This is a genomic window from Archangium sp. (genome assembly GCF_036277355.1).
Classification (GTDB): Bacteria; Myxococcota; Myxococcia; order Myxococcales; family Myxococcaceae; genus Archangium.
In genome coordinates this window covers 1-56,436 of record NZ_DASUNC010000200.1, presented here as the reverse complement: position 1 = coordinate 56,436, position 56,436 = coordinate 1, and the positions used below count along the sequence as shown (strand labels likewise).

Annotated in this window: 51 protein-coding genes and 1 pseudogene (1 of these 52 only partly in view); 25 read left to right on the top strand and 27 right to left on the bottom strand. The window is 68.9% G+C overall.

All coding sequences use genetic code 11. The annotated features are described in order from the left end of the window. The 7 genes from VFZ09_RS49510 to VFZ09_RS49480 all read right to left on the bottom strand — a co-directional run. Positions 1–188 carry the 5' portion of an AMP-binding protein gene (locus VFZ09_RS49510; RefSeq protein ID WP_329734858.1) on the bottom strand. It extends 4,216 nt beyond the left edge of the window, so 188 of the gene's 4,404 nt are visible here — the first part of the coding sequence; its start codon is at positions 186–188; its stop codon lies beyond the left edge, outside the window. An 18-nt stretch (positions 189–206) separates the two neighbouring features. After that, entirely contained in the window at positions 207–1,820 is a 1,614-nt protein-coding gene (locus VFZ09_RS49505; RefSeq protein WP_329734857.1) for a lactate racemase domain-containing protein, read from the bottom strand. 18 nt (positions 1,821–1,838) lie between these two features. Then, positions 1,839–2,504: an HAD family hydrolase gene (locus tag VFZ09_RS49500; RefSeq protein ID WP_043394327.1), complete on the bottom strand. Its 666-nt coding sequence runs from the start codon at positions 2,502–2,504 to the stop codon at positions 1,839–1,841. A gap of 419 nt (positions 2,505–2,923) precedes the next feature. After that, positions 2,924–3,394, bottom strand: a complete 471-nt coding sequence (locus VFZ09_RS49495) for an NUDIX hydrolase (protein WP_329734856.1) — start codon at positions 3,392–3,394, stop codon at positions 2,924–2,926. Between the two features lie 2 nt (positions 3,395–3,396). Then, positions 3,397–4,860 (bottom strand): DUF2380 domain-containing protein, encoded by a 1,464-nt coding sequence (locus VFZ09_RS49490; protein WP_329734855.1) that lies wholly within the window; start codon positions 4,858–4,860, stop codon positions 3,397–3,399. 122 nt (positions 4,861–4,982) lie between these two features. Beyond that, positions 4,983–5,864, bottom strand: coding sequence for a PIG-L family deacetylase (locus tag VFZ09_RS49485; protein WP_329734854.1), 882 nt, complete (start codon positions 5,862–5,864; stop codon positions 4,983–4,985). Between the two features lie 38 nt (positions 5,865–5,902). Next, entirely contained in the window at positions 5,903–6,880 is a 978-nt protein-coding gene (locus VFZ09_RS49480) for an NAD-dependent epimerase/dehydratase family protein (protein ID WP_329734882.1), read from the bottom strand. A gap of 199 nt (positions 6,881–7,079) precedes the next feature. Here VFZ09_RS49480 and VFZ09_RS49475 point away from each other — a divergent pair, with 199 nt between their 5' ends. The 6 genes from VFZ09_RS49475 (at position 7,080) to hemH (ending at position 15,402) form a co-directional block, all read left to right on the top strand. Then, positions 7,080–7,409, top strand: coding sequence for an SWIB/MDM2 domain-containing protein (locus tag VFZ09_RS49475; RefSeq protein ID WP_047856007.1), 330 nt, complete (start codon positions 7,080–7,082; stop codon positions 7,407–7,409). A gap of 174 nt (positions 7,410–7,583) precedes the next feature. Continuing rightward, the gene (treY, locus tag VFZ09_RS49470; RefSeq protein ID WP_329734853.1) at positions 7,584–10,667 is read left to right on the top strand and encodes a malto-oligosyltrehalose synthase; all 3,084 of its coding nucleotides are present in this window, start codon (positions 7,584–7,586) and stop codon (positions 10,665–10,667) included. Next, positions 10,664–12,820 (top strand): glycogen debranching protein GlgX, encoded by a 2,157-nt coding sequence (gene glgX, locus VFZ09_RS49465; RefSeq protein WP_329734852.1) that lies wholly within the window; start codon positions 10,664–10,666, stop codon positions 12,818–12,820. Before treY ends, glgX begins: the two co-directional genes overlap by 4 nt. Before the next feature lie 59 nt (positions 12,821–12,879). Continuing rightward, on the top strand, positions 12,880–13,869 hold the full coding sequence (locus tag VFZ09_RS49460) for a TerC family protein (protein WP_329734851.1): 990 nt from the start codon (positions 12,880–12,882) through the stop codon (positions 13,867–13,869). Between the two features lie 61 nt (positions 13,870–13,930). Then, positions 13,931–14,314, top strand: coding sequence for a Co2+/Mg2+ efflux protein ApaG (gene apaG / locus VFZ09_RS49455; RefSeq protein ID WP_329734850.1), 384 nt, complete (start codon positions 13,931–13,933; stop codon positions 14,312–14,314). 5 nt (positions 14,315–14,319) lie between these two features. Continuing rightward, positions 14,320–15,402 (top strand): ferrochelatase, encoded by a 1,083-nt coding sequence (hemH, locus tag VFZ09_RS49450; RefSeq protein WP_329734849.1) that lies wholly within the window; start codon positions 14,320–14,322, stop codon positions 15,400–15,402. Here the strand turns inward: hemH and VFZ09_RS49445 are convergent. After that, complete coding sequence (locus VFZ09_RS49445; protein WP_329734848.1) at positions 15,347–16,339, bottom strand: hypothetical protein; 993 nt, start codon at positions 16,337–16,339, stop codon at positions 15,347–15,349. The two genes, hemH and VFZ09_RS49445, sit on opposite strands and share 56 nt — an antisense overlap. 202 nt (positions 16,340–16,541) lie before the next feature. On the opposite strand from VFZ09_RS49445, the pseudogene VFZ09_RS49440 reads away from it, so the two are divergent. From VFZ09_RS49440 to VFZ09_RS49430, 3 genes and pseudogenes are all read left to right on the top strand, one after another. Next, positions 16,542–16,604: pseudogene (locus tag VFZ09_RS49440) on the top strand (SEC-C metal-binding domain-containing protein); the annotation flags it as partial. A 66-nt stretch (positions 16,605–16,670) separates the two neighbouring features. Continuing rightward, positions 16,671–17,828, top strand: a complete 1,158-nt coding sequence (locus VFZ09_RS49435) for a hypothetical protein (protein ID WP_329734883.1) — start codon at positions 16,671–16,673, stop codon at positions 17,826–17,828. Positions 17,829–17,932: 104 nt separating this feature from the next. Continuing rightward, positions 17,933–18,658 carry an immunity 52 family protein gene (locus VFZ09_RS49430; protein WP_329734847.1) on the top strand — a complete coding sequence of 242 codons (726 nt, stop codon included), beginning with the start codon at positions 17,933–17,935 and terminating at the stop codon, positions 18,656–18,658. A 164-nt stretch (positions 18,659–18,822) separates the two neighbouring features. On the opposite strand, the gene VFZ09_RS49425 is transcribed toward VFZ09_RS49430, so the two are convergent. Next, positions 18,823–19,794 carry an L-threonylcarbamoyladenylate synthase gene (locus VFZ09_RS49425; protein WP_329734846.1) on the bottom strand — a complete coding sequence of 324 codons (972 nt, stop codon included), beginning with the start codon at positions 19,792–19,794 and terminating at the stop codon, positions 18,823–18,825. A 35-nt stretch (positions 19,795–19,829) separates the two neighbouring features. Between VFZ09_RS49425 and VFZ09_RS49420 the strand changes: the two genes are divergently transcribed. Genes VFZ09_RS49420 through VFZ09_RS49395 form a run of 6 tightly spaced genes read left to right on the top strand, consistent with a single transcriptional unit; the run spans position 19,830 to position 26,079 of the window. After that, on the top strand, positions 19,830–21,239 hold the full coding sequence (locus VFZ09_RS49420) for a TIGR01777 family oxidoreductase (RefSeq protein WP_329734845.1): 1,410 nt from the start codon (positions 19,830–19,832) through the stop codon (positions 21,237–21,239). A 14-nt stretch (positions 21,240–21,253) separates the two neighbouring features. Then, entirely contained in the window at positions 21,254–22,189 is a 936-nt protein-coding gene (locus tag VFZ09_RS49415; protein ID WP_329734844.1) for an ABC transporter ATP-binding protein, read from the top strand. Continuing rightward, positions 22,186–22,911, top strand: coding sequence for an ABC transporter permease (locus VFZ09_RS49410; RefSeq protein WP_329734843.1), 726 nt, complete (start codon positions 22,186–22,188; stop codon positions 22,909–22,911). Before VFZ09_RS49415 ends, VFZ09_RS49410 begins: the two co-directional genes overlap by 4 nt. After that, positions 22,908–24,710, top strand: coding sequence for a Gldg family protein (locus VFZ09_RS49405; protein WP_329734842.1), 1,803 nt, complete (start codon positions 22,908–22,910; stop codon positions 24,708–24,710). Before VFZ09_RS49410 ends, VFZ09_RS49405 begins: the two co-directional genes overlap by 4 nt. Beyond that, positions 24,707–25,645: a hypothetical protein gene (locus tag VFZ09_RS49400; RefSeq protein ID WP_329734841.1), complete on the top strand. Its 939-nt coding sequence runs from the start codon at positions 24,707–24,709 to the stop codon at positions 25,643–25,645. Before VFZ09_RS49405 ends, VFZ09_RS49400 begins: the two co-directional genes overlap by 4 nt. A gap of 53 nt (positions 25,646–25,698) precedes the next feature. After that, positions 25,699–26,079 carry a hypothetical protein gene (locus VFZ09_RS49395; protein ID WP_329734840.1) on the top strand — a complete coding sequence of 127 codons (381 nt, stop codon included), beginning with the start codon at positions 25,699–25,701 and terminating at the stop codon, positions 26,077–26,079. A gap of 10 nt (positions 26,080–26,089) precedes the next feature. Here the strand turns inward: VFZ09_RS49395 and VFZ09_RS49390 are convergent, their stop codons facing one another. Together VFZ09_RS49390 and VFZ09_RS49385 are read right to left on the bottom strand one after the other, a co-directional pair. Further along, entirely contained in the window at positions 26,090–26,494 is a 405-nt protein-coding gene (locus tag VFZ09_RS49390; protein WP_329734839.1) for a response regulator, read from the bottom strand. Then, positions 26,491–27,810, bottom strand: coding sequence for a HAMP domain-containing sensor histidine kinase (locus VFZ09_RS49385; RefSeq protein WP_329734838.1), 1,320 nt, complete (start codon positions 27,808–27,810; stop codon positions 26,491–26,493). Before VFZ09_RS49385 ends, VFZ09_RS49390 begins: the two co-directional genes overlap by 4 nt. Positions 27,811–28,035: 225 nt before the next feature. On the opposite strand from VFZ09_RS49385, the gene VFZ09_RS49380 reads away from it, so the two are divergent. The 6 genes from VFZ09_RS49380 to VFZ09_RS49355 all read left to right on the top strand — a co-directional run bounded on the left by VFZ09_RS49380 (position 28,036) and on the right by VFZ09_RS49355 (position 35,899). Further along, a complete protein-coding gene (locus VFZ09_RS49380; RefSeq protein ID WP_329734837.1) occupies positions 28,036–29,544 on the top strand; it encodes an FAD-dependent oxidoreductase in 1,509 nt (502 codons plus the stop codon). Between the two features lie 30 nt (positions 29,545–29,574). Then, positions 29,575–30,291, top strand: a complete 717-nt coding sequence (locus VFZ09_RS49375; protein WP_329734836.1) for a TIGR02269 family lipoprotein — start codon at positions 29,575–29,577, stop codon at positions 30,289–30,291. After that, the gene (locus tag VFZ09_RS49370; protein WP_329734835.1) at positions 30,260–31,018 is read left to right on the top strand and encodes a double-CXXCG motif protein; all 759 of its coding nucleotides are present in this window, start codon (positions 30,260–30,262) and stop codon (positions 31,016–31,018) included. The genes VFZ09_RS49375 and VFZ09_RS49370 overlap by 32 nt, the downstream gene beginning before the upstream one ends. Positions 31,019–31,057: 39 nt before the next feature. Next, a complete protein-coding gene (locus tag VFZ09_RS49365; protein ID WP_329734834.1) occupies positions 31,058–31,774 on the top strand; it encodes a DNA-3-methyladenine glycosylase in 717 nt (238 codons plus the stop codon). 288 nt (positions 31,775–32,062) lie between these two features. Next, positions 32,063–34,480 carry a DEAD/DEAH box helicase gene (locus tag VFZ09_RS49360; RefSeq protein WP_329734833.1) on the top strand — a complete coding sequence of 806 codons (2,418 nt, stop codon included), beginning with the start codon at positions 32,063–32,065 and terminating at the stop codon, positions 34,478–34,480. 12 nt (positions 34,481–34,492) lie between these two features. Next, entirely contained in the window at positions 34,493–35,899 is a 1,407-nt protein-coding gene (locus VFZ09_RS49355; protein WP_329734832.1) for a ribonuclease H-like domain-containing protein, read from the top strand. A 12-nt stretch (positions 35,900–35,911) separates the two neighbouring features. Here VFZ09_RS49355 and VFZ09_RS49350 read toward each other — a convergent pair whose 3' ends face one another. The 6 genes from VFZ09_RS49350 to VFZ09_RS49325 form a co-directional block, all read right to left on the bottom strand. Then, entirely contained in the window at positions 35,912–38,044 is a 2,133-nt protein-coding gene (locus VFZ09_RS49350) for an FUSC family protein (RefSeq protein WP_329734831.1), read from the bottom strand. 92 nt (positions 38,045–38,136) lie between these two features. Beyond that, a complete protein-coding gene (gene hemA / locus VFZ09_RS49345) occupies positions 38,137–39,387 on the bottom strand; it encodes a glutamyl-tRNA reductase (protein ID WP_329734881.1) in 1,251 nt (416 codons plus the stop codon). A gap of 113 nt (positions 39,388–39,500) precedes the next feature. Next, positions 39,501–41,006, bottom strand: a complete 1,506-nt coding sequence (locus tag VFZ09_RS49340) for a heme peroxidase family protein (RefSeq protein WP_329734830.1) — start codon at positions 41,004–41,006, stop codon at positions 39,501–39,503. Between the two features lie 250 nt (positions 41,007–41,256). Then, on the bottom strand, positions 41,257–42,306 hold the full coding sequence (gene arsS / locus VFZ09_RS49335; RefSeq protein ID WP_329734829.1) for an arsenosugar biosynthesis radical SAM (seleno)protein ArsS: 1,050 nt from the start codon (positions 42,304–42,306) through the stop codon (positions 41,257–41,259). Between the two features lie 10 nt (positions 42,307–42,316). Next, the gene (locus tag VFZ09_RS49330; RefSeq protein WP_329734828.1) at positions 42,317–42,655 is read right to left on the bottom strand and encodes an arsenosugar biosynthesis-associated peroxidase-like protein; all 339 of its coding nucleotides are present in this window, start codon (positions 42,653–42,655) and stop codon (positions 42,317–42,319) included. A gap of 23 nt (positions 42,656–42,678) precedes the next feature. Further along, positions 42,679–43,944: a pyridoxal phosphate-dependent aminotransferase gene (locus VFZ09_RS49325; protein WP_329734827.1), complete on the bottom strand. Its 1,266-nt coding sequence runs from the start codon at positions 43,942–43,944 to the stop codon at positions 42,679–42,681. Positions 43,945–44,019: 75 nt separating this feature from the next. Here VFZ09_RS49325 and VFZ09_RS49320 point away from each other — a divergent pair, with 75 nt between their 5' ends. Together VFZ09_RS49320 and VFZ09_RS49315 are read left to right on the top strand one after the other, a co-directional pair. Beyond that, the gene (locus tag VFZ09_RS49320; RefSeq protein ID WP_329734826.1) at positions 44,020–44,739 is read left to right on the top strand and encodes a hypothetical protein; all 720 of its coding nucleotides are present in this window, start codon (positions 44,020–44,022) and stop codon (positions 44,737–44,739) included. Then, on the top strand, positions 44,736–45,164 hold the full coding sequence (locus tag VFZ09_RS49315) for a hypothetical protein (protein ID WP_329734825.1): 429 nt from the start codon (positions 44,736–44,738) through the stop codon (positions 45,162–45,164). Before VFZ09_RS49320 ends, VFZ09_RS49315 begins: the two co-directional genes overlap by 4 nt. A 35-nt stretch (positions 45,165–45,199) precedes the next feature. On the opposite strand, the gene VFZ09_RS49310 is transcribed toward VFZ09_RS49315, so the two are convergent. Genes VFZ09_RS49310 through VFZ09_RS49295 form a run of 4 tightly spaced genes read right to left on the bottom strand, consistent with a single transcriptional unit; the run spans position 45,200 to position 48,585 of the window. Continuing rightward, a complete protein-coding gene (locus tag VFZ09_RS49310) occupies positions 45,200–46,099 on the bottom strand; it encodes an alpha/beta hydrolase (RefSeq protein ID WP_329734824.1) in 900 nt (299 codons plus the stop codon). Continuing rightward, positions 46,096–47,235 (bottom strand): alpha/beta fold hydrolase, encoded by a 1,140-nt coding sequence (locus VFZ09_RS49305; RefSeq protein ID WP_329734823.1) that lies wholly within the window; start codon positions 47,233–47,235, stop codon positions 46,096–46,098. The genes VFZ09_RS49310 and VFZ09_RS49305 overlap by 4 nt, the downstream gene beginning before the upstream one ends. A 46-nt stretch (positions 47,236–47,281) precedes the next feature. Continuing rightward, positions 47,282–47,752 (bottom strand): hypothetical protein, encoded by a 471-nt coding sequence (locus tag VFZ09_RS49300; protein ID WP_329734822.1) that lies wholly within the window; start codon positions 47,750–47,752, stop codon positions 47,282–47,284. Positions 47,753–47,778: 26 nt separating this feature from the next. Then, positions 47,779–48,585: a hypothetical protein gene (locus VFZ09_RS49295; protein ID WP_329734821.1), complete on the bottom strand. Its 807-nt coding sequence runs from the start codon at positions 48,583–48,585 to the stop codon at positions 47,779–47,781. Positions 48,586–48,667: 82 nt separating this feature from the next. Between VFZ09_RS49295 and VFZ09_RS49290 the strand changes: the two genes are divergently transcribed. After that, a complete protein-coding gene (locus VFZ09_RS49290) occupies positions 48,668–49,480 on the top strand; it encodes a glutathione S-transferase family protein (RefSeq protein WP_329734820.1) in 813 nt (270 codons plus the stop codon). A gap of 87 nt (positions 49,481–49,567) precedes the next feature. Further along, positions 49,568–50,869, top strand: coding sequence for a hypothetical protein (locus VFZ09_RS49285; protein ID WP_329734819.1), 1,302 nt, complete (start codon positions 49,568–49,570; stop codon positions 50,867–50,869). Positions 50,870–51,205: 336 nt separating this feature from the next. On the opposite strand, the gene VFZ09_RS49280 is transcribed toward VFZ09_RS49285, so the two are convergent. The 6 genes from VFZ09_RS49280 to VFZ09_RS49255 all read right to left on the bottom strand — a co-directional run bounded on the left by VFZ09_RS49280 (position 51,206) and on the right by VFZ09_RS49255 (position 56,312). Next, positions 51,206–52,027 (bottom strand): hypothetical protein, encoded by an 822-nt coding sequence (locus VFZ09_RS49280; protein WP_329734818.1) that lies wholly within the window; start codon positions 52,025–52,027, stop codon positions 51,206–51,208. Positions 52,028–52,053: 26 nt separating this feature from the next. Next, positions 52,054–52,929 (bottom strand): hypothetical protein, encoded by an 876-nt coding sequence (locus VFZ09_RS49275; RefSeq protein ID WP_329734817.1) that lies wholly within the window; start codon positions 52,927–52,929, stop codon positions 52,054–52,056. Between the two features lie 169 nt (positions 52,930–53,098). Beyond that, positions 53,099–53,974 (bottom strand): hypothetical protein, encoded by an 876-nt coding sequence (locus VFZ09_RS49270; protein WP_329734816.1) that lies wholly within the window; start codon positions 53,972–53,974, stop codon positions 53,099–53,101. A gap of 147 nt (positions 53,975–54,121) precedes the next feature. Next, positions 54,122–54,682 (bottom strand): hypothetical protein, encoded by a 561-nt coding sequence (locus tag VFZ09_RS49265; protein WP_329734815.1) that lies wholly within the window; start codon positions 54,680–54,682, stop codon positions 54,122–54,124. Between the two features lie 26 nt (positions 54,683–54,708). After that, positions 54,709–55,917, bottom strand: coding sequence for a DUF3322 domain-containing protein (locus VFZ09_RS49260; protein WP_329734814.1), 1,209 nt, complete (start codon positions 55,915–55,917; stop codon positions 54,709–54,711). Beyond that, the gene (locus VFZ09_RS49255) at positions 55,914–56,312 is read right to left on the bottom strand and encodes an SbcC/MukB-like Walker B domain-containing protein (RefSeq protein WP_329734880.1); all 399 of its coding nucleotides are present in this window, start codon (positions 56,310–56,312) and stop codon (positions 55,914–55,916) included. The genes VFZ09_RS49260 and VFZ09_RS49255 overlap by 4 nt, the downstream gene beginning before the upstream one ends. Positions 56,313–56,436: the final 124 nt, after the last annotated feature.

The window sequence follows — 56,436 nt, the reverse complement described above, 5'->3', positions numbered from 1 at the left end:
TCGTAGAAGCGCCGCTCGGCGGAGGGGGCACTGCCCTTGCGCACCAGCACATAGAGCTTGTCCAGCGTCTCGCCGTAGCGCGACAGGAGCATGGACAGGGTGACCTTGCCCACGAAGCCGGTAGAGCCCGCGAACAGCAGGCGCTTGCCGGTGAAGACCTCGGTGACGTTCAGCTCGGAAACACTCATCGTGGGGAGCCCAGGGGGTTACTTCACGTCGACCATGACGGTGGGGGCGATGCGCAGCAGGCTGATGCTGGCCGAGCGGCCCATGAAGCCGCGCGCCTCCTCGATGGCCTCGGTGAGGGTGTCGGTACGGTCCCAGCCGAGCAGGGCCGGGACGTGGTTGTTCTCCCCGCCCGCGAGGATGACCTTGCCCACGTGCTGGCGGCCGTTCTCGCCCCAGTACCACATGTAGAGCGGGTGCACGCCGTGGTAGGCGTTGCCCTTGCGGTACAGGTGCACGTAGCTGGGGTTCTCCGCGAACTCGCGCTCGTACTTCTGCTCGATCTGCACGGCGTCGCGCGTTTCAGGCAGCACGCGGTTGAAGAACTCGATGTAGCTGGGGTGCTGGACGGGGTCGAACTCGTCGAAGGCCGGGTGGGTGAGGATGAGCACGCCGCCCTTCTTCACCAGCGGCACGCCGCGGTTGAGGTTGAAGAAGTAGCCCAGCCCCATCACCTGCACCAGCAGCGGGTTGAGCATGGAGTTGACGCTGTAGGGCGAGACGAACGGGATGGGGAAGATGACGATGTCGCTCTGCCCCTGCACCGGCACCACGTACTGCTGCCAGCTCTTCTCCAGCGTCTTGGCGTGGGTGGGCTCGGTGGCTCCGGCGAACACGCCCGTCACGTCATAGGGCGCGGGGATGGAGTTGAGCACCTTGCGCGCCGCCGCCCGCGGCATCTTGGACAGCGCGTAGCGCATGGCCTGGAACTTCAGCCGGTCCCCCTCGGTGTAGTCCTCCTCCTTCTTGTGGAGGAAGTCCACGCCGGGGCCGAACATGCGGTTGTTCAGCGACGTCTCGATGTGGAACACCTTGAGGTGCTTGTCGATGGCCCGGCCGATCCGCTCGTTGCGCCGGTACAGCTCGCTGTGTCCCGGCTCCATGTAGCTCTTGGACTCGCGGATCGTCTTCGGGTTGTGGTGCGCCCGGAGGCTGGCGTAGTTGGCCACACCGGTGCCCATGGACTTGTGCCCGCCGTTCATGGGCACGAAGTTCACGTTCACGTAGACGATGAGATCGCTCTCGGCCACGCGCCGGTTGACGGCCACCACGTGCGAGCCGCACGGCGTGCGCTCCAGCTCCACGATGCCGTCGGGATCCTCGGCGTCATGGTTGTAGTAGCGGTCCGGGTAGAAGGCGTCGTGGATCTTCTGTCCCACCATGCGCCGCATCTCGCCTTCCGTCATGCGGCGGTGCAGGGCGTTGGCGATGACGAGGTGGACGTCATCCACGCCCGAGTCGGCGCACAGCTCCAGCACCACCTCGAGGATGGACTGGCGCACGTCCGGCGTGGCCATGGGCGGCAGCGGGACGGAGATGTCGTCGATGACGCAGGTGAGCTTCATCCCGGGGCGGAGCAGGGCGTGCAGCGGCTCCATGCCCTCGGGGTGGTTGATGGCCCAGCGGATGGCGGCCTTCACGTTGGGCACACCGGCCAGGGGCGGCCGGGGGAAGATGACCCGGGTGCCCACGGGCAGGTCCTCGAGGAGGAAGTTCTCCCCGTAGAAGAGCGCCCGCGGGGGGCTGCCCTTCTCGGTGATGACCACCTGGCTTTCCTCGTCGTAGAGCTTCTGGAGCGTCTTGAGCGGGCGCATGTCGTACGGAACTTTCGGTTACTTGAGGTCGAGGATGGGCCAGTTGTAGGCCCGGGCGATGGAACGCAGGCGCATGTCCGGATTGACGGCCGTGGGGCGGCCCACCACGGACAGCATGGCGTAGTCGGAGGCGCTGTCGGAGTAGCCATGGCACTGGTCCAGCGCCAGGCCCTCCCGGACACAGTAGGAGCGGATGGCGTTGGCCTTGTTCGCTCCCTCGATGATGGGGGGAATGACCTTGCCGGTGGCCTTGCCGCCCACGAACTGCATCTTGTTGGCGATCATGTCGTCGGCGCCCAGGTAGCGGGCCAGCGGGCGCATGCTGAAGTCCAGCGCTCCGGTGACGAGCACGATGCGGCAGCCGACGCGGCGCGCCTGGTCGATGAGGTCGCGCGTCTGCTCGTAGATGGCCGGCTTGAGGACGTCCTCGAACATGTCCTCGGCCACGGAGATGAGGCGGTCCTCGGACAGGCCGGCGTAGTAGCGGTAGAAGAACTCGTTGAACGTCTTCCGGTCCAACGCATCCATGGCCGCGAAGAGGGGCACACTGGCGGCGGTGGCCAGGGTCCTCCCCGCGATGCCCAGGAGGGAGCCCCGGTTCATGGCGTAGTAGGCGTAGACGTGGACGACGTTGGTCTTAATCAGCGTCCCGTCGACATCGTAGAAGGCGGCTTTCGCGGGCATGGGCAAGGCGGGCTTCCTGACACCGGAGTCCGGCGTGTGTCAACCGCGCGATAACGCCCGGAATTCGCTGAAGGAGCGAGGGGCTGGTGCGAAGGCCGCTATGCGGTGCGGGCGAGCAATCCCCGTGTCATGCGGGCTTCTGAGGGGCATGAGCCCGGCGCGCCCGCGCATGCGGACGTGGGGCGAGCAGGCGCGTGGGGGTGGATGGGAGCCCATGCGCGTGGAGGGCCCCTGCGCGCCCATGGCGCCGGCCTGAGGACTGGTGCTCTGGGTCACTCGTCGTCGACTACGAGTGAAGCCTGTCTAATATGTAGGATTGATGTTGATTCACTCGTAGTCGGCTACGAGTAAGGGGGTGGGGAGGCGTCCAAGCCTTCCGGGTCATCGGCGGCCCGCCAGGCGGGGTCCGCGATGGAGGTTCAGACTTCCTCGTCGGGCAGGAGCGTCCGGAGGAACTCGTCGTCGGGGCCGAGCGGGCGCCAACCGGGTGGTGGCGGCGAGGCGAGGAGCGTATCGCCGGCCTGGTCGACGCGCTTCTCATGGGATGCTGGGGTGAAGCTGGCCCACATGGCGAGTACCTGGGCAACCGTGAAACGGGATGGGTCATCCAACACGGCGGGCCAACCATCCGGGAGATGTTGAGACAAGAGGCGCACAAGAACATCGCGCACGAAACGTGTGACCTGCTTGCGCCGCTCCGCTTCGGTCAGCAACCCGCGCAACACCTGCACTCCGGCGACGTCGTCCTCTCCCAGCTCGTCGGCGAGCGCATGCAACGAGACGGCGGGGCGAGCCTCGGCGAAGGCGGTGAGGGAGTCGAAACCACGCTCGCGGACCCGCTCATACAACCGGGTCATCCAGTTGCCCTGCCAGGCTCCCCCTTCCGACATGGTCATCTCCCGGGAACGAAGTTCATCGGGATTTTATACAGCCTCATGTACTCCGCGACGAGCTTCAGGATCTCGCTCTGCGTCAACGTATGGCCCGCCCTGGTTTCGGCTCGTTGCAGTGCCTTCATGATCATCTGGTTCCATTCGCCGGGCCACATGCGTCCCAGGCGCCAGTCACCACCTCCATGAATGGCCTGGTGGCTCGCCAGTTCCATCTCGACGCAGAACTGGTCGATGCTCATGTCGCCGGTGAAGCCGCGTTTCTCGAACCACTCGCGGAACTCTTGTGGCAGCACGTGGTGCCGTGGCGGATCGGCCATGCCGGCCCCCGCTCTGCCCGTCACCCTCATGGCCCGCACCTCGGGCCCATCGCCCAGCGCTTCGCGCACGCCCCTGGGCAGCTCGTCGTACGCCTCGGCCATCATCACCTGGCCGGCGTGAATCCGCACCGCGGCGCTGACGGCGGGCAGCGAGATGACACCCGCCCGCACCAGCTGGCGCATCATCTCCACCCACTCGGCGGAGACGACCATCCGCGTGCCCATCATCACGCCGTTGGAGCCCATCACGAGCCCCACACCCAGCGTGGCGGAAGTGGCGGGTCCCAACATCCGGGGCAGTACCATCTTCATCGCCGAGCCCAGGGCCACCGATTCGAGGAGATCCTTCACCAGCAATATCTTCTGGAGGTTTTCCCCCGACTCGAGCACGCGCTTACGGGTCGCGGCGAACTCGCCGGTGAGGTGGCCGATGAGCGCGGGAAGGTCGGCCGCCGCGGCCTCGGCCTGTCCTGGCTCCCCGGAGGCGAGGGCCGTCATGGCGGGACCGAGCATCGTGCGCAAGCGCTCCAGCTGCACGAGCAGCCGCTCCACGCTGTAGGACGGGTGCTGCGCGAGCACCACGTCGGCGAGGGTGAGGAAGTCGAGCCAGACGGCGAGCAGCATGGCGCCCATCATGGCGGACTGGAGGCGGGGGCCGCCGAGGCGCAAGAGCGCCCGCTGCATGTCCGGGTCCTCCATCTCCGAGGCCAGGGCGGACAGCCGGGTGGCGGCGGCGAGCTCGGCGTCCATCCATCGCAGTTGCTGGGTGCCGTATTGCACGAAGGGAACGAACAGCTCGGGGTAGTGGCCAGCAATGCCCCGCTTGCTGGCCTCGAGTCTGGACAGCTCACCGGACATGAGGCGGGTGGAGGTGGTCACGTCGCCCAAGGCCCGGACGAACGCCAGGTGGGCCGCCAGGGCCTCCTGCCGCGCGGGCTCCACCGCCGTCACCGCTTCACGGGCGCCCTGGCGGCGGTGTTGCCGTTGCGACGTCCCGGCCTCCAGCACCAGGGAGGGCGTCTCCTCCTCGCGAGGTGAGTAACGCAGGTTCTTCCCCCGGCCAGGAGGGGGCGTCCAGGACGCGCAGCTGGTGGACAGCAGGGCCAGGGCAAGCAGAAGGACCGCCCACCGGGGACGTGGCCGCATCGGGGTCATCAGTGCCTCCGAGAGAGGACTCCGACTCTAGCGGGCGCTCCGACCTCCGGGCGGCTGGACGGCACGGCGTTGGTGCTCCAGCCACCGCTGCTCCGCGTCACGAGGCCACCCGCTCAGCCGGGAGGCGCTTGCTCCAGGCGCTCGAAGAGGGCGCGGGCCCGTGCGACTCCTTCCTCCGGATTGAGCGCGAGGTACCAGTAGCGCTCCAGCTCGATGGCACCCTGGCGCAATTGCATGAGGCCCTGGGTCTTGTGCTCGGCGATGGCCCAGTCCACCACGATGTTGTAGTCGAGCCTGTCCCTGAAGCCGAACCGGCGCGTGCGGTCGAACTCGAACACGGCGCCCGGGCGCACGTCCGCGAGCGGATGGCCCGGCACGCCGGAGTAGGTGAAGCCCTCGGCCTCCGGGATGGGGAAGCCCTGACGGTTCTGCTCGGCCACCTCGCGGTTGCGCGTGTGGCCGGTGGCTCCGAGCACCAGCGGCCGCTCGTGCGGCGCCAGTCCGGCCACCACCTCCAGCGCGAGCAGCGCCGCGTCCCGGTGGTGGGCATGCGTGTGGGGCAGCGGCAGCATCACGAAGGCGAAGTCGTAGCGGCCCTGGAGCAACCGCTCGCGCAGCCCGCGGCGGATGAAGTCCGTGTCCCAGCCCTCGCCCACGGGCGCGTCCGCGGCCAGCGTGTAGCCGGGATCCGGCTGGTCCAGGAAGGTGCACTCGCGCAGCCCGAGGATGCGGGCCGCGGCGCGGAGCTCCTGCTCGCGGATGCGCGGCAGGTGGACGCGCGCGACGGCCGGGTCCGTGAGCTTCAATCCATACAGGGGCTCGGCCAGCGTGGCGGTCCGGTAGCCTCCCTCGCCCCGCGTGAAGACCACCAGGTCCACCTGCGCTCCGAGCGAGCGGGAGAGCTTGTACACCGCGCCGCCGAAGAGCGTCTCGTCGTCCGGGTGGGCCGTGACGAGCAACAGCCGCGGAGGGCCTGAAGGGGGAGGGGGGTGCACGGCGCGAGCAGACCGGAGCCCCCGGGCCCGGTCAAGCCTCACAGCCAGCCGCGTTCCTTGTACCAGTGCGCGCTGCGGCGGATGGAGTCGGCCACGTCGCGCGTGGCGCGGAAGCCCAGCACCCGCTCGGCCTTGGCGCTCGAGCACGTCCAGGCGGGGACGAGCAGCTGCCGCGCGAACTTCCGGTTGAGGGGCAGGCGGCGGCCCGTCACCCGCGACACTCCATCCGCCACCGTGGCCAGCGCCGTCAGCACGGCCGGCGACACCCGAAGTGTTCGCGGTTGGACGCCCAGTGCCTCGGCCACCAGTCCCTGCAATTCTTCCAGGGTGAGGGGCTGGGGGTGACCTATGAAGAAGGCTTCCCCGAGGGCCTCGTCCCGCTCGGCCAGCAGCAGCAGCAGGTCCGCCACGTCCTGCACGTCCACCAGCGTCAGTGGACGGGGGCCCCCGCCCAGTTGCAGCCGCAGGCCCCGCGCCACCAGCTTGAAGAGGACGAGGTTCTCCTGGTCCCCCGGCCCCACGATGCGGGGCGGGCGCAGCACCGTCACCGGCAGCCGGTCCGCGTACGAGAAGGCGATGCGCTCGGACTCGGCCTTGCTCTCGCCGTACCACTCGGCGGGTTGAAGCGGATCCTCTTCGATTCTCGGCCTTTGCGGCGTGGAGGGCCCCGAGGCGCCCAGCGAGCTGACCAGCACCAGGCGGGGCCGGGTGCCGGTGGCCACCATGGCCTCGCAGACGTTGCGCGTCCCCTCGGCGTTGACGCGCATGAAGTCCTCCCGCGTCGCGGCGCGGCGGAGGCCCGCCAGGTGGAAGACCACGTCCCGGCCCCGCACGGCGCGGACGAGGCTGGATGCGTCCGTCACATCTCCGTCCAGCCTCTCGTAGCCCGACCCGATCAGACCCGAGACGTCACTTCCGGGACGCACGAGACATGTTGCTACATGTCCCCGCGCGAGCAGTGCGCGCACCAACCAGGAGCCCAGGAAACCGTTCGCGCCAGTGACGAGTGTGTTCAACATGGTGTGCCTTCCCCGAGAAAACACTCTTCCCTTCCGAGGGAGAAACACTATTTTCCCCTGGGCCCTCAGAGGGAAAAATGCAGCGGAGGGCTGATTTTCGGCCTCGGGCGTGTTACGACGCGCCCGACGGCTCAGGGTGTGAACCAGCCGTGCAACGCCCCCGGACACTCGAACAGGGGGAGGAGATCCGAACGAAATGGCCGCCAAGAAGACCACCGCCGCGAAGAAGGCTCCTGCCGCCAAGAAGGCTCCCGCCGCCAAGAAGGCCGCTGGCCGTAAGCCCAACGCGGCCTTCATGAAGGAGATGACGCCGTCCCCCGCCCTGGCGGAGATCGTCGGCAACAAGCCGATTCCCCGCACCCAGGTCGTCAGCAAGATCTGGGACTACATCAAGAAGAACAACCTCCAGGACGCGAAGAACAAGCGGCAGATCAACGCCGACGACAAGCTCAAGCCCATCTTCGGTGGCAAGAAGTCCGTCACCATGTTCGAGATGACGGCGCTGGTGAACAAGAACCTCACCTGATCCGCTTCGACGGCCGCCGCCGTCCCGGAGGGCTCGCCACTCGAGTGGCGGGCCCTCTGCGCTTTCAGGAGGACAACCTCCAGGAGAGCAAGCGCCCGGAGAGCGTTGGATAGCGTGCGGATGGGCGTCTGGGTGGTGGTCAGATGGCCGCGTCGGTCCTACGACTGAGCCCATATGCGACTCGAAGGTTCGGCTGTGTCGGGTGGAGACGCGGGGCAGGTGGGGGGAGAGGCGCTGGCCGGGAAGCTGTATGGACGCGTGCGCGAGGAGTTGCTGGCGCGGGCCACCCCGCTGTCCACCTACCGGTTGCAGCTGCATAAGGGCTTTCCCTTCCGCGTGGCCCGCGAGGTGGTGCCCTACCTGGCCCGGCTGGGGGTGACGGACGTCTACTGCTCGCCCTACCTAAAGGCCAGTCCGGGCAGCACCCACGGCTATGACTGCGTGGACCACAAGCAGCTCAACCCGGAGGTGGGCTCGCCCGAGGAGCACGCGGCCTTCTGCTCCACCGTGCGCGAGCACGGGCTGGGCCAGGTGCTGGACGTTGTGCCCAACCACATGGGCATCGAGACGTTCAACCCGCTCTGGTTCGACGTGCTGGAGAACGGCCCGTCCTCCGTGTACGCGCGCTTCTTCGACATCGACTGGACCCCGGTGAAGGACGAGCTGGAGGGCAAGGTCCTCCTGCCCGTGCTGGGAGACCAGTACGGCGTGGTGCTCGAGCGTGGGGAGCTGAAGCTGGGCTACCGCGATGGGGCCTTCTCCATCCACTACTACGACCGGCTGCTCCCGTTGGCTCCCCGACAGTATGGGCGGGTGCTGGGCCGCGACCTGGAGGCGCTGGAGGCCCGGCTCGGGTCCGAGCACGGGCATCTCATCGAGCTGCACTCCATCCTCACCGCCATCAGCCACCTGCCTCCGCGCACGGAGACCGAGCGTCCCCGCATCATCGAGCGCAACCGGGAGAAGGAGGTCATCAAGCGCCGGCTGGCGGCGCTCGCCGGAGCCAGCCGCGAGGTGGCCGCCCACATCGAGGCCAACGTGAAGTCCTTCAACGGCACTCCGGGCGACCCGCGCTCCTTCGATGCGCTGGACGAGCTGCTCTCGGGGTGCAGCTACCGGCTGGCCCACTGGCGCGTGGCGGGGGAGGAGATCAACTACCGCCGGTTCTTCGACATCAACGGGCTGGCGGCCATCCGCGTGGAGGATCCGGACGTCTTCACCGAGGCCCACCAGCGCATCTTCGAGTGGCTGCGCCAGGGCTGCATCACCGGGCTGCGAATCGACCACCCGGACGGGCTCTACGACCCGACGGCCTACTTCCTCAACCTGCAGGAGCAGTTCTTCGTGGAGCGGGCGCGGGCCCTGTTCGACGCCGAGCACGCGAACCGGGCGGAGCTGTGGCCGGAGGTGGAGCGGCGGCTGCGCGAGCGCTGGCAGGCGGAGGCGGGGGCCCACGTGGACTCGCCGCTGCGCAAGGCGCTCTACGTGGTGGTGGAGAAGATTCAAGGCGGCCGCGAGCGCATTCCCGAGGCCTGGGCGGTGCACGGCACCACGGGCTACCGCTTCGCCAACGCGGTGGGCGGCGTCTTCGTGAACCCGGACTCCGAGGGGCCCCTGACGGAGGCCTACCAGCGCTTCATCGGCGAGGCGCCCCACTTCGAGGAGCTGGTCTACGAGAAGAAGCGCCTCATCCTGCGCGACTTCATGTCGAGCGAGCTGAACATGCTCGCGCACCGGCTCAACCGCATCTCGGAGATGAACCGGCGCTCGCGGGACTTCACGCTCAACAGCCTGCGGCGGGCGCTCTCGGAGTTCATCGCGCTCTTCCCCGTGTACCGCACCTACGTGGATGACTGGCGCCCGGAGCTGGACGAGCGCGACGTGCGCTACATCCGGGACACGCTGCGTCATGCCAAGGCGCGCAACGCCACCCTCAACGCCTCCATCTTCGACTTCCTGGGGGACGTGCTGCTGCGCCGCTACCCGGAGCACCTGGGGCCGCACGAGCGCGCGGAGATGCTCGCCTTCACCATGAAGGTGCAGCAGCTCACGGGCCCGGTCATGGCCAAGGGGCTGGAGGACACCGTCTTCTACGTCTACCACCGGCTCGACTCGCTCAACGAGGTGGGTGGGGAGCCGGAGAACTTCGGCACCACGGTGGACATCTTCCACGCCCGCAACCAGGAGCGCGCCGCGCACTGGCCGGCGAGCATGCTCACCACCAGCACCCACGACACCAAGCGCAGCGAGGACGTGCGCGCGCGCATCAACGTCCTCGCCGAGCTGCCCGGCGAGTGGCGCCAGCGGGTGGAGCGCTGGTCCCGGCTCACGCGCACCCACCGCCTGGAGCGGCCCGAGGGCCCCTCGCCCTCGCTCAACGACGAGTACCTCTTCTACCAGACGGTGGTGGGCGCCTGGCCCATGGGTCCGTCCCTCTACCCCGAGGGGCTCGCGGAGTTCCGCGGCCGCATCCGCGACTACATGCTCAAGGCCATCAAGGAGGCCAAGGTCCGCACCTCGTGGACCAACCCGGATCCGGCCTACGAGGAGGGCATGTCGAACTTCGTGGAGGCCTGCCTGGACGAGGGCAGGAGCCGCGCCTTCCTCGAGGACCTCCAGGCCTTCAAGCGCCGCATCGAGCGGGCCGGCCAGCACAACGCGCTCGGGCAGCTGCTGCTGAAGCTGGGCTCGCCCGGGGTGGTGGACACCTACCAGGGCTGCGAGCTGTGGGACCTGTCCCTGGTGGACCCGGACAACCGCCGGCCGGTGGACTACGGCGTCCGGGCCCGGCTGCTGGAGGCGCTGGACCGGGAGGCCGCGGCGGACCGGCTGGCCCTGTGCTCCCGGCTGATGGCGGACATGGACGATGGCCGTATCAAGCTCTTCGTCCTGGCCGAGGGCCTGCGCCTGCGTCAGCGCCAGAAGGCCCTCTTCTGCCGGGGTGGGTACCGGGCGCTCCACGCGGTGGGCCCCCGCGCGGACGCGGTGGTGGCCTTCGCCCGCGAGCACGAGCAGTCCGCCGTCATTTGCGCCGCACCGCGCTATACCCTCTCCGCCCTGGAGTCCCCCGGGGGCTTCGCGGGGGCCCATGAAGAAACGTCCCTGGATCTGCCCGAGTCCTATGCGAGCATGACGTTCCGGGACGTTTTCACCGGCCGGGAAGTGCGGCCGGGGCGACGGGAGGGTGGCGCGGTGCTGCCCCTCGCGCCGCTACTGGCGGGCTTCCCGCTGGTGCTGTTGGAGAGGAGCGATGGATGAAGCGGACGGAGGTGCTACCAGGCAAGCCGTATCCCCTGGGCGCCACGTACCTTGGTAACGGAGTCAACTTCGCCGTCTTCAGCGAGCATGCGCGGAAGATAGAAGTGTGTCTCTTCGATGCGGACAACCCCGCGCGCGAGCTGCGCCGCTACGTGCTGCCCGAGCACACCGAGCACGTGTGGCACGGCTTCATCCCGGGGGTGCAGACCGGCACGCTCTACGGCTTCCGCGCCCATGGGGCCTACGAGCCCCGGCGCGGCATGCGCTTCAACCCGCACAAGCTGCTGGTGGACCCGTACGCGCGCGCCCTGCACGGGCAGGTGGACTTCTCCGCCCCCGTCTACGCCTACGAGCTCGGCGCGGAGGAGCAGGATCTCGCCTTCGACATCCGCGACAGCGCCGCCGGGGTCCCCAAGGCGGTGGTGCTCACCGATGACTTCGACTGGGACGGCGACAGCTCTCCCGCCGTGCCCCTGCACCGCACGCTCCTCTACGAGGCCCACGTGAAGGGCCTCACCAAGCTGCACCCCGACATCCCCGAGCACCAGCGCGGCACCTACGCCGCCCTGGGCCACCCCGCCCTCATCGAGCACCTGCGCAGGCTGGGCGTCACCGCCCTGGAGCTGCTCCCCATCCACACCCACGTGGACGAGCCCTTCCTCGTCAACAAGGGCTTCACCAACTACTGGGGCTACAGCACCCTGGGCTACTTCTCCCCGGACGCGCGCTTCAGCTCCTCCGGCTCGCGCGGCGGCCAGGTCGCCGAGTTCAAGTCCATGGTGAAGGCGCTCCACCGCGCCGGCATCGAGGTCATCCTCGACGTCGTCTACAACCACACCTGCGAGGGCAACCACCTCGGGCCCACCCTGTCCTTCAAGGGCCTGGACAACACCGCCTACTACCGGTTGCTGGAGAAGGATCCGCGCTACTACCAGGACTTCACCGGCACGGGGAACTCGTGGAACGCCACCCACCCCTACGCGCTCAAGCTCGTCATGGACAGCCTGCGCTATTGGGTGGAGGTGATGCACGTGGACGGGTTCCGCTTCGACCTGGCCACCACCCTGGGCCGCGACCGGCACGGCTACGACACCCGCGCCGCCTTCTTCCAGATGGTGCACCAGGACCCCGTCCTCAGCCGGGTGAAGCTCATCGCCGAGCCCTGGGACGTGGGCGACTTCGGCTACCAGGTGGGCAACTTCCCCGTCCTCTGGAGCGAGTGGAACGGCAAGTACCGCGACACCATCCGCCGCTACTGGAAGGGCGATGACCGCCAGGCCGCGGAGATCGGCTACCGGCTCACCGGCTCCTCGGACCTGTACGCCCTGGGCGGCCGCAAGCCCACCGCCAGCGTCAACTTCATCACCGCCCACGACGGCTTCACCCTGCACGACCTCGTCACCTACAGCCAGAAGCACAACGAGGCCAACCTCGAGGAGAACCGGGACGGCGCCAACGACAACCACTCGTGGAACTGCGGCGTCGAGGGCGAGACCAGGGACCCCGAAATCAACGCCCTGCGCGAGCAGCAGAAGCGCAACTTCCTGGCCACGCTCTTCCTGTCCCAGGGCGTGCCCATGCTCCTGGCCGGCGACGAGATGGGCCGCACCCAGAAGGGCAACAACAACGCCTACTGCCAGGACAACGCCCTGTCCTGGGTGGACTGGAACCTCACCGAGTCCCAGCGCAAGCTGCTCGACTTCACCCGCCGCCTCAGCCGCCTGCGCCGCGAGCAGCCCGTGCTCACCAAGCGCAAGTTCTTCCGCGGCTCGCGCCTGTGGGACAGCGAGCTCAAGGACCTGGCCTGGTTCCGCCCCGACGGCCAGGAGATGAAGAAGGAGGACTGGGAGAAGCCCTATGTGCGCTCCGTCTCCTTCCTGCTCGGCGGCGATGCCATCGTCACCCCGGACGACGAGGGCCACCGCATCGTCGGAGACACACTCCTGGTGCTGATGAACGCCCACCACGAGCCCATCACCTTCCAGCTCCCGGCCATCGAGTGGGGCGCGGACTGGGAGGAGGTGGTGGACACCGGCGAGTCCCGCGTGACGCTGCACACCCATACCCCCGCGGGCGGCTCGGTGATGGTGGCGGGACGCGCCCTGGTGGTGCTGCGCCGCCCGGCCACGGACGAGGCGCTCCGGCGGGAGTAGAACCCCAGGAGTATCAAGGGTGTCGACGGCGGCCCCCCCTGCCCGTTATAGGGGGGTCCGTGAATACTCAAAGCGCGCTCTGGTTGGGCTTCAACCTCTTCGTCGTCGCCATGCTGGCGCTCGACCTGGGGGTCTTCCACCGCAAGGAGCATGCGGTGTCGCCCAAGGAGGCCGGGGCCTGGACGGGCGTGTGGATCACCATCAGCCTGCTCTTCTGCGGTGGCCTGTTCTTCTTCGGCTACTGGAACCGCGAGCAGGCCCTGCAGTGGGTGACGGCCTACGTCGTCGAGTATTCGCTCTCCGTCGACAACCTCTTCGTCTTCCTGATGGTGTTCTCCTACTTCCGGGTCGTCCCGGAGGTGCAACACCGGGTGCTCTTCTGGGGCATCGTCGGCGCCTTCATCATGCGCGCGGTGCTCATCATCACCGGCACCGCGCTCGTGCAGCGCTTCCACTGGCTGCTCTACATCTTCGGCGCCTTCCTCGTCTTCACCGCGTTGAAGATGGCCTTCTCCAAGGACGATGACGCCGCCGACCCCGAGCAGACGCTCATCGTCCGGCTGGCCCGGCGCATGCTCCCGGTGGCCCGCCAGGGCGAGGGCAGCAGCTTCTTCACGGTGGAGGACGGCCGCACCAAGGTGACGCCGCTCTTCCTGGTGCTGCTGGTGGTGGAGGCCACGGATCTGCTCTTCGCCCTGGACTCCATCCCCGCCGTGCTCGGCATCAGCCAGGACGCCTTCATCGTCTACACGTCCAACGTGTGCGCCATCCTCGGCCTGCGCTCGCTCTTCTTCGTGGTGTCGAGCCTCATGGACAAGTTCCACCTGCTGAAGATGGGCCTGGCCGTCATCCTCGGCTTCGTGGGCACGAAGATGCTCATCACCTTCTTCGACATCCACGTCTCCATCGGCGTGTCGCTGGGTGTCATCGGCGGGGTGCTGCTGGCCTCCATCATCGCCTCGCTCATCTGGCCCAAGGCCGCCGAGGAGCCCGGAGTGCCCACCGGCGCGGCCCAGCCGGAGCGGGACCGGGAAGGGGCGAAGCCCTGAGTGTTTGATGGGCCGGTTCGTTTGGCTTGCTTCCGGGCGGGGAGGCGGCCAATTGTGGGGCATGTCCTCCGTCATCACCGAAGGCATCCGCGTCACCGTGAAGCCCACGTTCTGGCCGGAGCGCAGCGCCCCTGATTCCCACCAGTACGCCTTCATGTACACGGTGGAGATCGTCAACACGGGCGGCGAGCCCGCCCAGCTGCGCAGCCGCCATTGGATCATCACCGACGCCACGGGAAAGGTGGAGGAGGTGAGGGGAGACGGCGTCGTCGGCAAGCAGCCGCGTCTGGCCCCCGGCGAGCGCTTCGAGTACACGAGCTGGGCCCAGCTCCGCACCCCGTTCGGCTCCATGCGGGGCTCCTACACGATGGAGCGCCCCGACGGCCGCCAGTTCGAGGCACGGATAGGCGAGTTCGCCCTCACACAGCCCCACTCCCTGCACTGACTGTCATGGCACGCAAGGGACTCCTCCTGGTCAACCTGGGCACTCCGGATGCCCCCCACACCGGCCCCGTCCGCCGCTACCTGCGCGAGTTCCTCAGTGATCCGCGCGTGGTGGACATCCACCCCGTGGGCCGCTGGTTCCTGCTCAACCTCATCATCCTCCCGTTCCGCTCGCCCAAGAGCGCGCACGCCTACCGCACCATCTGGACGGAGCAGGGCTCGCCGCTGATGGTGCACTCCAAGGCCCTGACGGCGGCGGTGACGGAGCGGCTCTCCGGCGAGTACGAGGTGGAGCTGGCCATGCGCTACGGCAACCCGTCCCTGCCGGACGCGGTGGCGCGGCTGCGGGCCAGGGGCGTCACGGAGTTCACCGTGCTGCCCCTCTATCCGCAGGAGGCCGCGTCCTCCTCGGGCTCGTCCCTGGCGCGCACCTACGAGGTGCTCTCCGAGCCCTGGGACGTGCCCAACGTGCGCGCGGTGCCGGCCTTCCACTCGCACCCGGCCTTCCTGGACGCCTACACCGAGGTGGCGCGCCCCGTCATCTCCGGCCTGCGGGCGGATCACGTCCTCTTCAGCTTCCACGGCGTGCCCGAGCGCCACATCCGCAAGAGCGATCCCTCGGGGAAGCACTGCCTGGCCTTTCAGGGGTGCTGTGACGTGCTCACCGACGCCAACCGCCACTGCTACCGGGCCCAGTGTTTCGCCACGGCGCGAGGCCTGGCCAGCCGGTTGGGGCTGGGCCCCGAGGGCTGGAGCGTGTCCTTCCAGTCCCGCCTGGGGCGCACGCCGTGGGTGCAGCCGTACACGGACGTGGTGCTGCCGGAGCTGGCCGCGCGCGGGGTGAAGCGTCTGGCGGTGATGTGCCCGGCCTTCGTCGCCGACTGCCTGGAGACGCTGGAGGAGGTGGCCATGCGCGGGCGCGAGCAGTTCCTCGCGAGCGGGGGAGAGGACTTCCAGCTCGTCCCCTCGCTCAACGCGCACCCCGCCTGGGTGGACACCGTGGTGCGGCTGGTGCGCGAGTCGGAGGCGGCGGCTACTTCTTCGCCTGCGGCTGCAGCAGCTCGGGAGGCACCGGGTCGAGTGGGGTGAGGCGCAGCGTGCGCTCGCCCTCGGGTGAACCGGGCAGGGTGGTGCCCTCGGTGCGCGTGGTGAGCGTGGCCTCCCAGGAGCGCCAGCGGCCCGCCTTCACGAGGAACTCGCCCCGGCCCTTCACCCGCATCTCGGCGAGGACGGACGGCTCGCCCTGGGCGGACTCGTCCTCGTCCCCGTCCTCGGGGCCCTCGGGCTTCGCCGCCGCGGCCTTCGCCGCCGCCGCCTTGAGGCTGGCCCGGGTGGCGCGCACCTCCCCGGAGAGGCTCTCGGACAGGTCGTACTCGAGCGTCGCCACCTGCTCCCCGTTCTCGCCGGGAGTGAGCGCGGTGAGCTTCACCTGGTTGCGCCGCTCGGCCTTCTTCTCCACGAAGCCCTGCACGGCGCCCATGTCCACCAGGTCCGTTCCCAGCGCCCAGGTGGCCTCCGGGCCCACCGGGTCCCTCGGCAGCTCCAGCACCAGCGCCGCCAGGTTGCGCAGCGGCCCGGCCAGTCCGTCCATCACGAAGCCGCGCTCGCTCATGGTGCCCTGGTCCGCCTCGCCCGCTCCCTGCGGGACGATGCGGAAGGCGTAGTCCCCCGCCTCGGTCTTCTGCAGCACGAAGATGGCGTCCGCCGCGCTCGGGCTGGCCTCGTCGGCCTGGGGCTCCTTGTCCTTCTTGCCCTTCTTGCTCTTGGGGGCCGGATCCGGGGCGGCGGAGGACGAGGTGGTGGTGAGGCGGAAGGCGGTGGGCGCGTCGAGCTTCCAGCGCAGCACCACCTTGGACGGGTCGGGCGGTGGCTCGGCGGCGACGGGCTTGGGGGCCTCGGCCTTCTTCGCCGGGGTGGCGGGCATGTCCGCCGGACGGGGGATGGGGGTCATCGCGCCGACGGGCTCCTCCTTGCAGGCGGAGGTCAGGCTGAGGGCGGCGAGCAGGCCGAGGGTGCGCCGGTTCAAGAAACGACTCCTGGTCATGGAAGCGGGGACTCCGGTCTTCAGTGTTCAGGAGTGTACGGCAGTGGGGCGGGAGGTTGAAGCGAGGGCTTGAGGGGGAGGGGGCGAGCAGCCGGGGGTACCGCCTGCATGGCCGTGGGAGGGGGTGGGAGAAGTAGGGGCGGAGGGGGAGACTCCGGGAGTCCGGTATGCTACTTCCCAGGTCATGCCCTCCCGAAACGAGCCCTGCCCTTGCGGTAGTGGACAGAAGTACAAGCGATGTTGTCTGGGGGAGTTCCGGCGCGCCGCCGCCCTGCTCCCCCCTTCACCCCCGCGCCGGGGACGGCCCGCCGGGGTGGATGAGGTCACCGCCGAGGCTGCCGTGCTGGCCGAGGACGTGCTGTGTTCCCCCGATCGCCTGGAGCGGATGTCCGACGGGATGGGGCTGCTGCGGGAGATGTTCCAACCGGACGGGCCGCTGGCGTCCCTGCGCTGGTCCTGGGACGAGCTCGTCCCGGTCATCGAGCGGCACATCCACCGGGTGACGGAGGAGGTGGAGGACATGGAGGAGCGCAGGGCGCTGCTGTTCGCCCGCTGTGCTCCGGAGCTGCTGGAGCCCGAGCGCGTGGAGCGCTTCGACCAGGGGTTTCGCCGGGCGTTGATGGCGCCGGGGCGGACGCTGGAGGAGCGGCGCGCCCTGGCCATGGCGGTGTTGGAGATGCACGGGGTTCCCCGCCATCCGCCGTATACCTATAAGCGGCACCACTCGATCGCGTGGTTGATGATGGACCAGGTCACCGAGTGGGCGCAGCGCCGCACGCGCGTGAACGCGGCCGTGGCCCAGGCCCACGGGGTGCGGCCCGGCGAACGGAAGGGGCCCTGGATGAGCCCGGCGTTCCTGCGGCATGCCCTGGAGCCCTCCGAGGAGCTGATGGCCACCTTGCAGGAGGTGGCGGACGCCGATCCGGAGTTCATGGAGCTGATGGAGAAGTACGAGGCGTCGCTGCTGCTGTCCATCCTCGACGGCCGGACGCCGGAGGTGCTGCATGGCGAGGAGTGGGTGTGGGTGACGGTGGTGTTGCGCGAGCCGCTGCGGGTGGGGCCGGAGGGGACGGCGCCCCCGGTGGATGTGGAGGCCCTGCTGGGCAGGCTCGACGAGGAGGTGAGGCAGTCGGTGCTGGCGCGGGTGGACGCGGCCAGCCGGGATCGCTCGTCGCCGCCGGAGGCGCAGCAGTGGTTCGAGTGGGCGTACAAGGTGCTGCTGATGCGTCCGCTGGCCTTCTTCGGGGCGTTCGCGAAGGCACGGGTGGCGCCCTTGCGCGAGCGCTTCGAGGGAGAGGCGGCGCTGGTGGATGACCTGCTGCGGCGTGAGCGGTGGCGCGCGGAGGACCTGGAGCCGTACCGGCTGAACCTGGCGGCGCGCGGAGCACACGGGGCCGAGCAGCGCGTGCGGCGGCTCCAGGGCCTGTTGCGCGGGGAGGCGCCCGCGCCGGGCTCGCGCATGCGGGTGTGAGCCACGGAGGGGGCGAGGGCCCTCCGCCGTCCGGGGCCGCGCGCCCGTGTCATGATGACGGAGGGGTGGTGGTATTCACTCCACCGCCCTGAGGCGAAGCACGCATGAGAGAGACCTACTACGCGGGCATCTATTGGGGGGGCCGCAAGGATTCCGCCGAGGAGTGTGCCCGGCGTGCGGAGGCGTTCTTCCGCCTGCTGTCCCAATGCGACCCCATCTACACCCGTTGGTTCGAGAAGGCCGACTCGCGCAAGAAGGCGCTCCAACTCCAGTTCGAGCCCACCGCGGACACCTTCCTGCGCTTCCTCAAGAGGAGGACGTACCAGGAGGGACGGGATGGCTTCATGCTCGGGTTCTGGACGGGGCACGAGCAGGGACACGGCGGCCAAGTCACCATGTGCTGTGGCTCCGCGGCCGAATTCGTTCCAAACAACTGCCTCCTCTACCTGCCGAAGGAAGAGCCGGAGAAGGAGCGCGTCCTCCAGGCGGACGTGCTCGCCGGGGTGCTGCGCGCCATGGTGCTGGCGTGGGACCCGGACTGGGGAGTCATCACCTCCGGTGCTTTCCGGGACAGCCTGTCGCCGAAAGGCAATGAAGAAACCTTCGTGGGCTGGTTGACCTACGTGTCCCGCCGCCGGGGGGAGCTACCGCCCCTGCCGGAGCCGGTGCGGGTGCAACCCGTGGAGGACCAGGGCACGCTCGTCCTGCTCACTCCCGAGCGCCTCACCGCCTCCAATCCCGAGCACCTCGCCCTGGGCCAGCGCGTCCAGGAGGTGCTGCGCGCGAAGGGCCTGCTGGAGCCGGTCGTTTCCAGACGGCCGGCCACCTGAGACGGCCTGTTGTCACCGCTCGAGGGCCGAGACGGGCGGGCATAGGCACTCAGGGGAAGGTCACGCCGCGCACGGTGAGGAGGCGCGCTCCGCCCGCCTCGCCCAGCTTCAAGAGGAAGTGTCCGGAGCCCCTGCTCGCTGACACTGGGCTCAATCGCTGCCCGTCAGCCCCCCGCGGGCCGGGGCGCGGCGGCTCGGGACAGGCGGTCCCTCACGGCGATGCCCAGGCCCTCGGCGCGCGGGAGGCACGCCACCAGCACGTCATGGCCCTGCTCGTCCGCCTCGCGCAGCCGCGTGTAGAGGGCGCGCGCCGCTCCGGCCGGGTCCTCCGGCACGTCGTAGCGGGGCACGCCCGGCGGCAGCGTGAGGCCCGGAGGCCCCAGCACCCCCACGTTGTGTCCCCGGGCGCGCAAGGACGTCACCCGGGCGCCCACGTCCGCGGGCTCGGAGAGCACCACCCCCGCCCGGGGCGCGTAGTGCGAGGCGAGGCTTCCCGAGACGCGCACCGTGGCCGACGTCCTCACCGGCACCTTGCGCCCCAGGACGCGCTCGAGCTCCTCCACCGCCAGGCCTCCGGGGCGCAGCACCGCCGGCTCCTTGCCGCTCAAATCAACGATGGTGGACTCCACCCCCACCGTGCACGGCCCCCCGTCGAGGATGAGGTCCACCTCGTCCCCCAGGTCCGCCCGCACGTGCTCCGCCGAGGTGGGGCTCACCCGGCCGAAGCGGTTGGCGCTCGGCGCGGCCACCCCTCCGCCCAGGGCGTCCAGCACGGCCAGGGCCACGGGGTGGTTGGGCACGCGCAGGGCCACCGTGTCCTGCCCTCCCGTCACCGCGTCCGTGGCTCGCGCGGTGCGCGGCAGCACGAGCGTCAGCGGCCCCGGCCAGAAGGACTCCGCGAGACGCCAGGCCTCCTCGGGGACGTGGCGGGCCCACGAGGGCAGCTCCGAGGCGCGGGCCACGTGGACGATGAGGGGATGGGTGGCGGGACGCCCCTTGATGGCGAAGACGCGGCGCACGGCCAGCTCGTCCTCGCAATTGGCCGCCAGTCCATACACCGTCTCCGTGGGGAGGGCGATGACGCCGCCGCGCCGGAGGGTTTCCACTGCCCGATTGAGGAGGTCCGAGGTAATCATGCCTGTCGGGCGCAATCTGGCGCCCGGAGGGGACCATGGGCAAGTCACAGGTGTTCGAGGCGCGCAGTCAGATGCCCGTTGGTGCCGCGGAGGTATTCGCCTGGCATGCCCGCGAGGGGGCATTCCAGCGCCTGACGCCCCCCTGGGAGCCGGTCGAGGTGGTGGAGCGCCAGGGAGACGGCATCCGCGAGGGCACGCGGGTGGTGCTGCGCATGAAGATGGGGCCGGTGTCCCTGCCGTGGGTGGCGAGGCACACCCGCTACATCCCCGGCTCGCTCTTCCAGGACGAGCAGGTGTCGGGGCCCTTCGCGAAATGGGTGCACACCCACCGCATGTGGGACGAGCCCGCGGGCAGCGGCGTGCTGGAGGACGACGTGGAGTACGCGCTGCCGGTGGGCGCGCTCGGGCGCATGGTGGGGGGCGGCTACACGCGGGGGCGGCTGGAGCGGATGTTCGCCTACCGCCACGCGGTGACGCGGGAGGACCTGCGGCGCCATGCGGCCTTCTCCGGACAGCCGCCGCTGACGGTGGCGGTGAGCGGCGGCTCGGGACTGGTGGGCAGCGCGCTGGTGCCCTTCCTCACGACGGGAGGCCACCGGGTGCGGCGGCTGGTGCGGGGCCGGCCCGAGGCGGGGGACATCGCCTGGGCGCCGGGCCAGGGCGAGATGGACATGGTGGCGCTGGAGGGGGTGGACGCGGTGGTGCACCTGGCCGGAGCGCCCATCGCCGAGGGGCGCTGGACGGAGGAGCGCAAGGCCCTCATCCGCCGCAGCCGCGTGGAGGGCACCCGGGTGCTGTGCGAGTCGCTCGCGCGGCTGGCGCGCCCGCCGAAGGTGCTGGTGAGCGCATCCGCCATGGGCTTCTACGGCGGCCGGGGCGAGGAGGTGCTCACCGAGTCCAGCCCGCCCGGGGAGGGGTTCCTCGCGGACGTGACGCGCGAGTGGGAGGCGGCCACGGCTCCGGCGGAGCAGGCCGGCATCCGCGTGGTGCACGTGCGCCTGGGCGTGGTGCTGAGCTCCCAGGGGGGCGCGCTGGCGAAGATGCTGCCCGCCTTCCAGGCCGGAGCCGGTGGCCGCATCGGCGATGGGCAGCAGTGGATGAGCTGGGTGTCGCTGGAGGACGTGCTGGGCCTCATCCACTTCGCCCTGTTCACCCCGGGCCTGCGCGGGCCCGTCAACGCGGTGGCGCCCCAGGCCGTGCGCCAGGAGGAGTTCGCCCGGACACTCGGGCACGTGCTCTCCCGGCCGGCGGTGATGCCGCTGCCCGCCGCCGCGGTGCGGGCCGCCTTCGGAGAGATGGGCGAGGAGACGCTCCTGCTCAGCTCCCACGTCCGCCCGGAGGTGGCCGAGCGCCAGGGCTTCACCTTCCTCCACCCCTCGCTGGAGCAGACCCTGCGCTTCACGCTCGGCAGGACGCGCGAGGGACCGCGCTTCCGCCACGGCTGACGGAGAACGCCGCGATGATCCACGTCGAGGGGCTGACCCGGTACTACGGCGGCCACGCGGCCATCCGCGGCCTCTCCTTCCACATCCAGCGGGGCGAGGTCATCGGTTTCCTGGGCCTCAACGGCGCGGGGAAGACGACCACCCTGAAGATTCTCGGGTGCGTGCTGCTGCCCACCTCGGGGCGGGCCGTCATCGAGGGGTACGACGTGGTGGACCACCCGCACGAGGTGCGCCAGCGCATCGGCTTCCTCCCGGACACGCCCCCGCTCTACGACGAGATGGGCGTGGGGGAGTTCCTCGCCTTCGTGGCGAGGCTGCGCGGCGTGCCCTCGCGCGAGGTGTCCGCCCGCGTCACCGAGGCCGAGGAGAAGACGGGCCTGCGCGACGTGGACGACGCGCCCATCTCCTCGTTGAGCCATGGCTACCGGCAGCGCGTGGGTGTGGCGCAGGCGCTCGTCCACCGGCCGGCGCTGCTGCTGCTCGACGAGCCGGGCAGCGGATTGGATCCCCGGCAGCTGGTGGAGATGCGCTCGCTCATCCAGGGGCTGCGCGGGGCGGAGCACACGGTGCTCGTCTCCAGCCACCTGCTGCCGGAGATCAGCCAGACGTGTGATCGGCTCCTGGTCATCAAGGACGGAGAGCTCGTGGCCCAGGGCACCGAGGAGGAACTGGGCCAGCGGCTGGGCAGTGGAGGCTTCATCGAGGTGGAGGTGCGGGGCGAGCGGGAGCGGGTGCTGGCGGCGCTCGCGGGCGTGGGGCCGGTGCGCGTGACGGGCGAGGCGGAGGGGGTGGTGACGCTCCGGGTGGAAGCCTCGGCGGACCTGCGGCCGGGCGTGGCGCGGGCGGTGGTGGGCGCGGGCCTGGAGTTGCTCCGGCTGGATCGGGGAACGGAGAAGCTCGAGTCGCTCTTCCTGCGGCTCACCCGCGGTGGGGACGAGGCCGCGCCATGATGAGGACACTGCTGATCGCGCGCCGGGAGCTCGCGGCCTGGCTGCGCACCTTCCAGGGCTACATCATCATCGCCATGGTGCTGGCGGTGGATGGCCTGCTCTTCAATGCCTTCGCGCTGGGCGGGGTGAGCAAGCGCTCCTCGGAGGTGCTCTCGCTCTTCTTCCTGTTCTCCAGCGGCACCACGATGGTGGCCTCGGTCTTCATCTCCATGCGGCTGCTGGCCGAGGAGCGGCAGGCGGGCACCCTGCTGCTGCTGTACTCCTCGCCGGTGAAGGACCAGGAGATCGTCCTGGGCAAGTTCCTCTCGGCCCTGGCCTTCCTGGCGCTGATGACGCTGGCCACGGTGTTCATGCCGCTGCTGGTGATGGTGCACGGCAAGCTGTCCCTGGGCCACATCGCCGCCGGCTACCTCGGGCTGTTGCTGCTGGGCAGTGCGTCCCTGGCCATCGGCACGTTCGGCTCGGCGCTGGCGCGCAACCAGGTGCTGGCCGCCGTGCTCTCCGGGTGCATGCTGGTGGCGCTGCTGACGTGCTGGCTGCTGGCGCGCATCACCGAGCAGCCGCTCTCGGACGTCTTCAGCGCGCTGGCGCTGTGGAATCAGCACTTCCAGCCCTTCCAGGCCGGTGTGGTGCACGTGCGCGACATCGTCTACTACCTGGCCGTCACCTACGTGGCCCTCTTCGCCGCCACGCGCGTCCTCGAGGCGCGGAGGTGGCGATGACTCTCCGGCCCAACCCCTGGGTGTCCGTCCTGTACGGCGTGGGCCTGCTGGCCGTGTTCCTCGGCGAGCGCGTGGTGGGCGCGGGCCCGGAGCGGCTCGTGTCGAGCGGGCTCGGCTCGGCGCTGGTGGGGCTCGCGGGGGTGTGGCGTGGGGTGAGAGTGGCGAGGGCCTCGGGCGAGTGGCGGGTGCTGGAGCGCTGGTTGCTCGGCCTCTTCTTGCTGGGTGGGCTCGGCCTGACGCTCTACTTCCTCCGGCCGGCGGAGAAGGGGGCCGTGGCGGTGGTGCTGGGGGCGCTCTTCCCGGCGCTGCTGACCACCACGCTGCTGCCGCTCGTGCTGGTGGAACTGGCGGCGGCGGCCATGGCGCGAGCACCGGTGCTGCAACTGGGACGGGTGCGTGCCGCGCTCTACTCGGGGCTGGGGCTGGCCTTCGCGCTCGTCTTCGCCTTCTCGGCCACCTACGTGGCCACTCGGGCGGATGTCTCGTGGGACCTGGCGTACTTCCGCACCGCCCGGCCGGGCGCCGCCACGCGCCTGCTGACGCGCCAACTCCCCGAGCCGGTGCGGGTGACGCTCTTCTTCCCACCGGCCAACGACGTGCGGCAGGCCCTGGAGCAGTACTTCCGGGAGCTGGCGCGGGAGTCCGGGTACCTCGAGGTGGAGGTGCTGGACCAGGCGGTGGCGCGGGCCCGGGCGAAGGAGCTGGGCGTGGGGGAGAACGGCACGGTGGTGTTCAGCCGGGGCGCTCGTCACGAGCGGCTGAAGGTGCCGCTGGAGCTGGAGCGGGCCCGGACGCAGCTGCAGCGCCTGGACGAGGACGTGTACCGGCGGCTGCGCGTGGTGTCGCGTCCCCGGCGGGTGCTGTACCTCACGGCGGGGCAGGGCGAGCGGGGCCTGCAACCACAGGCGGCCACGGCGCTGGAGAAGGCACGGCCCGGCCTGTCGCAGCTGGAGGAGTGGCTGCGCGTGCTGAACGTGGAGGTGCGCACGCTGGGCATGGCCGAGGGGCTGGGGACGGAGGTGCCTCGCGACGCATCGGTGGTGGCGGTGGTGGGGCCCGAGCGCGACTTCTCCCCGGAGGCGTTCGCCGCGCTGCGCCGGTACGTGGATCGTGGAGGCAGGTTGTGGCTCGCGCTGGAGCCGGACGGGCCCGGCCTCGAGCCGTTGCTGGAGCCGCTGGGCTTGAAGCTGCTGCGTGTGCCGCTCGCCAACGAGTCGCGCCACCTGCGCATGAGCCACCAGCTCAGCGACCGGGGCAACCTGGTGACGGCGAGCTTCTCCTCGCACGCCTCCGTCGCCACCCTGGCCTCGTTGGGCAGTGACGCGGCCATCGTCTTCGCTGGCGCGGCGGCGCTGGAGCCGGTGCCGCCCCTGCCCAAGGGGGTGACGCTCGATGTCTCGGTGCGGGCGCCCGCGGAGACGTTCCAGGACACGAATCACGACTTCACCCCGAACGAGGGAGAGCCACGAGGCGCCTGGCCCCTGGTGGTGGCGGTGCGGAAGGCGGGCGTCTCGGGCACCTCGCCCGCGCGCGTGGTGGTCATGGGGGACTCGGACGTGATGACCGATACGGGCCCCCGCTCCTACGGCAACCCCTACCTGTTGATGGACACGGTGCTCTGGCTGCTCGGCGAGGAGGAGCTGGCGGGCGTGCTGTCCAACGAGGAGGACGTGCCCCTGCAGCACACGCGCAAGCAGGACGTCGTGTGGTTCTACTCGGCCGTCTTCCTCGCGCCCGCGCTGGTGCTCGGGGCGGGCTTCCTCGTGACGCGGCGCCGGAGACGGAGGGGGGCGCGATGAAGGCGCGGGGCGTGGTGCTCCAGGGCGTGCTGGCGGCGGCGGGACTGGCCACGGCCTTCTTCGTCTGGCAGCGCGAGCCGGTGGGCGCTCCCGGTGAAGTAGTGGTGCTGGACGCGCCGAAGCGGGCGCTGGAGCGCGTGCGCTACGAGGACGCATCCGTCCAGGTGGAGCTGTTCCGTGAAGGCCCGGAGGATGGCTCGCTGTGGCTGCGGCTGGGGACGAAGCGGGAGCTGCGTGCCAACGAGACGGCGGAGCAGCTCTTCGCACGCTTCGCGCCACTGCGGGCCACACGGAGCCTGGGCGTGCTGGACGCGGAGAAGCTGGCCGAGGTGGGGTTGAAGGACAGCCCTCGGAAGCTGGCGGTGAAGCTGACCAGCGGGGAGCACCGCTTCACCCTGGCGGCCCCGTCGATCGGCTGGGGAAGCCCGTACTTGCGGCGCGAGACGGATGGGCACGTCTTCCTCCTCCCGCCCTCGTTGCTGCCCGACCTGGAGAACGCCGCCCACCGGCTGGTGGATCGGACGCTGCACACCTTCGGGGCCAGCGACTACGACACCCTCACCGTCACCGCTGGGAGCACCTCGCGCACCTTCCTCGTTCGCGCCCGGGCACAGCGGCCAGCGGAGCTCCTGCCCCGGGGAGCGCCGGACACGCCGGACGAGACGGCCCGCAAGTGGCACGAGCGCGTGTGGCTGCTCGCGCCAGCGCAGGCGGACTTCCTCGGGCGCGGAGAGGTGCCTCCCGGGGGCGAGCCTCGGGAGGCCTTCCGCGTGGAGTACCTGCGAGGAGAGCAGCGCATCGGCCAGCTCACCGTGGGACGCGGTGCGGGCGGTGAATTCTACGCCCGCACCGAGTACACCGCCGGCTGGGCGAAGCTGCCCCCGTGGGCGGACTCCCTCGTCCTGGACGCGGAGAAGGTGGCCGCGGGGCGCTGACCCCTCTACCGCCCCGGGCGCGTAGACTGGCCCGCATGAGAGCTCTCGCGGGCATGTTCCTTCTCCTGGGGCTGACAGGCTGTGGATGGATCCGGACTCCCCGGGCCGAGGCCGAGGCCCTGCTCCACTTCACGCTGCCTCTGGGCGCCTCGGACATCCAGGTGGAGGACCAGGCGGCGGACATCCTGATGACGCACAAGCTCGTGAGCTTCACCCTCCCGGCTTCCGAACTGGCGGCGGTGGTGTCCCGGTTGCCGTGCGCGCCCTCGGCCACGGGGTGGCTGGGACACCTCTCGACCCTCGACCCGGTCGGCCCGGGCGAGCAGGTGTGCCAGATGGGCAGGTTCAACGATTTCGAGGCGGTGAAGCTCTCTCCGCGCAACGGGGCTCGCGTCCAGGTCGTCTTCGAGAAGTACGTGGACGTCGACTTCTGAGCGAGGCCGGCTACGCGGCGGGAGCCACGGCGGCCAGCACGCGCTGCACCTCGCGCACCAGCGCGTCCGGCAGGCAGGGCTTGGTGACGTAGGCATCGCAGCCCGCGTCCTGGGCCTCGCGCGAGTGCCCGTCCAACGCATGGCCGGTGAGGGCCACCACGGGGATGGAGCGCGTGCGGGCGTCGGCCTTGAGGCGGCGCGTGGCCTCCCACCCATCCAGCACCGGCAGGGACAGGTCCATGAGGATGACGTCCGGGTGCATCGCGAAGGCCTTCTCCACGGCCTCCAGCCCATTGCGCGCCTCGGCCACGCGGTAGCCGGAGTACTCGAGGTACTCCGCGTACATCTCACGGGCATCCTGGTAGTCATCGACGATCAGGACGAGGGGCGCGGTGTCGTTGCGAGGGCTGTTCATGTCCGCCTCGTGCGTCGGGGAAGGTGCAGCGTGAACGTCGAGCCCTGGGCCACGGCGCTCTTGAGCGAGATGCGTCCGTCGAGCATGGCCGCCAGCCGGCGGCAGATGGAGAGTCCCAGGCCCGTGCCGCCATAGGCCCGCGTGGGCGAGCTGTCCACCTGCTGGAAGTCCTCCCAGATCTTCTCCTGGTGGATGGGATCGATCCCGATGCCCGTGTCCTCCACGGCGATGTGCAGCGTGGCGGTGGCCACCTCGTACGAGGCCAGCACCTTCACCGAGCCCTCGTGGGTGAACTTCAGGGCGTTGGACAGGAGGTTGACGACGATCTGCTTCACCTTCTGACGATCGCTGTACACCGGGGGCAGGTGGGGATCCAACGCCGCGCTCACCGCCAGCTTGGAGCGCACGATGATCGGATCCAACTCGGCCATGACCTCCTGGATGAGCTCGGGCAGGCGGAACTCGGACAGGTGCAGCGGCATCCGGCCGGCCTCGATGCGGGTGATGTCGAGGATCTCGTTGATGATCTCCAACAGGTGGCGGCCGTTGGAGTCGATGCGGGTGAGGCTGCGGCGCTGGGGCGGGGCGAGCTCGCCGTTGACGCCCTGCAGCAGCATGTTGGTGTAGCCGAGGATGGCGTTGAGCGGCGTGCGCAGCTCATGGGACATGTTGGCGAGGAACTGCGACTTGGCGGCACTCGCCTGCTCGAGCTGGATGGCCTGGCGGCGCAGCAGCTCGTTCTGCGTGGCCAGCTCCTCGGTGGCGGCGTTCACCCGGGCGGCGAGCTCGGAGGAGGCCTCCTCGAGCCGCGCGAGCTGGCGGCCCTTGTACAGGCGCGTGAGGTGGACGCCCAGGTGGCCGGCGAGCCACGGCGCGTGGGGGGAGAGCACGGGCTCGGGCGCGGCCACCAGCAGCAGCCCGGGCGCGGGCGTGCCCGCGATGGAACGGCCGAGCGACAGGGTGAAGAGGCCCTGGCTCGACAGCGGCAGCTCCGGCGGCAGCTGGCCGGGATGGAACCAGCGGGGCTCGCTCCACTGGAGCGCTTCCACCAGCGGGTGCTTCGCGTCATGCAGGGCGAGCGAGAAGCCCTCGGGCGCGGGCAGGCCGTGCCAGGCGATGGGCACCAGACAGTGCGAGTCCGACTCGTCGGGCGCGAGGCACAGCACCTGGTTCAGCCGCGCGTGGTGGACGAGCCACGCGACCGCGGCCTCGGCGCAGATCCTGGCATCCTCGCAGCTGAGCAGCAGCTCGGCGAAGGCGAGTCGCGCCTCGGGGCCGGGCGCGGACGGCGACGGCAGGGCGGCGGTAGAGGGCAAGACGCGGCGCTCCGGTGTCCTCGGGAAACGGGTCGAAGAAGTTTCTAGTCAGTAGAGCAGAGGATCCCCACAGGTGTGAGTCTGCTGCCCCCAATGGCCAACACCCTCCGGACCCGGGTGTTGGTTCTTGCACATCCCGAGGCTCCAGTGGAGGACAGGCAGGCAGGCGGGGACGCCCGGCTGCTCGCCCTACCGGCCCCCGGGCTCATCCCTAGCCTTGGAAGCATGGTGGAAGAGCGCACGCACAAGTCATTGTGGACGGTGTCGGCCCCGGCGCGGCGCTACCCGTCGCTGCAGGGAGACCTCGAGGTGGACGTGGTGGTGATTGGCGGAGGCATCGCCGGGCTCACCACGGCGTACCTGCTCAAGCAGGAGGGCAAGAAGGTGGCGGTGGTGGAGATGCACCGGCTGCTGACGGGGCAGACGGGGCAGACGACGGCCCACCTCACCGAGCTGCTGGACACGCCCTACGCCACGCTGGCCTCGGACTTCGGGGAGAAGGGCGCGCGGATGGCGGCGGCGTCCACCCGGGCGGCCATCGAGCAGATCGCCGGGCTGGTGGAGCGGCTGCGCATCTCCTGTGGCTTCCAGCGGCTGCCCGGCTACCGCTACGCGGAGACGGAGCGGGAGGCGCGCGAGCTGGAGCGCGAGGCGGCGGCGGCGCGGCAGGCGGGGTTGATGTGCGCGCTGACGGAGGAGGTGCCGCTGCCGTTCCCGGTGAAGCTGGCGCTGCGCGTGGAGGACCAGGCGCAGTTCCACCCGCGCGAGTACCTGCTGGCGCTCGCCGAGGGGATCCAGGGGGACGGCAGCTACGTCTTCGAGGAGACGCGGGTGACGGAGCTGTACGAGGGCGTGCCGTGCCGGGTGCACACCCCGCGAGGCGTCCTCACCTGCCGGGACGTGGTGGAGGCGACGACGACGCCGCTCAACCGCGTCTTCCTGCACACGAAGCTGTACGCGTACCGGACGTACGCGGTGGCGGGGCGGCTCGAGGGTCCGCTGGAGACGGGGCTCTATTACGACAGCCGGGATCCGTATCACTACATCCGGACCCACCGGGTGGAGGGCGTGGACTACGTCATCGTCGGAGGCGAGGACCACAAGGTGGGCTCGGAGGAGGACACGGACCGCCACTACGAGGCGCTGGAGGACTACACGCGGCGGCACTTCCCGGTGACACGGCTCGAGTACCGCTGGTCGGGCCAGGTCATCGAGCCGGCGGACGGGCTGGCGTACATCGGGCGCAACAGCAACTCGAGGCACGTCTGGGTGGCCACGGGCTTCTCGGGCACGGGCATGACGTTCGGGACGCTGTCGGGGATGATTTTGACGGACCTGATTCTGGGGAGGCAGAACCCGTACGCGGCGCTGTACGACGCCACGCGGGTGAAGCCGAAGGCGGGGGCGAAGGACTTCATCCAGGAGAACGCGGAGGTGGCCTTCCGCTTCGTGGCGGACCGGTTGGCGAAGCCGGAAGCGCACGACCTGTCCGAGGTGCCGCCGGGAGAGGGCCGCATCATGGAGGTGGACGGGAAGAAGGTGGCCGTGTTCCGCGAGGAGAGCGGGGCGGTGCACGCGGTGAGCCCGGTGTGCACGCACGTGGGGTGCTACGTGCACTGGAACAAGGGCGAGCGCTCGTGGGATTGCCCCTGCCATGGGTCCCGCTTCAGCCCGACGGGCGAGGTGCTCAACGGCCCGGCGGTGAAGCCGCTGCCGTCGAAGAAGATCCGCTGAGCAGGGGCCGCGGCCCGTAACCTGGGCCGCATGAACTCCTTGGTTTTCAGGACGGGCCTCGCGCTCCTTGGGCTGCTGCTGAGCGCCTGTGTCAGTTCGGCGCCCGCCGTGCGCGAGGACGTCGAGGCGCCCGAGGTCGTCTCCTCTTCATGGGATGAGGCCCGCGCGGACCCGACGTGCGTGGTGCCGCTGTGCGGTGAGGCACGCTGTGCCATCTGGCGCTGCCAGGACGTAGCGGAGGGGGAGGACTCCCCCGTGCTCCTGGCGCAGGTGGTGGGGCCGCAGACCGGGACGGGGCTTCCCATGCCCCTGGGGCCGGGTCCCAGCGCGAGCCGCTGGTGGGGACACCCGCTGGCCGAGCCCCACTCCGCTGCTCCTGTCTTCGAAATCCCGTGGCACAACTGGAAGACCCGGGAGTTGAGCAAGCGCAGGCTCTACTTGAGCCAGTGCTTCATCGCACGGGAGCCCTTCGAGAAGCACCACATCTTTCCTCAGCAGCCAATACTGGCCAGGTGGTTCAAGCGCGAGGGCATCGACATCCATGCCTTCACCATCCGCCTGCCCAAAAGCTTTCATAGATGGCTGCACAGTGGTGGGACCCAGGGCGGGCAATGGAATGAAGCGTGGCGGCAGTTCATGCGCGAGAACCGTACGATCGCCAAAGCTGAGGACATGTGGCGTTTCGCGGGTGAACTCATGATGCGGTTTGGCGTGAATGGGCCATTCGTGCCCTACTATTGCGGTTGATATGGCGAGCACACGCATGCAGTACTTCGTCATCGAGGAAGACAGGTCCGCGGGTTACACGGGCTTTGTTGATGCCACGAACAAGTGGGGGCTACCGGGGGTCCACTGCCCAGCCTGTGACGCCACCTGGGGGGGAGGGTTCTCGTATCCTTGCGTGGACCTTACTCCGGTGGCCGCCCTGGCTGATTTCGAGGAGCCCCGGCCCGAGCCCATCGAGGAGTATGAACGGTTGTGTGAGCTGGTGCGTCCCCTGCTGCCTCCTGGTGCGCTTTTGCAACCCGGGACGGACTTTGGCCCATCCATCGGTAAGGCGCAGGGCCGCTTCGGGCAGTTCGTCATGAACTACTCCTGGATACTGATGGTGCAGCGCGAGGCGCTGGAGAAACTCCAGGCCGAGGAACTCCGAGGGCTCAAGGGCTGCCGTGCCGAGCTGCGCTTCCGCCAGCGCAACTCACCCGAGTTGTTCGAGCTGGAAATCCTCCCCAAGGGCCGCCTGCACCGGGATTGTCTGCCTCCCGAGTACCAACCGCCCTGTTCGCGCTGTGGCCGGGGTTCCGTTCCGCTGCCCGATGACCTCCTGCTGGACGCCAAGACCCTGCCGAATGACACGGATCTGTTCCGGCTGGAGGATTTCCCCCAGGTGATCGTCTGCACGAAACGGTTCGTCGATGCCAGCAAGCGCCTGCGCTTGGACGGAGTGGTCTTCCAGCGGCTGCCAATGAAGTAGGGGGTGCGGCAGGGCTCACGCCGGTGGCACGATGGGTCCATGCCCGCCGCGACCGCTCGTGCCGTTCCCGCCACTGACGCCCTTCCATCCGCCGACAGCCTCCTGCCCGAGGGCTTCACGCCCGCCGCGCGAAGGATGCTGGTGAAGGCGGACCCGACGCTCGGCGCGCTGATGAAGCAGGTGGGGCCCTTCCGCATGAAGGTGAATTCGATTCAAAGCCCCTTCCTGGCGCTGGCGGAGTCCATCGTCTACCAGCAGCTCACGGGGAAGGCGGCGGCCACCATCTTCGGGCGCGTCTGCGAGCGCGTGGGCAAGGGGCGGCGCTTCACGCCGGACGCGGTGCTCGCCCATCCCGTGGAGGGCCTGCGCGAGGCGGGGCTGTCCGGAGCCAAGACGGCGGCACTCCGCGACCTGGCGGCGAAGACGCTGGAGGGCGAAGTCCCCACGCTGGCCCGGGCGAAGAGCATGAGTGACGCCGAACTGGTGGAGCACCTCACGAAGGTGCGTGGCATCGGGCAGTGGACGGTGGAGATGCTGCTCATGTTCCGGCTGGGCCGGCCGGACGTGCTGCCGGTGGACGACTACGGCGTCCGCAAGGGCTTCATGCGCACCTACGGTCTCGAGGAGCTGCCGCGCCCGAAGGAGTTGCTGGCCTACGGGGAGCGCTGGCGTCCGTGGCGCTCGGTGGCGAGCTGGTACATGTGGCGCGCGTTGGAGCTGGACAAGCCGGTGGGCTCAGGAGGAGGGAGGGGCTGAGGGCCCCAGGCCCGTGCCAGCAACGCACGCACCTCCGCGTCCGGCGAGCACGGTGACGTCCTCGCGTCCGGCGAGGTGCGGAAGCAACCGGGCCAGCCTCTCCCCGGCCTCGGTCCGGTGGCGGAAGGGGGCGTTCATCTGCGCACAACGTGCGGTGCGCTCCCAGGTGCCGCAACGTGGAGCTACAGCGCGCGAGTCCGTGTCACGACGCTCGCCGGGACGCTCTCCAGGAGGGAATGCGCGCGCGCGTTGCCTCGCCGGGTGCACGTCTGTACAGTGCCCGGCCCCATGAAGCGAGAGAAGGATGAAGGCGCTTTCACCGGTTCCCGGCGCAAGCCCTGGACGGGTCCCCGCGGTCTGGACGCCGTGCTCAACGGCTGGCGCGACGACAGACAGCTCTCGCCCAACTTCGTCCTCGACGAAGTGACGCCGGCCCGGGTGGGCTCCTACGCGCCCATCCCCGCCGAGGTGGCGCCCCAGGTGCGCGAGGCCCTCCAGCGCCGAGGCATCGAGCAGCTCTTCTCCCACCAGGCCGAGGCCTACCAACTGGCGCGCTCCGGGCGCAGCCTGGTGATCGCCACGCCCACGGCCTCGGGCAAGAGCCTCTGCTACAACCTGCCGCTGCTGGACCGTTTCGCGCGGGAGCCGGGGGCGCGCGCCCTCTACCTCTTCCCCACCAAGGCGCTCTCCCGGGACCAGGAGGAGTCGCTGCGCGTGTTCATGCGCGAGGCGGGCCTGGAGCACGGCGCCATCACCTTCGACGGGGACACGCCGGGGGACGCGCGCCGGGCGGCCCGTGAGCGCAGCGGCGTGGTGCTCACCAACCCGGACATGCTGCACACCGGCATCCTCCCGCACCACGCCAACTGGGCGCGGCTCTTCTCCAACCTGCGCTACGTCGTCATCGACGAGCTGCACACGTACCGGGGCGTCTTCGGCTCGCACCTGGCCAACGTGCTGCGCCGGCTGCAGCGCGTGGCGGCCTTCCACGGCTCGTCGCCGGTGTTCGTGCTGGCCTCGGCCACCATCGGCAACCCGAAGGCCCACGCCGAGCGGATGCTGGGCCGCGAGGTGGCGCTCGTCTCCGAGAGTGGCGCGCCCGCTGGCGAGCGCCGCGTCATGGTCTACAACCCGCCGGTGGTGAACGCGGAGCTCGGCATCCGCGCCAGCTACCTCAAGAGCGCGGTGCGGCTGGTGTCGGACCTGGTGCGCGCCGAGGTGTCCACGCTGCTCTTCGGCCAGTCGCGCAACAACATCGAGGTGATGCTCAAGTACCTCCGCGACCAGTTCATCGCGGACAAGATGGACCCCAACCTCATCCAGGGCTACCGCGGTGGCTACCTGCCGGGCACGCGCCGGGCCACCGAGGCCGCCATGCGCGCCGGGGAGGTGCGCTGCGTGGTGGCCACCAACGCGCTGGAGCTGGGCATCGACATCGGCTCGCTGGACGCGGTGGTGTGCGCGGGCTACCCGGGCTCGGTGGCGGCGCTGATGCAGCGCTTCGGCCGCGCGGGCCGCCGGGGCGCGGGCAGCCTCGCGCTCCTCGTCACCTCCAGCGCGCCGTTGGATCAATACCTCGCGGGGGATCCCCGCTCGCTCACCGGTGCTCCGGTGGAGCACGCGCGCATCGATCCGGACAACGTGGAGATCCTCGTCCAGCACCTCAAGTGCGCCGCCTTCGAGCTGCCCTTCGAGGAGGGAGACACCTTCGGGGACGTGCCGGCCGAGTCCACGGCGGACGCGCTGGGGTACCTCGCGCAGCACGAGGTGGTGCACCCCACGCCGGGCGCCGAGGGCAAGCGGATGTTCCACTGGTCCGCGGATGCGTACCCGGCCAACCACGTGTCGTTGCGCAGCGTGGGCTGGGACAACGTGGTCATCATCGAGCTGGGCACGGATCGGACGCTGGCGGAGATGGACTTCCGCTCGGCGCACACGATGCTGCACGAGCAGGCCATCTACCAGCACGAGGCCGAGCAGTACCAGGTCGAGCGCTTCGACTACGAGAACCACAAGGCCTACGTGCGCAAGGTGGCGCCGGACTACTTCACGGACGCGATGACGTACGTGCGCGTCAACGTCATCCAGGAGGACCAGGGCGCGGCGATGGGCCCCTCGCTCCAGGCGGGCATGGGCGAGGTGAGCGTCATCGAGAAGGTGGTGGGGTACAAGAAGATCAAGTACCACACGCACGAGAACGTCGGTTACGGCGACGTGAACCTGCCCGAGATGCAGATGCACACCACGTCGCTCTGGCTCACCGTGCCGGAGACCGTGGTGCGCTCGCTGGGCGCGCCGAGGCCCGCCGTCATCGACGCGCTCCGGGGCATCGCCAGCGCGCTGCGGACGGTGGCCTGCGTGGGGTTGATGATCGACCCGAGGGATCTGGGCAAGACGCTCGGGAGCAAGGACGACGCGGACGGTCCGCCGCGCAAGGACGGCGGCGTGGGTTTCGACCCGACCATCTTCCTCTACGACAACATCCCCGGCGGAGTGGGGCTGGCCGCGCGCCTGTTCGACCAGCGCGACGAGCTGTTGCGGCGCGCCCGGCGGTTGCTCGAGTCGTGCGGCTGCGAGGACGGGTGCCCCGCGTGCATCGGTCCGGCCGCGGGCGCCATGCCCGGGAGCGCGCCGGTGGATGCCCACCCGCGCAAGCGGCTCGGTCTGGACATCCTCTCGGCCCTTGGCGTCGTGGCCCTGCAGTAGGCGAGGTGCGCCGTGGACTTGAAACGCAAGCTGGCCCGGCTTGGCGGTATCGGTCCCGGTGGGAAGCCGGGGGCGAAACCGTCTCCCGCTCCGGAGGCCCCGGTGGCGGAGTCGTCCGCCGCTCCCCCGGTGGAGGCGCCTCCCGCTCCCGTGGAGCCGCCTGCCCCGGTGGAGCCCCGGCAGGAGCCGGATCCGCGCGTGGTGGCGCTGAAGCGGATGCTCGGCGACTGGTCCGAGCGTCAGGGCGTGGCGGTGGCGCGCAGGGGCCCCTCGGTGGCTCCGCGTCCGGGTCCACTGCCCGCCGAGCCCCGGACGACTCCACACGGCGTCATCCACGTCGCCGAGCGTCTGCTCCCTCCGGAGCACCACCACGGCAACGCGCCGCTCGCGCAGGCCCTGGACGTGGAGTCTCCGCTGGTGGCGAGTCTTGCCTTGCAGCCGGGACTGGCGGGCGTGGACTTCCAGCGGATGCTCTTCCTGGACACGGAGACGACGGGGCTCGCGGGAGGAACGGGCACGGTGCCCTTCCTGGTGGGCCTGGCGTGGTTCGAGGGCCGCTCGCTCCGGGTGCACCAACTCTTCCTGAAGCGGCTGGGCGAGGAGGCGCCGATGCTGCGGGCGCTGGCCGAGCGCATGGCCGGGTCCTCCTGCCTGGTGACGTTCAACGGCAAGAGCTTCGACTGGCCGCTGCTGCGCACGCGCTTCGTGCTCAACCGCGTGCCCGTGCCCGCGGAGCTGCCGCACCTGGACTTGCTGCACTGCGCGCGCCGCGTCTTCAAGTACCGGGGCTCGGGGACGCGGCTGGTGCACCTGGAGGAGCAGGTGCTCGACTACCACCGCGTGGGGGACGTGGACGGGGCGCTGATTCCGGACCTCTACTTCCGCTTCCTGCGAGGCGCGGACGGCTCGGCGCTGACACCGGTGCTGGAGCACAACGCGAACGACCTGCTGCTGCTGGCGGCGCTGCTGGGCGTGCTGGGGCGGCGCTTCCGGGCGAGCGGTGCCGAGGGCCAGGACCCGAGAGATCTGCTGGGCTTCGCGGGAGTGGCGCTCCGGGCGCGGGACTACGAGCGGGCCCACGCCTTCGCCCGGGCCGCGGCGGCGGGAGACACGGGCGCGGTGGGCGCCGAGGCGCTCGCGATGGCTTCCCGCCTGTCGCGCCGGGTGGGGGATGACCGGACGGCGGTGGCGAACCTGCAGCGGGCGCTCGCGTCGGCGCGGGCGGAGCAGGTGGCGCCGCTGCACCTCTCGCTGGCCAAGCTGTACGAGCACGGCCTCAAGGACCTTCCACGCGCCCTGCATCACGCACGGCTCGCCGCGCCCGCCGAGGGCTCCGACGCCCTGCGCCGCCGCATCGAGCGCCTGGAGCGCAAGCTCTCCCGCGTGTCACGGGAGTACGCGTTGGACTTCGGCAAGTGAGGTCCAAGAGGCTCAGATCCGCTGTGGCAGCGGTCTCCCACGGAACGCGCCCGCCGTCCTGGCGATCAACTGGAGCGTGTCGTCCACGCGCGCGAGCCAGTGCAGCAGGATGGGCGGGCTCGCCGGACCCCGCCGGATGGTCTCCGCTCCAGCGAGTGACTTCCGTGCCTTCTCGAGCAGCGGAGACGCGGGCTCGAGGCTGGGGGCCTCCTTCCGCTCCAGGGCCCGCTCGATCGCGCGTGCATTGTTCGCGAGCCTGGCCCCGGCCTCGCGGATCAACTCGCCGGTCTCCCCGTTCACCTGCAGCACACCCTTGCCCAATGCGAGGTGCCGGACGAACAGGACGAGCTCGGACACCGAGTGCACCGTGCGCGCCGTGCGCGGCGCGAACCGCACGAGCCGTCCGTTGAGAGGCCGGGCCGCCGTTCTCAGGTCGCGCAGGCGCGCATCCAGGGTACGCGCCGCGTCGATCAGCCGATCCGGGTCCGAGTCCTTCGAGCGGTTCACGACCGCCTCCTCCAGGTAGTCGTACACCGCGGCCAGGACCTGCCGGGCGGTCGCGTGGATGTGCACCGTCGTCCGCTCTGGCAGGAGGAGGACGGCGATGACCACGCCGAGCCCCGCGCCAATCAGGGTCTCCTCGATGCGCAGGTAGAGGAGCCCGGGAGAGAAGAGGCCGAGCAGGCTGTAGAGGATGCAGATCAGCGTGGTGAACCAGAAGACCATCCACGCATACGAAATCTGTATCAGGTAGAAGCCGAAGAAGACGCACACGAAGACGCCCGCGAGCTCGAGGGTGCGGTGGCCGCTGACGAGTCCCGCGAGCAGCAGCCCGGCAATCACACCCAGCACGGTTCCGAGCACCCGCGACCAGGCGCGCTGCAGCGTGTCGCCCAGGGTCCTCGTCCGCGTGAAGATGACGAACGTGGTGATGACGGCCCAGTACCAGCGATCGGCGGAGACGGCATGGCCCACCACCATCGCCAGCACGCTCGCCACGGTGACCTGGATGGCCTGGCGCGTCGCGGGATGAAGACCGTTCTCCACGGGCTTCTCGGGTGGACGCGTGCCCGCGGGGGCGGAAGCCGCCTGTCCTGGGACGAGCCTTGGAACCTCGCGGGGGAGCTGGGCGGCGGCCTCCACCAGGTCCGTGATGGAGTTGCTCAACCGCCGCGCATCCGCACGGCCCGGCGCGTCCTCGGGCATGTCCGACACCGAGCCCCGCACGTGCTCGATGTGCTCCTGCATCAGCCGCCGGGCGGCCGGATCCCCATTGCGGACGAAGGTGCGCGCGGCGGCCAGGGCCTGCCGGATCTCCCGGCGTGCATCCGGCGCCAGCGCACCGGACTCCACCACCTGCTGGACGGCGCCAATCACCCGGCTGACCGCGAGCTCCAGGTCGAAGAGCCTCAGCCGCAGGGCCGGCTGGCACCGGGTGAGCAGCTCCTCCACCGCGAGCGCGGAGTCATTCAAGCGATCCTGCTCCCGGCCGAGCCGGCGCAGGACGGAGCGGGTCAACCGTGGACGCTCGGGGATGTCCCGCAGCTCCCACAGCATGATGGCGACCGTCTTCCGGAAGGTGCGGAGGAAGCGGTGGAGCTCCCGGCTGGGGCGGTCGCGGACGAGCACGAAGCGCACCGCGTAGGCGATACCGAGCGCCACGAGGGCCGCGCCGACGAGGGCGGGCAGTTGCGCCACCTGCGCGTGGAAGAAGAGCGCGTTGAAGAAGGCGAAGAAGCCAATCATCCCGAGCGCGAGCCCTCGGGGGCCGAACCGCCGCGCCCAGGCGGCGAGGAAGATCGTCACCGCGAAGGCCGCCGCCCCGAGCACGGGGATGCGCGAGGTGAGGGTCCCCAGCACGAGCGAGGCCGTGGCCGGCAGTGCCATGAGGAGCGTCGTGCGCCGCTGCTCCCGGGGAGCCGGGTCGGTCGCGAGCTGCGAGCCCATCATCCCCATCATGGTCCCCACCAGGGTGACGGTGGGCGGCTCGCCCAGCCAGCGGGCCAGCTGGGAGATGATCAACGCGGCCAGGCCGGCGCCCAGGATGGCGCGGGCCCCCTGCCGCAACCGCCCGAGCGCCGGGTCGGACGTCACGAAGAGGTCCCACAGGTGGGGGGGATGAAGAAGGCGCTTCAGGTCTCGCAAGCCAGTCCTCTCTTCTGGATGAGCTTGCGGATGGAGGCGCGAACCTGCTCGCCCGGATGCCCGGACGGCTGGAGAGCGGACGGACAGCCGCGTCAGCCGTGGAGGCCGAACAGCTCCGCGGTGACCTGGGCCAGCAGGACATCCTCCTGCGCGGTGCCCACCGCCCGCAGACGTGCCGTGGGCTCGTGCAGCAGCTTGTTGATGATGGCCCGGGCCATGGCCTCGACGCTCTTGCGCTGCTTGTCGGACAGCGACTCGCCGAGCGAGGACAGGGTTCGCTCCACCTCGGCGCGGGCGATGGTGTCGGCGTGCTGCCGCAGCCGCGAGAGGACGGGCACACCCTCACGCACGGACCGCTCGCGCATGAAGCGGGCCACTTCCTCGGCCACCAGCGCCTCTGCCTTCCGGGCCTCCTCGGCGCGGGCCGCTGCGTTCTCCAGGACGAAGCGCTGGATGTCGTCCACGTCCAGCATCCGCACCTGCTTCATCGAGCCCACCTCGGGCGCGATGTCGCGCGGCACGGCCAGGTCCACCATGACGAGGGGCCGCTGCCGCGTCTCGAGCACCGGCGCCACGTTCTCCCGGGTGAAGAGCGGCACCGGCGAGGACGTCCCGCTCACCACCACGTCCGCGGAGGCGAGCAGGGTGAACAGCTCCTCGAGGGGCCGCGCGGTGCCGCCCACCTCGGCGGCCAGGGCCTCGGCGCGCGCGAGCGTGCGGTTGACCACCACCAGGCGCCCCACTCCCGCCCGCCGCAGGTGCCGCGCGGCCAGCGCCGACATCTCGCCCGCGCCCACCACCAGCACCGTCCGCTCCTCGAGCCCGTCCCACGCCCTGCTGGCGAGCGCCACGGCCGCGCTGGCCATGGACGTGGCCGCCATGCCGATGGCCGTCTCCGTGCGCACCCGCTTGGCGCACCGGAACGCCGCCGCGAACATGCGCGACAGCTCGCCGTGCACCGTGCCCGCGGCCTGGCTGTGCTCCAGGGCGTCCTTCACCTGGCCCAGCACCTGCGCCTCGCCCAGCACCATGGAGTCCAGGCTGGAGGCCACCCGGAAGAGGTGCGTGAGCGCGGCCTCTCCCTGGTGCTCGTAGAGCTGCTCGAGCACCTCCGGGCCTCCCATCCTGCCCAGCTCCTCCCGAGCCTGCTGGCGGGCCCGGGCCACGTCCGGCGAGGCCAGGTACAGCTCCACCCGGTTGCAGGTGGAGATGAGCAGGGCCTCGGCCGGGGCCTGTCCCAGCCGCCGCAGCAGCTCCACCTGCTGGTCCCCGGGCAGCGCCAGCCGCTCGCGGACCGTCAGCGGCGCCGTCCGGTAGGACAGCCCGATGCACAACAACTCCACCGTCCTCGACGGGGAATGGCCTGGCTCGCGTACGTTCATGGTCCGTCCTGCTCCGGGTGGAAGCTGAAGAAAAAGAGGGGGCCCTCGTAGAAGGAGGGCCCCCGTTCAGGGTGTTACGTCGTCGGAGGCGCCGGAGGCGGCGGGGGCACCAACGGGACACCGGCGAACCTCAACAGGTCCGCCATGAGGAACTTGCCCTGCGCGTTGGCGAGCTCCGGCTTCCAGTTCGGGTTGGCGTTGAGGAACGAGAAGCGGTCGCCCCGGAGCACGCCGATGAAGACCTCGGCCACGATGCGCGCGCCCACCGGCCCGAGGTGCCTGCCCTCGTTGCCCTTCTCCATCTCCGACTCCCGGAGGATGTAGTACCAGGGCGGGCTGGAGGTCTCGAACCCGACTCCGAACTGCTTCAGCTCGTCGAGCACCAGGGGCTTGATGCCCAGGCGCCTCGCCATGGCCTGGCCCGAGGGGAGCCGCAGGGCCAGACTCCGCAGCAGGTTGCGCTGCGCGAGCGACTGGGGATTGGTGATCGTCCCCACGCCATTTCCACCCACCTGGCCAGGCGCCCCGGGGATCAGCGCGAGGAGCGCGGTCGACAGCCGGGCATCGATGCGCTTGCTGAGGTTCATCGGGGGGGGATTGCTGTCCGCCAGTCCCTCGAAGAACCGCGCCCACTCCACGAACCGCCGGGCGGCGCGCTTGCCCCCGCGCAGATCGTTCGGATCGTTCGGGTTCGGTTGCACGGCATTGCTGAAGATGGCCGCGCCGAAGCCGGCGTTGAGTCCGTAGCCGGGACGCACCTGGCTGTGTCCGAAGCGGTAGGCGGCGACCGAGAACTCCACCGGGATGAAGGGCTCGTTCCTCCAGCCGAAGATCCGCTCCCGCGGGCGGTCGTCCAGCACGTCATCCACCACCTGCTGCCCGGCGATCTTCGGGAGGAACTCGTGGAGGATGATCCACTGGTAGTGCCAGCGCACCATCCGCTGGGCCTTCTCGAAGACCTGCGGGTCGTTGGGGTTCTTCTTGCGCAGATGATCCACGATGGCGTTGTGGAACTTCAGGAAGGCCACGTGGAGCTGCGAGACGATGGTGTTCTCGTCGTTGCGCGGATCCGCGATCAGCGCGGTGTTCTGGCTGTTGCGCGGCATGTCGTCGTTGGAGTCGGGACCGCCGAGCTTCTCGAGGAGGAACTTCGCCTGGTCATTGACGTCATAGAGGTGGCGCGAGACCCGGGGACCGGAGCCGTACACGTTGTCCAACTCGAAGGCCGGCGTGCGGAAGTTCTCGATGGCCTCCGGATCGTTCTGCCGCTCCAGGATGGAAGTCGGATCGAACGTCAGATCGTGATCGACGAACTGCCCGAAGAACGTGAAGCCGGCGGGAATGGTCTCGTTGTCGATGTTGCTGGGCTGCCTGGGCGCATCCGGCGGCGGCGGCGGCGGGAGGTCCAGGGCGTCCATCAATCCCCCCAGCTTGCCGATCTCGAAGAGCGCCTCGCGGATCTTGTCGTTGTCGGGGGCGAAGACAGGCAGGCCCGGGAAGAGCCGGCCGAAGCGGCCTCGGTCGTGAAACTGCGACTCGGGGGGGTTGTGGCCTCGAATCTGGGTGTCGCCATGCAACATGGGTGGTTGCTCCTGACTCGCGGACGCCGGGTACTGCTCAGGAGGCAACGTGAAGGGCGTCCCGGTCATTGAGGTTCCGCCTCCTGCTGCCGGGATAGAGAAATGGGCGCCGTGATGTGACGGGCCCCGTGAAATGCCGGAGTCCGGGCGCACCGAGGCGCCTGCCTGCCTGCTCGGCGTGGCAGGCAGGCTCCGTGACGGCGGCGGCCCCCCATGTCCAAGGGAGTAGGCGGTGTTGGATTCGTGACGTTCAGGTGGTGGCGCCGCCGCAGCTCGAGCCGGCACCCGCCGTACAGCCGAAGCAGTGGCGATCCGTGACGAGGGCGCGGGCTTCCAGCGCGGCCAGGTCGAAGTCCCGGATGTGGCGCGGGGCCCCGGCTTCCACCGGGAGCTCCAACATCTGGTTGAAGTCGCAGTCGTAGAGCTGGCCGTCCCAGCCCACCGAGAGGGTGTTGCGGCACATCACCCCGCGGGCCGCGGCGGGGTTGAAGGCGCTCACCAGCCGCTGCAGGTACGCATCGAGGTTGCCGGATTCCCGCAGCCACTCGAGGAAACGGCTGATGGGCATGTTGGTGAGGGCATACAGGCTGTCGAAGCGGATGCCGTGGTGGCGCAGCAGCTCCCGCTTCCACTCCGCCTCCAGCGAGGCCTGTCCGGCCGGCAGGAAGGCACCCACGGGATTCGCCACCAGCACCAGCCGCGGGCCGCTCTGGCCATCTCCATACCCGAGCGCGTTGAGCCGCTTCAGCGCGCGGATGGACTGCTCGTAGACGCCCTCGCCGCGCTGCTTGTCCGTGTTGAGCGCCCGGTAGTGGGGCAGCGAGCACACCACCTCCACCCGGTGCTCGGCGAGGAAGCCGGGCAGATCGTAATGGGGCTTCGTCTCCAGGATGGTGAGGTTGCAGCGGTCCATCACATGGCGGCCGAGCTTGCGCACCTCCTCCACCAGCCAGCGGAAGTGCGGGTTCATCTCCGGCGCGCCGCCCGTGAGGTCCACGGTGGGAATGGACGTCTTCGCCAGCGCCGCGAGGCACAGCTCCATGGTCTCGCGGCTCATCACCTCGCGCCGGTCCGGCCCCGCGTCCACGTGGCAGTGGCGGCACGTCTGGTTGCACATCTTCCCGAGGTTCATCTGGAAGATGTCGAGCCGCGAGGGCCGCAGCGGGTGGAGCCCGGACTGCCGCAGCGCCTCGTCGAACTCGCGGGGGAGCGGCACCTGGTGGAGGGCCTCCCGCTGGGTGGCGGGAGCGGCGAGGGGACTGCTCCGGGCCTGGAGGGAGGGCGGGGTGCTCCTGGACATGACGGGTCTCCTACATGCCCACCTTGTCCACGTGGTTGCGCATCTGCACGCCGTGCACGAGCGAGGCGCCGCCACGGATGGCCGCCGCCACGTGGATGGCCTCGGTCATCTGATCCAGGTCCGAGCCCTTCTCCAGCGCGTCCTTGCTGTAGGCCTCGATGCAGTAGGGGCACTGGACGGCGTGCGCCACGGCCAGGGCGATGAGCGACTTCTCGCGCGCGGACAGGGCGCCCTCGGCGAAGACGGCGCCGTACCAGTCGAAGAACTTCTGGGCCAGCTCGGGCCGGTTCTTCCCGATGTCCGGGAAGCGGGCCAGGTCGTGCGAGTGGTAGTAGTGCGGATGGTCCATGGTGGGGGTCTCCAGGAAAGGGACTAGCGGCCGGTGTGGCGGAGCACCAGGGCCTCCAGGCGGCCCAGGGCCTTCTCCAGCACCTCCATGGAGGGGCCGAAGGACAGGCGCACGTAGCTGCGGAAGCGCGAGGGGCGGGCGCGCCGCTTGCCGGGGTTCACGTCGAAGAACTCGCCGGGCACGGTGATGATCTTCTCGTCCAACGCGGCGCGGAAGAAGCCCATGCCGTCGTTGAGGGGGGCGGGCAGTCCGGACACGTTGCCCCAGACGTAGAAGGTGCCATCGGGCGGCCGGTCCGTGCGGATGCCCAGCCGCTCCAGGCGCGAGTGGAAGCGGTCGCGCTTCTCGCGGAAGTGGTGGTGGATGGCGAGCGTCTCCTTCACCACCAGCTGCTCGTCCAGCAGGGGAATCGCGGCGCGCTGGAGGGGCCGGCTGCCACCGCCATCGAGGAAGCTGCCCGCGCTGGACACCGCGTCGATGACCTGGCGCGGGCCGAGGGTCCACGTCATGCGCCAGCCCGGGTAGCGCCAGTTCTTGGTGAAGCCGTCGAAGAGGACGATGGGGTCCTTGTTGACGTCCTCCACGTAGCGGGCGGCGCTCTCCAGGGGCAGGTGCCCGGGGCGGCCCGTCCAGAGGTAGTGCGAGTAGAACTCGTCGATGAGCAGGGTGCACTCCTGCTCGCGGGCGACGCCCACCCAGCGCGCCAGTTCCTCGCCCTGCACCAGCTTGCCGGTGGGGTTGCAGGGGTTGGAGAAGAGCAGGGCGGAGAGGCCGCGGCCCTGGATCTCCCGGCGCAGGTCCTCGTGGGTGAAGGCATAGCCGCGCTCGCCCTCGAGGAGGATGGGGATGGAGGTGAAGGCCTTGAAGACGTCCAGCAGCTCCTCGTAGGCGGTGTAGTCCGGGAGGAAGTGGCCGAGGTTGACGGTGCCGAGGCTGGCCGCGGCGCGGGTGAGGGCGGCCCGGCCACCGCCGGAGAGCGACACGTTCTCGGCGGAGTACTGGCTGGGGAGGCCGCGCCGGTAGAGCCGGTTGTAGAGGGAGGCGATGGCCTCGCGCACTTCCCAGAGGCCGGCCACGGGGGCGTACTCCAGGTCGTTCACGTCCACGGTGACGCTGCCGATGCGGGGCGGGGCGCCGGGCAGCTCCCCCGTCTCGGGCTGGCCCTGGCCGAGGTTGCACCACTCGGGGTCTCCGGCGCGGTAGCCGCGGCGCGTGGCCTCGGCGGTGACGTAGATGACGCCCGTGCGCGGCACGGTGCGGAACGCTGGCAGGGAGGTGTCGTCGCTCACACCGGGGACGCTAGCGGAGAACGCGTGGGGCCTTCAGCTGGTGAAATCGTTTGCGCGTCGAATCCAGGTCGTTCCATGATAATCTTGGAACTCTTTCTTGACGGTTCGTTCAAAGAGGGCTTTCGGGGAGAAGACATGTCCAGGCGCTGCTGCTGGATGCTGCTGTGGCTGGTGGGAAGCGCTTGGGGATGCTCGGCTCCCAACCCCCATGTTCGAGTGCGCCGTATGGAAGATGGGCGGCTCCAGGTTGACGGGCCGCTGGCGGGGCCGTTCAAGACGTCGGAGGAACTGGCCACGAACGCATGTGAGATCATGACCCGCCAGCCCGGAGCATCGAACGGTGCCTACGGCTTCGAGTACTGCGCGCTGCACTATTACTCGGGCGTGGAGAACGCGTTCTTCCTCAGCTATCTCTCCGACATCGGAGGCACCAAGGCCGGTGGGCGGAAGTTCTGTGAGCTACCCAGTGTGGTGGATGACCCGGAGCACAGGGAGTCCATCATCCTGGGAGGGGCTCATTCCCATCCCAACAATCGGCAGTTCTCGAGAGGAGACTTGAGCGGCGAGAGTCTGTGGCGCCCGACGCGTCTGGTTGACAAGCGTACCGGACGGGTTTTCGACCGTCAGTTGCTGCTTCTCTATCGAGAGAAGAATGGGGAATGCAGAGCGTATGGGTACAACAATACGACGCGCGTGGTCTCGGCCTTGCGCGGCGGTGAATGGGTTGCCATTGGCCAGGTTGGTAATGACGCTGGGGACATCCGGATGTTCGAGGGGCAGGACTGGTTGCCATGAAATCGCTCGTGCCCGTTGTGCTCTGCTGCTCCTGCCTCCTGACGGGTTGCTCCCTGCTCTCCCACTTTGGCTATCACAAGCACCAGAAGGCGGAGTGGGCCCCTCCTGAGGAGGCGGAGCGGGTGACGTTTCCCAACTCCCTCGAGCAAGGTGTCCGCTTGAATGGGCCCACCCTGGCGGCACTCCGGGTTGCGATGGACGACTTCATTCCGCACGGTTCGAAGGTGACGGCGGACAACCCACGGCTCGCGGAGTGCCTCTCGCGTTGGGAGACGTACGACACGTCGGTCTTGCAGGTCAGTGAAGAACTCTACTTCGTGAGCTTCCTGCCCCGGCTGTCCCGGTGTGGCATCGATGCGATCGTTCTCGATGCCGGGGCAACCTACGCCATCGACGGGAAGGGCCGCATCCTCGACGTGCGATAGCGCAGGTCCCGCTCATTCCCGGGACCCTGGGTCCGTCAGCCACGTACCAGCGGGGTGAGGATGTCCTTCCAGTTCGAATAGAGGGAGAAGTGTCCTCCGCCCGGCAGGAAGTGGGGCACGGTGTTCGGGATGCGCGCGTGCAGGTAGCGCCCCATCTGCAGCGGCACGATGGAGTCTCCCTCCCAGTACCAGAGGTGCACCGGGATGCGGATGTCCTCCAGCGGGAAGCCCCACGGCGAGGTGAGCAGCCGGGCCTCCTGAATCATCCCCTGCACCCCCTGGCGCGAGGCCTCGAGGCGGAAGCCCTTCACCTGCTTGGAGATGGCCGGGTCCGACAGCACGGCGCGGTCATCCGCCGAGCACTCCTTCATCAGCGCCACGAGGGCGGAGTCGGGCTTGCGGCGGACGGTGCGGTCGTGCAGGCGCATCACCGGCTCCAGCAGCCAGCCCGGCCACATGGCCATGCTGTAGGCCGCGCGGTAGTCCCGGTTGACGCCCGCCATGGCGTCGCTGCGGTTGAAGGGCGCCGAGCCGGAGACGATGGCCGCGCCCGTCAGCCGCTCGCCCAGGCGGTACGCGCAGGCCGCCACGTAGGGGCCTCCCGCGGACACGCCCATCACCGCGAAGCGCCCCAGCCCCAGCTCGTTGGCCAGTTGCTCGATGTCCGCCGGCATGTCCAGCAGGGTGCGGCCCCGCTTGAAGTCCGAGTGCCCGTAGCCCGGACGATCCGGCGTGATGAGCCGCACGCCCATGCTGGCGGTGAGCGCGTCATCCGGGTGCCGCATGTAGCGCGAGCCCGGGTTGCCGTGCAGGAAGATGACCGGCATGCCCTGAAGGTTCCCGGCCTCCACGTAGGCCAGTTTGCGACCGTCGCGCAGCCGCACCGCGCCCTCTCGCGACAGCACCCGGACTTCCCGTCCCCGCGCCTCGTTCATTCCCCTCCCTCCATGGGCCGCGAACGCTGACTCATCCAGCCGTCGATGCGCGGCCATACCTTCACCGGCGACTTGCTGGAGGCCGACAGGCCGATGTGGCCCACCGGGAAATGCATCGTCTGACAGTCCTTCGTGCCCACCAGCAGGCCCTGCAGCGGCTCGCTCATGGCCGGCGGGGCGATGTTGTCCTGCTCCGCGATGATGTTGAGCACGGCGCAGTGGATGCGGCTCAGGTCCACCCGCTCGCCGCCCACCTCCATGCGGTTCTGGCAGAAGAGGTTCTGCTGGTAGCAGTCGCGCATGTACTGCCGGTACACCTCGCCCGGGAAGGGCACGGCATCGGCGCCCCAGCGCTCCAGCGCGAGGAAGGTGGTGACGAAGGCCGGGTCGTCGATCTGCCGGCACAGGTCCAACCACTTGGTGATGCGCTGGACGGGGCCGGCCATGAAGAAGCCGCTCTCCAGCACGTAGGTGGGCACGTTGCCGTAGGCATCCACCAGCGAGTCCACGTCGAAGTGCTGGGGCTGCGTCCACAGCGAGTAGATGCCGCCCTTGCTGAAGTCCACCGGGGTGGCCTGCACCACCAGGTTGCGCACGCCCTCGGGGTGGAGCGAGGTGTAGGCGAGCGCCATGGTGCCGCCCATGCAGTAGCCGTAGAGCGTCACGTCGTCGCTGCCGCTCACCCGCTGCGTCCAGCGCACGGCGGTGCGGATGTGGCCGCCGAGCAGCCCGCTCCAGGTGAGGTTCTGCTCGTCCTGCCCGGCGATGCCCCAGTCGATGGCGTAGACGTCATGGCCCTGGCGGGTGAGGTACTCGATGAGGCTGCGGCCGGGCAGGAAGTCGAGGATGTACCAGCGGTTGATGAGCGAGTAGACGAAGAGGATGGGCGTGCGGTAGCGGCGCCGGGGCGAGGCGTAGCGCAACAGGCGCATGCTGCCGCGCGTGTACACCACCGAGTGCGGCGTGGGGCTGATGGGCGGCTCGCGCACCCCGGCGGCCTTCTCGAAGAGGGGCTTGAGGTACGGGTACGGATTGATGGAGCGGTCCTGCAGCGCCTGCGCGAGCGAGCGCGAGACGTCCACCTGCGACGACACGAACGAGCGGATCCGCTGGAAGGCTTGGGCGGGCCGATTCACGGGAGGGCTCCAGGGGGAAGAAGGCCGGAGGGCATGACCGGGGCTCCTACCGGGCCGAGCCATTGCGGCGGCGCCGGGGCACGGGCACGGGAGAGGCGGCGAGGGTGGGGGAGACGGAGCGGGTGGCGTCCGGGGCGGCCGGCGGCTGCTCCTGGCGCTCGAGCAGCTCCACGACGTGCTCGAGCTGCGAGCCGAGGGCCTCGACCTGGTCCCCCATGCGGCGCAGCTGGTCGCGCAGGGAGTCCACCTCGGAGGAGGTGGGCACACGCAGCGAGTGCAGCGTCTTCTCCATGAGTGAAGTGCGGCGGATCTGCAGGGTGAAGCCGCGGCGCATGAGCCCGCCGCTGACGCGCAGGAAGGTGGGGCTCTCGGCCAGGCGGGCGGCCACCTTCGTGAGACCCCGCTCGGCCTGGGTGAAGACCTTGCCCGAGCGGGTTTCCGGGCTGGTGAGCTCCCCGACCTTCTTGAGGGCGCGGGCGAGCAGGCCGGAGGCGGGGCGGGAATCGGGGGCGGTCATGCCGCCCAGTCTACCTCGGGCGCGGCTCAGCGGACGATGGGGACCGTCACCGGGGCCTTGTCGTCGATCTCCACCTCCACCTTGCCCACCCGCCACAGCACCTCGCTGAAGTCCACCCGCACCCGGTGTCCTCGGGCCGTCTCGATGAAGGCCTGGCCCTTCTTGGGCAGGAACTCGCCCACCTCGTACTCCAGGGCGGTGAAGGTGACGCGGTCCGTGCCCAGCGGCCCGGACACCTGGCCCGGTCCGTCGAACACGAGCGAGGTGCCCCCGAAGACGGGAGCGCCCTCGCGCACGCCCAACCGCCCGTCCACGCGGTAGGTGTGGCCGGGACGGCCCGGGATGGCGCCCGCGGCGGCGGTCCAGAAGCGCGTCTCGTCGCCGCAGGTGCCGTAGCCCACCGTGGCCTGGAGCACCTGGCCGTCCACCGTCAGCCCGTTGAGGTCGGCGGTGAGGTCCATCCGCTCCTCACCTCCCTGGTAGATGAAGTCGGTGTGTCCCGACACGGTGTGTCCGTTCACGGAGCACGGCGTGTCCGGGAAGGAGAAGACCACCGCGTCCGAGGACTCGCTCCGGGCCTCGGCGGTGGCGGTGACGCAGGCGGTCTTCACCTGGACACCCTCGGCGGCCCGGCCCACGAAGGTGCGCCGTGGCTCGTCACAGGTGTAGACGGGGAGGAGCCCGAGCAACTCGAGCGCGATACGGGCCTGATGGGCCGCGTGGATGGCGAGGTCCACCCGCGTCTTCGCGTCGTCGATCTCCTCCTGGGTGGGCGGCTCCCGGCCGCAGGCGGTGGCGAGGACGGCGAGGGCGAGGCAGGCGTGGATTCTCATGGGGGCATTCTCCTCTGTTCGGGGCTTCGCCGCGCAAGCCCCGCTGTACCCGGGGGCCTGGGAAGCGGCATGCTGCCGGCCCATGGCCCGACCCGAGATCACGCTGTACCAGTTCCCCATCTCGCACTACTGCGAGAAGACCCGCTGGAACCTCGACGCGAAGGGGCTTCCCTACGTCATCGAGAACCTGATTCCTGGCCCGCACCGCTTCGTGACGAAGCGCCTGACGAAGGGGGGCCGGGGCACGGTGCCCGTGCTGGTGGATCGGGGCACGGTGGTCACGGACTCCACGGACATCGCCCTGCACCTGGAGCGTGCCTACCCGGCGGCTCCGGCGCTGATTCCGGCTGGAGGACCCGAGCGCGAGCGGGTGCTCGAGCTGGAGACGTACTTCGACGAGATGGCCGGCAAGCACGTGCGCCGCTGGGTGTACGCGACGCTCTTCGCCAGTGGAGCGGACATCAAGCCGCTGATGTTCGGCGCGTTCCCGCTGCCGCTGCGCCTGGTGGGCATGGTGCTGTTGCCCGTCATCAAGACAGCCATCCGGCGCCAGTACGCGCTGACGCCCGACAAGGTGGAGGAGTCGCGGGTGAAGATGCTGGAGGGGCTGGACAGGCTGGAGCGGGAGATTCAAGGAGACCCGTCGCGCTACCTGGTGGGCGAGTCGCTGTCGATCGCGGACATCACCGCGGCGTCGCTCTACAGCCCGCTGGTGGCGGCCGAGGGCTCGCCGTACACGGTGCGGCCGGCGGAGGAGGTGCCGAAGGCGCTCGCCGAGCTGCGCGCGTCCGTGCGGGCGAGGCCCTCGGGCCAGTGGCTGTTGCGGCGCTACCAGGAGGACAGGACGCGCGTGGCACGGGGCTTCGGCGCGAGCCCCGCGGCGGCGAACGGCTGAGGCTGCTGATCGGGGTTGGACTGAAATATGATTGCGTTTGGGCGTATGAGGTCATTACACGCAGCGTGAATGGAAGGTTGGGCGGAAATGCAAAGCCTTTGGAACATACTTGGTTTTCGTGAGAACCCATATTTCGCAACGCCGCTGACTATTTCACGAGAGGGAGTGGATCTTTTTGTCGGTCGTGGTGCGGAAATTCGGCGTCTGTTGGGAAAGTGGGACTCCTCTACTGGGGCTACAACGGTTATTGGTGGAAATATTGGAACAGGGAAGACTAGCTTCCTGAATGTTTGTCAGTACCTTTGCTTGATGGGGAAGAGAGAATTTGACTTGGCATTTGATCCTCCTTTGATCATGCCTTGTGTCAAAACTGTGCAACTCGAAGAAAAAATCGAAGAGCACAACTTGTTGGGCAGATTTATCCGGTCTGCGATCAATTCTGTTAGGTGGAGCTGTAGCCTTCTCGGGGAGCCGGTTCCGCCTGTTGTGACTGAAACCGCAGATTGGATGGATTCGCTAAATCAGTCAGAAAGCACGTCAAAAGGAGGCGGTGGAACAGTTTTGGGGGTTGGCGGCAGTGCTACGTTTTCCGTTTCTGTGGCAAAGAGGAAGTTGGAGGACTTCTCTCCAGATTCCTTAGTGGATCGCTTGGCTGCCCTTGCGGATTCGGCAAGGTTGATACGCAATTATCGCGGTATTGTAATGGCTATTGATAATATCGAGATGGTTGATTCGGATGAAGTCATTAAGTTGCTGAATAAATACCGTGATACTCTATTTGCGATGAGGTCTGTTTGGTGGGTTTTGATTGGTCAGCGGGGGCTGTACGACTTGATTGATGCAGAAGCTCCGAGGGTTACGCAGCGAATCAAAGGCACTGAAACAACCTTGGAGGGGCTTTCTTGGGATGATTTCAATCTTGCAACGCAAGCCCGCTTGAATTTTTACCGTCTTAGAGATGATGCTGTTGCGCCTATCGGTGAGGAGTTGCTTAGGGTTCTTTTTGATGCGTCTTCTGGGGAGATTAGGTATGTCTTCAAGGTTGCCGATGAGATTATAACTGACGCGATTGCTGATGATCCTAAGTTGCGCACTATCCCGCCTTCGCAGGCCGAAAGAATTCTTCAAAACTCTACGAAACAACAGCTCGGTCGATTGAAACTTTCGGATAGGGAAAAACGAGTGTTGCGGTTGATTTGCGAGAAGGGCTCGGCGCGTCCTAAAGATTATAAAGATTACAGTATTCAAAATGCTCCTAATTTCATCCAGGGTTATCTGCAGCCTTTGCAAGAGAAGGGGCTTCTTGCCAGATCGACTCAGGGTAATGCAGCCACTTATGCGCCACGCCCATTGGCGATTCTTGGTTCGAGGTTCAAATTGCTTGGTTGACGCTCTTCCCGATGCAGGGCAAGAGAAGGCAGATGACGTGCTTTGCTCCTGTTTCTATTGGCGCTCCACGGTGCGGTGGCTGAAACGGAACAAGGCGAGGTGCATCGCAGCGCTTCGCTCTTCGCGCATCCAGTTAGGTGTCTAGTATTTGTCCGATGGACGATGTTGTACGGAGACTTGACTGGGGATACTCCTACGCCCGCCCGCCATACCTCGTGGTGAAGGCGCCCGCGTGCAACAGGCTGCGGCTGTGTTGTTGCGAGTTCTACGAGCAGACGCTCTGCGCAGCAAGAATGGTCGAGTGACCAGAGTCAATCCCTACGAGGTGTTTGACACCTATACTGGCTTTTGATGCGCCTCGAGCTTGTCGTCCCAGTCGAACAACAGCGCGAGCAGCTCTGCCGTGCATGCACCAGACACCCGCTCGAAAGAGGACGGATCGAGTGATGCGAGGCGCTCTCGTTGAAAGGTGGGATCAGACAGAACCTGCCGGTGCTTCAGGTCTCGCTCGGAAGAAAGCGCCCGGGGCAGCTGTCTGAGAATGGCCTCGATGCTGTCCTCCCGGTTCGCTCGGGCCATGTGCTCCGCCGCTTTCTCCAGGCGTACGCGCACCGATGCTTCTTTCTCGGGGTACCATGCCTCAAGGGCCCAGCCGCAAGCAGCCACCATCAGCTCCTCCAAGGTATGTGCCGCACCCAGTTTCTTGAAGAGATAGCGCGCCCCTTGGAGCGGTTCCCAGAAGCGCAACACCGCCTGGAGACGCTGCGCAGTACGCTCCGCGCTCATCGGGTGCAGGTATGTGGTCGCGAAGAACAGTGAGCCCCACGCCGTCTCGCGAAAGAACGTTTCGTAATTGTCCCTCACGGGAAATGGATTCCGCCTTTCTCCAGACGGGGTCTCGGACAAATGGCCCATGAGGTTCGACACCATGTACAGCCGCCAGGCTGGGCGCTCGCGCTGGAAGTCCACCACCTCGTGCGCCAGCACCACTTCGTCAGGGGGGACTTCCAACAGCTGCCGGGGCGCCGGGAAGGTGCCGTCCTTGTGGTACTGCTCGCCGCACCGCAATCCTTCCTTCCTTGCCTTCTGCTGGACTGAGCGGAAGGTGCCATGCAGGAAGGACGGCAGTCGCAGGGAGGACGTCTGTCCGGGCATCATGACGTGCGTCCTAGCAAACCAGGTTCTCAGTGAGGAAGGGGCATGCTCGCGGCGGCGGGTACCTGGCGCGGGGGCTCCATGGGTTGCGGCCTCGCTGGAAAGGGGATGACCTGTCCTCCTCCTTGAGCGGGGGGCTGCTGGGCTCCCGGACTCGAGTCCATCTGGCTCAGGAGTGCACCCCACAGCACCACCCTCGCGGCATTGCCCACGAGATCGATAACGAGGCCCATGGCTCCACTGAAGGTGGCGAGTTTCTCGCGTCGGCTGATCATGTCTTCCACGGCCTTCTCCACCCACCCGCCGTACTGTCGCAATTCCTCCGCCTCGAGCTCCTCCCACTGCCCAGCCTCGTACGCCGCTCTCTCGGACTCGAAGCGCTGCTGGCTACGGGTCCAGCGGTACAGCACTACTCCGGGTTCGTGGGTCCGCCACTCCAGTCGCCAGATGTATTGTCCTCGTGCGAAGCGAATCAGGACTTCGCCGTGGAAGTCCGAGCCACCCGTGAAGTGTTTGCCGGCCAGGATGGTCCGGTTCAACGCGGCCAGATAGGTTCTCGACCGCTCACGTCCTTCCTGGAGGCCTTGCTCGTGCCAGGGCTTGATCTCGAAGAGCGCACGGCGGGTAATGTCCGTGATGTCGGGGCTTATCTTGTGCTCGCCCGGGAGCAGGCGGGACACATCTCCAATCCTCGTTTCCTCGATGATGACCTTGATGTGCTTGTTGTTGTAATAGACTTGGCGATCCGGATGCCTCACCCCGTACATATAGGCAATCAGCCGGTGTGCGGCGCCGCCCAGGAAGAGTTCCCAGGGCATCCGCGAGTTCGGATTCCGCCCTGGGACGTTGTAGCCCTTGAGCGTCAGGCCAGTGGGTTCCCCCACCACCCCTGGGCTGTCGCTCATCGCCGCGAGGGTTCGCTGCCCCCTCGAATTCCAGGGGCGGGGCTGTACGCCGGGCGCTGTGGCGCAACCGGCGAGCACCGATACGAACAAAAGGGCCACCCCACACCACGCGACCCGGCACACGGACGAACACCTGACGATGGCCATGGCGTAAGGGGTGGCCCGTGGCTCAGTAGGCGCGGGCCTTCAGGAACATCATCATGTGCCAGGGGGTGAGCCCGAAGATGGGGAGCGTCCACCACTTGTAATAGAAGTTGCGGTTGTTGGCGGCGAGCTTCCCACCCCAGCCGTTGGTGTAGATCATTCCCACCACACCGCCGCTCAGCGCGATCCAATTCCTGATGTCATCGTTGAACGGACCGTGGTTGAGCTGGCAGCCGTCCTGCCACCGGTAGCGGGACTGGACGCTCCAGGACGAGCGGATCCTCCAGGGCAACGAGCCGCTGACGTAGCGCGGGTAGTAGTCCTCCGCGCAGTAGAACGCCTTCTCCGTCACCGGGGGCGTCAGCCCGTGGGACAGCACAATCTCCTCCCCGAACCCGGTGTTGTCCCGCAGGGTGGCCTGGTGGAAGGGGAGACCGTAGGCCTGCAGCGCGTACTTGTTCAGGTCCTGGACGGCGGCGGCGATCTTCGGCTCGTCCTCCATCTGCTGCGCCACGTCCTGTCCATTCGTCCTGGCGTACTCGATGTGGCGCGCGCGAACCTGCGCCAGCACGGCCTCCACGTCCGCGGCGTTGAGGGCGTAGTAGCGGAGGATGGCACTCTTGAACTCCTCCTCGGACAACCCCTCCGCGGTCAGTTGATCCGCCAGGAGCTTGAGCTGATCCGGGGGAAGGCTGTCGCTGCCGGGCTTCACCTCCAGCGCCGCTTTGTAGAGGTCATCGAAGGCCGTGTCCGAGGGTTCTTGTTCCACGGACATGCGGACGGTCTCGATGACCTGAGCCTGGGCCTGCGGAGGGGGGGCGTCCTCCTGCTGGCACGCGGCCAGGCTGAACATGAGACCCAGGGACAAGGTGGTACGCGGGAGGAGTTTCTTGAAGTTCATGGGTAGGCCGGGTCGGGCGCTCGTTCCATGAAGACGGCCTCATGCCGCACCCGGAGCGAGCGTCGGACGCACTCCGGGTATAGCATAAAATGGCGTTTTCATGGAAGAGCCGGGATTTCAGGTTATTGGGGCCGCAATGATTGACTCCTACGGCCGGGGCCCACTGCCCTGGAACTCGTAGCGCAGGTGCCGGACCAGGTTCCGGTAGAACGGCCGTCGGCCCAGGGCCCCGGCCATCGCCTTGGAGAACCAGCTCCTGGACAGCCGGCCGACCAGTTCGGGCATCGTCAGGAACGAGACGTCCTCGACGAGGTGAAGCCTCGGGACCTGCTTCTCGAGGTCGTGCGGATCGTTGATTCCCCAGACGAGCTCGACCTTCGCGCCACGCACCGTCGCGAGGCGGGAGACCAGGCGCACCATCGCCCCGCTGTAGCCGTCGAAGGCGAGCTGCCCGCTCGGGAACTGCTCGGTGAGCCGCCGGAACAACGCCGTCCCATCCTTTTCGTGCAGGTACATCACCAGTCCCTCGGCGATGACGAGCACCGGCGTGTCTCCAGGGATGGCATCGAGCCAGGAGAGGTCCGTCACCGAAGAGCCAATCCGGCGATAGCCTTCGCGCTCCGGGTAGAGCTGCTCGCGCAGCGCGATGACGTCGGGAAGGTCGACGTCGAACCAGCGGACCTTGGGCCCCGGATCGATTCGATACACCCGGGTGTCGAGGCCGCAGCCGAGGTTCAGGACCGTCCTTGGTCCAGCAGCCCGGCGAGCGCGTGCTCCAACCATCCGTAGCGGATGCGCTCCTGCTCGAGCCGGACTCGGGGTCCCAAGCGGTCCTGCTGAAGGTCCCGGAAGAGCGTGGACTCGGCCGCGGTCAGCCGGCCGAGGGTTCCGTGGTGGGGTTCACGCTCCTCGACCCACAAGGGCTCATGCGCCATCAGGGTCTCCCGGTCCATGAGGAGGGAGCGGGCCTGGGGAAACGCGGCCCGCAGGCGATCGAGCATGGCGAATCCGTGGGTATCGAGGTCGCCCCAGTAATAGAGGCGCTTGGACGCGAGCCAGGTGACCTCGCCCAGCCGCTCCAGCGCATAGCCCAGGCCGAAGATGACGAGGCTTCCCGGCACGTCTGGAAAGGCCAGGCCATTGATTTCATTCTCCGTCATGAACACCTGCTCCACCGGGAGCCGCAGTCCGGCGAACTCCGCCGCGGGGACGGACAGGTCGCGGAGACCCTGGATGGAGAGCCGCGGGTCCAGCAGCCGGAAGTGGACCCGTGCCGGCTTGCTCCGCAGTCCAAAGCGTCTCTCGAAATCGGAGCGTGGGGCGCTCACGTCCATCGCCTCGGGAGGGAGCAGCCGCTCGAGCCACTCCGAGAGGAGTCCCTCATGGCGCTCGATGAACTTCGTGTCCACACCGGGGATGTCGAGCTGGCGCAAGTACAGCCCCGAGCGGGGATGGGCGCGGAACCATGCCAGCACGGCGAGCACCCGCCTCCAGTCCTCCGCGTGCTCCAGGAGGCGCAAGGGGCGTTTCACCACCTGGCCGTGCAGCTCCGGAAAGGCTTGCAGCGTGGCCGCCGCCAGCTCTCCGAAGCGTTCCGCTTCACGTGACTTGCGCACCAGCCGCAGCGCATCCGCCTGCGTGGGGATGACGGCCGCGCAAGGGACGCGGTTGTGACCGAGCTGGCGGTGGCGCACCTGCGTCCACTCGAGGGTGTACCCGTAGCCCAGTGCTTCCCGGCTGCCTTCCTCCAATGCGCGAATCCACTGTCGTACCTCGTCGAAGTGATTCGAGAGGGCCGCGTTGTCTGGCCGGCGCAGCCGGAGCGGAAGCGGGAAGAGCGGCTCTCCGGAGAGGGACGCCGCGAGGATGCGCCCCGTGTCCCAGGCGCGTTGCACCTGTGCACGCAGGGCTTCGGGCGTGGTCCACTCCGAGGGCGCGCTCATGCGCTGTGCGCCTCGCGCTCGGCCCGGTACTCCTCGAGGGTGAGGTTGCGCACCTTGGAGCGCTGACCCTCGTCATTGTGCACGAAGCCCACGCTCGCCACGAAGGGCTCGATGACACGAATCTTCTGCAGGGGCGTCACGATGAGGAGCTGCAGGTTGAGCTGGCGGAAGAGCTCCAGCCCATAGGCCGCGGATTCGTCCGAGCCCCGGCCGAACGCCTCGTCGATGACGACGAAGCGGAACGAGCGCGAGCGCGTCTCTCCCCATTGCAGCCCGAACTGGTAGGCCAGGCTCGCCGCGAGCACCGTATAGGCGAGCTTCTCCTTCTGGCCACCGGACTTGCCACCCGAGTCCGTGTAGTGCTCGTGCTCGAGGTTGTCCTCACCCCGCCTTATTCACCAGAAGGGCTGGAGGGTGACCGGAAAAGAAGGGTGACGCGCCTGACCTCCCGAGTGGTAGAGGGGTGTTGTTCAGACAACCACCACCAAACGGCAGGAGGCGCGTCATGGGTGAAATCCT

Excerpts from the sequence above, each read along its gene's own strand:
- VFZ09_RS49425 (WP_329734846.1), bottom strand. The coding sequence starts at position 19,794 with ATGATTACCTCGGACCTCCTCAATCGGGCAGTGGAAACCCTCCGGCGC.
- VFZ09_RS49300 (WP_329734822.1), bottom strand. The coding sequence starts at position 47,752 with ATGACCGCCCCCGATTCCCGCCCCGCCTCCGGCCTGCTCGCCCGCGCC.
- VFZ09_RS49415 (WP_329734844.1), top strand. The coding sequence starts at position 21,254 with ATGATCCACGTCGAGGGGCTGACCCGGTACTACGGCGGCCACGCGGCC.
- hemH (WP_329734849.1), top strand. The coding sequence starts at position 14,320 with ATGGCACGCAAGGGACTCCTCCTGGTCAACCTGGGCACTCCGGATGCC.
- VFZ09_RS49405 (WP_329734842.1), top strand. The coding sequence starts at position 22,908 with ATGACTCTCCGGCCCAACCCCTGGGTGTCCGTCCTGTACGGCGTGGGC.
- VFZ09_RS49275 (WP_329734817.1), bottom strand. The coding sequence starts at position 52,929 with ATGAGCGACAGCCCAGGGGTGGTGGGGGAACCCACTGGCCTGACGCTC.
- apaG (WP_329734850.1), top strand. The coding sequence starts at position 13,931 with ATGTCCTCCGTCATCACCGAAGGCATCCGCGTCACCGTGAAGCCCACG.
- VFZ09_RS49260 (WP_329734814.1), bottom strand. The coding sequence starts at position 55,917 with ATGAGCGCGCCCTCGGAGTGGACCACGCCCGAAGCCCTGCGTGCACAG.
- arsS (WP_329734829.1), bottom strand. The coding sequence starts at position 42,306 with ATGTCCAGGAGCACCCCGCCCTCCCTCCAGGCCCGGAGCAGTCCCCTC.
- VFZ09_RS49360 (WP_329734833.1), top strand. The coding sequence starts at position 32,063 with ATGAAGCGAGAGAAGGATGAAGGCGCTTTCACCGGTTCCCGGCGCAAG.
- glgX (WP_329734852.1), top strand. The coding sequence starts at position 10,664 with ATGAAGCGGACGGAGGTGCTACCAGGCAAGCCGTATCCCCTGGGCGCC.
- VFZ09_RS49340 (WP_329734830.1), bottom strand. The coding sequence starts at position 41,006 with ATGTTGCATGGCGACACCCAGATTCGAGGCCACAACCCCCCCGAGTCG.
- VFZ09_RS49410 (WP_329734843.1), top strand. The coding sequence starts at position 22,186 with ATGATGAGGACACTGCTGATCGCGCGCCGGGAGCTCGCGGCCTGGCTG.
- VFZ09_RS49365 (WP_329734834.1), top strand. The coding sequence starts at position 31,058 with ATGCCCGCCGCGACCGCTCGTGCCGTTCCCGCCACTGACGCCCTTCCA.
- VFZ09_RS49380 (WP_329734837.1), top strand. The coding sequence starts at position 28,036 with ATGGTGGAAGAGCGCACGCACAAGTCATTGTGGACGGTGTCGGCCCCG.
- treY (WP_329734853.1), top strand. The coding sequence starts at position 7,584 with ATGCGACTCGAAGGTTCGGCTGTGTCGGGTGGAGACGCGGGGCAGGTG.
- VFZ09_RS49320 (WP_329734826.1), top strand. The coding sequence starts at position 44,020 with ATGATAATCTTGGAACTCTTTCTTGACGGTTCGTTCAAAGAGGGCTTT.
- VFZ09_RS49315 (WP_329734825.1), top strand. The coding sequence starts at position 44,736 with ATGAAATCGCTCGTGCCCGTTGTGCTCTGCTGCTCCTGCCTCCTGACG.
- VFZ09_RS49500 (WP_043394327.1), bottom strand. The coding sequence starts at position 2,504 with ATGCCCGCGAAAGCCGCCTTCTACGATGTCGACGGGACGCTGATTAAG.
- VFZ09_RS49295 (WP_329734821.1), bottom strand. The coding sequence starts at position 48,585 with ATGAGAATCCACGCCTGCCTCGCCCTCGCCGTCCTCGCCACCGCCTGC.
- VFZ09_RS49290 (WP_329734820.1), top strand. The coding sequence starts at position 48,668 with ATGGCCCGACCCGAGATCACGCTGTACCAGTTCCCCATCTCGCACTAC.
- VFZ09_RS49285 (WP_329734819.1), top strand. The coding sequence starts at position 49,568 with ATGCAAAGCCTTTGGAACATACTTGGTTTTCGTGAGAACCCATATTTC.
- VFZ09_RS49400 (WP_329734841.1), top strand. The coding sequence starts at position 24,707 with ATGAAGGCGCGGGGCGTGGTGCTCCAGGGCGTGCTGGCGGCGGCGGGA.
- VFZ09_RS49310 (WP_329734824.1), bottom strand. The coding sequence starts at position 46,099 with ATGAACGAGGCGCGGGGACGGGAAGTCCGGGTGCTGTCGCGAGAGGGC.
- VFZ09_RS49280 (WP_329734818.1), bottom strand. The coding sequence starts at position 52,027 with ATGATGCCCGGACAGACGTCCTCCCTGCGACTGCCGTCCTTCCTGCAT.
- VFZ09_RS49490 (WP_329734855.1), bottom strand. The coding sequence starts at position 4,860 with ATGCGGCCACGTCCCCGGTGGGCGGTCCTTCTGCTTGCCCTGGCCCTG.
- VFZ09_RS49270 (WP_329734816.1), bottom strand. The coding sequence starts at position 53,974 with ATGAACTTCAAGAAACTCCTCCCGCGTACCACCTTGTCCCTGGGTCTC.
- VFZ09_RS49390 (WP_329734839.1), bottom strand. The coding sequence starts at position 26,494 with ATGAACAGCCCTCGCAACGACACCGCGCCCCTCGTCCTGATCGTCGAT.
- VFZ09_RS49495 (WP_329734856.1), bottom strand. The coding sequence starts at position 3,394 with ATGTCGGAAGGGGGAGCCTGGCAGGGCAACTGGATGACCCGGTTGTAT.
- VFZ09_RS49330 (WP_329734828.1), bottom strand. The coding sequence starts at position 42,655 with ATGGACCATCCGCACTACTACCACTCGCACGACCTGGCCCGCTTCCCG.
- VFZ09_RS49375 (WP_329734836.1), top strand. The coding sequence starts at position 29,575 with ATGAACTCCTTGGTTTTCAGGACGGGCCTCGCGCTCCTTGGGCTGCTG.
- VFZ09_RS49395 (WP_329734840.1), top strand. The coding sequence starts at position 25,699 with ATGTTCCTTCTCCTGGGGCTGACAGGCTGTGGATGGATCCGGACTCCC.
- VFZ09_RS49430 (WP_329734847.1), top strand. The coding sequence starts at position 17,933 with ATGAGAGAGACCTACTACGCGGGCATCTATTGGGGGGGCCGCAAGGAT.
- VFZ09_RS49420 (WP_329734845.1), top strand. The coding sequence starts at position 19,830 with ATGGGCAAGTCACAGGTGTTCGAGGCGCGCAGTCAGATGCCCGTTGGT.
- VFZ09_RS49475 (WP_047856007.1), top strand. The coding sequence starts at position 7,080 with ATGGCCGCCAAGAAGACCACCGCCGCGAAGAAGGCTCCTGCCGCCAAG.
- VFZ09_RS49370 (WP_329734835.1), top strand. The coding sequence starts at position 30,260 with ATGGGCCATTCGTGCCCTACTATTGCGGTTGATATGGCGAGCACACGC.
- VFZ09_RS49505 (WP_329734857.1), bottom strand. The coding sequence starts at position 1,820 with ATGCGCCCGCTCAAGACGCTCCAGAAGCTCTACGACGAGGAAAGCCAG.